Source organism: Embleya sp. NPDC001921 (genome assembly GCF_053594475.1).
On sequence record NZ_JBSFEO010000059.1, the window covers coordinates 1 to 57671 of the forward strand.

A 57671-nucleotide genomic window follows, 5' to 3' on the forward strand; every position below is an offset into this window, starting at 1 on the left:
AGGGCGTCTGCGCGTGAGCAACGAGAAGGGCACTCGTGTCGAGTTCGGTCCGCCAGACCAGACTGTCCGCCGCGTCGGCGTACGAGTCCGCACCGGCCCCGCCCGCTCACGGCCTCGGCGGTGCCGCCGGGTCCAGGCCGCCCATCCACTTGGGCGTCGGGGCCCGCCACGCCTTCGCCTGGCCCAGCAGGTCCGCGCTGTCCCGCGCGACCAGCAGGGTCGAGCGCAGCTCCGGCTTGAGGAAGCCGTTCGCGGTCATCGTGTCCAGCGCGTCCAGCAGCGGGCGCCAGAAGCCGCCCACCTCCAGCAGCGCGACCGGCTTGGTGTGGATCGCCAGGTGTTGCCAGGTCCACACCTCGAACAGTTCCTCCAGCGTGCCCGCGCCGCCGGGCAGCGCGACGAAGGCGTCCGCCCGGTCCGCCATCGCCGCCTTGCGCTCGTGCATGGTCTCGGTGATCAGCAGCTCGGTCAGGTTCCGGTGCGCGATCTCGCGCTCCACCAGCGAGCGCGGCATCACCCCGATCACCTCGCCGCCCGCCGCCAGGCACGCGTCCGCGACCGCGCCCATCAAGCCCACGTGCCCGCCGCCGAAGACGATCCCGACGCCGGCCTCGGCGAGCCCGCGACCGAGTTCGACCGCCGCCTCCCGGAACCGGGGCGAGGTTCCCGACGCCGATCCCGCGAAAACCGCTACCCGCATGCCAGGCTCCCTGCGTTGCAGACCACCGAAGTGGTGTGTACCGAAATGGTTCGGTACGCAGTCTGCCAACCCGACCCCGACACGCCGAGCCGAAATCCCGACTCGAATCCGGGCCCGAGCCCGAGCCGCGGGCGCCGAGCGCCGACCCCGGACCCGGGCGGCGGACCGCACGCGCGAGCGTGTTCCGCGAGGTCGCCGAGTCGGTGCCGAATCGATGGCGAATCGAGTCGATGAATCGCCTCACCCGCGATATGGCGTCAGCACAGTCCCGGCATAGGCGGGCAAATTCGGCCAACATCGGTGGTGGTCACGCAACCCGACGTTGACGGGAAGACCCCCCGCCACGGCAGAATGCCCGCGTGCCCGCCACCGAGCGCCCTGCCTCGGACATCCCGTTCGAGCGGCTGTTTCCCGATCTCGACGACCATGGCCGTGAACGCCTGGTCGCCGCCGCTCAAGCGCTCGATCTGCGCCGCTCCCTCGACGATCCCGCGCGCTGGTTCTGGAACGAACCGGACCCGCTGAGTCCCGAGCCCGAGCCCGAGCCGTCCCCGCACATCCTGGGCACCGCGCTGCTGCTGTACGAGGCCGACGGCGACTGGCTGGAACTGGGTCTGGACGTGTGGCAACTGGACGGCCCGTTCGTCAGCGTCACCGCCACCGTCGAGGTCGCGTGCTGGTGCGACACCGATCACAACATGCACGCGGTGCAGCGCGCCGAGTGGCCGGCGTCCACCGCCCAGGCGTTCCTGGAGGCGTTCCACACCGCCGCGCTCTCGGTGATCCGCAGGATCGAGGGCCCGCGCGACCCGCGCGACCTGCGCGCCCGTGCGGGGCTGCCCAACCCGCCCGAGCCACCCCCCGAGGATGACCCGTCCGGCCCCCCGCCGGATCCCTCGTCCGGCCCCGTGGTCTGAGCGGGCGTTTCATCCGAACGAAGGATTTTTTCGCGCCGCACCGGTGATTCCACGGTGGACATTGCGCCATGGCACGCCATACATCGGACAATCCGGCGCCCTACCTCAGTGCCCACCTGCACCACATCGGCCCCGATCTGAAAAACTAAGCCGTCATGACACATGCTCTGGACGGCCGCATACCCCTCGGGGAGCCCACGTCGGACGCGGGCGGCACCGCTCGCCGCACCCGACGGCGGCACCTGCGCGGGGTCCTGATCGCCGTCGCCGAGCATCCCTACGTGATCACCCTGGCCCTGGTCGGCCTGCTGACCGTGCTGGGCATCAACGGCGCCGACTGGCCCGCGCAGATCTTCCGCGCCTGGCTGGTGCGCGACCACGGCGCCGTGCTGTGGAACAACCAGTGGTACGGCGGGCACCTGCTGCCCGGCTACAGCGTGATCACCCCGATCCTGGCCGGCGGGATCGGCACCCGCCTGCTCACCGCGATCTCCTGCGTCACCGCGGCGTGGGCGTTCTCCCGGCTGCGCCTGGGCCGCGGCGACCTGGCCCGGCGGGTGGGCAGTTGTTGGTTCGCGGTGATCGTCAGCATCGAGTACCTGATCGGGCGGACCCCGTTCGTGCTCGGCGTCGCCGCCGGACTGATGGCGATCCTGGCCGCCCGCTCCGGGCATCGCGCCTGGGCGGCGGTCGCGGCCGGGTTCTGCGGCCTGGCCAGTCCGCTGGCCGCCGCGTTCCTGCTGATGATCGCGCTCGCCTGGGTGCCCGCCGAGCGGGTGTGGGCGACCCGGTTCAGCCTCGCCCCGGCCGTGATCGGCCTGGTGATGTCCCTGATCTTCCCCGGCGGCGGCGACTTCTCCTTCCCGCTGTGGCGGTTCGCCGCGATCCTGGGCTTCGCCGGTGTGGGTCTGGCCCTGGTCCCGCGCACCGAGGTCAGCGCGCGCCGCTTCCTGTGGTTGTACGCGCTGTCCTCCACCGTGCTGTTCATGATCCCCAGCGCGGTCGGCGGCAACGCGGCTCGGCTCGGCGAGTTGTGCGCCGGACCGCTGATGGCCGTGGTGCTGCTCTCGCTCGGCCGCCGGCGCCTGGTGGTGCTGCTCGCCATCCCGCTGCTGGCCTGGCAGTTCTCCTCGGCCGGCAAGGCGGTGGCGTTCAACAACCAGGACAGCACCGGCAAGAGGGCCGGCTACTACACCGGCATGCTCGACTTCCTGGAGCGCGCCAACCTCCCGGTGGGCCGGATCGAGATCCCGTTCACGCGCGGCCACTGGGAGACGGTCTACGTCGCCGAGCACATGCCGCTCGCCCGCGGCTGGGAGCGCCAACTCGACCGCGCGCACAACGCGGTGCTGTACGGCCCCACCCTGGACGAGGGTCAGTACCACGCGTGGGTGCGCGAGACCGGCGTGCGCTTCATCGCGATGCCCGACGTGCCGCTGGACCCCTCCGCCAAGCGCGAGGCGGAGATCCTGCGCGCCGGCGCCGACTGGCTGGTGCCGGTGTGGTCCGACCCGCACTGGGTGATCTGGGAGGTCGCCGACCCGGTTCCGCTGCTGGACGGCCCCGGTCAGCTCGTGGACATCTCGCCCAGTGGCTTCACCCTGCTCGCCCAGCAGGCGGGCACCTTCACCGTGCGCATCCACCGCACGAGCTGGTTCGTCGCGGACAAGCCCAACACGAGCATCGGCGAGACCGAGGACGGCTGGACCGAGATCACCGTCACCGAGCCCGGCGAGGTCACCATCAAGGCGAAGGCGTCGGCCGTGCTCCCGTGACCGGGCCGGTAGGGTGATTCGGGTTCATGCCCTGGTGGAAAGGTAAGCAAACCGATGGCCGAGCACCACGACCACTCCAGCCACGATCACCACGATCACGAAGAAGGCCGGATCTTTGTGATGGGCCGCCCGGTGGACGCGTACCCCGCCATGGCGCCCGAGGCCGCCCGCGGCAAGGTCCTGCGCGTCACCGTGGTCGGCGAGGACGTCCTGCACCGACCCTGCGCCGAGATCACCGAGTTCGGCACGAAAGAGCTCGAAACGCTGATCGACGACATGTTCCTGACCATGTACGTCGCCGACGGCGTGGGCCTGGCCGCGAACCAGGTCGACGTCGGCATCCGGCTGTTCGTGTACGACTGCGTGGACGAGGACGGCCACCGGCACGTCGGCCACCTGATCAACCCGGTCCTGGACGAACTGCCCGCGACCGAGCGGCACCTGGAGGAGGCGGGCGAGGGCTGCCTGTCCGTCCCCGGCCCGCACGAGGACCTGGCCCGCCCCGACCGCGCGATCGCGCGCGGGGTGGACAAGGACGGCAACCCGCTGGTGATCGAGGGCGAGGGCTACTTCGCTCGTTGCCTCCAGCACGAGACCGACCACCTCAACGGCTACCTGTACATCGACCGCCTCTCCAAGCGCGAGCGCAAGAACGTGCTCAAGGAGATGGAGTCGATGCGCGACGAGGTCTTCGCCAAGCGCGACGCCAAGGCCAAGCAGCTCGCCGGCTGACCCACGGCGTCCGGCCGGCCCTTCGCGGGCGACCGCGACGGCCACCGCACGACGAACGCCGACAGGGGGCGGGAAACCGGTGACACCGGTTTCCCGCCCCCTTTCAGGCGTTCACGCCACCGACTTCGAGGTCAGCTGCAGCCGCTGGTCGAGCCGCAGCCCTCGCACACGTAGCAGCTACCGGCCGGGCGCATCTTGATCCCGCAGGAGAAGCACAGCGGGGCGTCCGCGCTGCGGCCCTGGCGGGCCTCCAGCAGTTCGGTCGAGGAGTGCACCGCGGCCGGGACCGGCTTGAGGTCCGGGGCCTTGAGCGCGGCGTCCACCGGCGCGGACTGCGCGAGGGTGCGCATGTCCTCGGCGGCGGCCGGCTCGTCCGGCTCGTAGGAGCCGGTCTCCAGGTGTCGGGTGCGCTCCGCGGCGGAGTGGATGCCCAGCGCCGAGCGGGTCTCGAACGGCAGGTGGTCCAGCGCCAGCCGGCGGAAGATGTAGTCGACGATCGACTGCGCCATCCGCACGTCCGGGTCGTCGGTCAGCCCGGCCGGCTCGAAGCGCATGTTGGTGAACTTGGAGACGTAGGTCTCCAGCGGCACGCCGTACTGCAGGCCGACCGAGACCGCGATCGAGAAGGCGTCCATCATGCCCGCCAGGGTCGAGCCCTGCTTGGACATCTTCAGGAAGACCTCGCCGAGGCCGTCGTCCGGGTAGGAGTTGGCGGTCATGTAGCCCTCGGCGCCGCCCACCGAGAAGGACGTGGTGATGCCGGGCCGGCCCTTGGGCAGGCGCTTGCGCACCGGGCGGTACTCGACGACCTTCTCCACCACGGTGGTCGCGGTCGCCTTGCCGTCGTCCGCCTTGCCCTTGTTCTCGCCCTTGCCGGCCGAGAGCGGCTGGCCGACCTTGCAGTTGTCGCGGTAGATCGCCAGCGCCTTGATGCCGAGCTTCCAGCCCTGGAAGTAGATCTCCTCGATCTCCTCGACGGTGGCGTCCTCGGACATGTTGACCGTCTTGGAGATCGCGCCGGAGATCCACGGCTGGATCGCCGCCATCATCCGCACGTGACCCATCGGCGAGATGGTGCGCTCACCCATCGCGCAGTCGAACACCTCGTAGTGCTCGAGCTTGAGGCCGGGCGCGTCCACGACGTGGCCGTGCTCGGCGATGTGCTCGATGATCGCCTCGACCTGCTCGGGCTGGTAGCCCAGCCGGCCCAGCGCCCGGGCGACCGTGCCGTTGACGATCTGCATCGAGCCGCCGCCGACCAGCTTCTTGAACTTCACCAGCGCCAGGTCGGGCTCGACACCGGTGGTGTCGCAGTCCATCATCAGGCCGATCGTGCCGGTCGGGGCCAGCACCGAGGCCTGCGCGTTGCGGAAGCCGTTCTTGTCGCCGAGCTTGGCGACGTCCTTCCACGCCTTGGTCGCCAGGTCCCACACGGGGGTGTCCAGGTCGTCCATGCGCTTGCCGGCGTCGTTGGCCTCGGCGTGCTGGCGCATGACGCGCTTGTGCGGCTCGGCGTTGCGGGCGTAGCCGTCGTACGGACCGACGATGCCCGCGAGTTCGGCGGAGCGCTTGTACGCGGTGCCGGTCATCAGCGAGGAGATCGCGCCGGCCAGCGCGCGGCCGCCGTCGCTGTCGTACGCGTGCCCGGTCGCCATCAGCAGCGCGCCCAGGTTGGCGTAGCCGATGCCCAACTGGCGGAAGGCGCGGGTGGTCTCGCCGATCTTCTCGGTCGGGAAGTCGGCGAAGCAGATCGAGATGTCCATCGCGGTGATGACCAGCTCGACGACCTTGGCGAAGGTGACCGCGTCGAAGGTGTCGTCCTCGCGCAGGAACTTCATCAGGTTCAGCGACGCGAGGTTGCAGGACGAGTTGTCCAGGTGCATGTACTCCGAGCACGGGTTGGACGCGGTGATCCGGCCCGACTCCGGGCACGTGTGCCACTTGTTGATCTCGTCGTCGTACTGGATGCCCGGGTCGGCGCAGGCCCACGCGGCCTCGGCCATCTTGCGGAACAGCGCCTTGGCGTCGACCGTCTCCAGCACGTCGCCGGTGAGCCGGGCGCGCAGGCCGAACTCCCCACCCCGCTCGACCGCGTTCATGAACTCGTCCGAGACGCGGACCGAGTTGTTCGCGTTCTGGTACTGCACCGACGCGATGTCGGCGCCACCGAGGTCCATGTCGAAGCCCGCGTCGCGCAGCGCGCGGATCTTCTCCTCCTCCTTGACCTTGGTGTCGATGAAGTCCTCGATGTCGGGGTGGTCGACGTCGAGCACGACCATCTTGGCCGCGCGGCGGGTGGCGCCGCCCGACTTGATCGTCCCGGCCGAGGCGTCCGCGCCGCGCATGAAGGAGACCGGACCCGAGGCGTTGCCGCCGGAGGTGAGCAGTTCCTTGCTGGAGCGGATCCGGGAGAGGTTCAGGCCGGCGCCCGAGCCGCCCTTGAAGATCAGGCCCTCTTCCTTGTACCAGTCCAGGATCGAGTCCATCGAGTCGTCGACCGCCAGGATGAAGCACGCGCTGACCTGCTGCTTCTGCGCGGTGCCGACGTTGAACCAGACCGGCGAGTTGAAGCTGAAGATCTGGTGCAGGAGCGCGTACGCCAACTCGTGCTCGAAGATCTCCGCGTCGGCGGGGCCGGCGAAGTAGCCGTTCTCCTCACCGGACTTGCGGTAGGTCTTGACGACCCGGTCGATGAGCTGCTTCAGGCTCCACTCGCGCTGCGGCGTGCCCACCGCACCGCGGAAGTACTTGCTCGTGACGATGTTGACCGCGTTCACCGACCAGGAGTCGGGGAACTCGACGCCGCGCTGCTCGAAGTTGATCGAGCCGTCGCGCCAGTTGGTCATGACGACGTCACGACGCTCCCAGACCACCTCGTCGTACGGGTGGACGCCGGGGGTCGTGTACACGCGCTCGATCCGCAGGCCCTTGCCGGGTCGTGACCGGCCGGAACCGCGTGCTGAGCCGCTCGTCGTCTCTGTCATGCCGTCTCCTCTTTTGAACAACGCCGTGGGCAGGCCGAAACGTCCCGGGGGATGTCCCGCCGACCGGTCGGGTGGTCCGTCGTTCGTGTGCTACCGAAATTGATTTCTGGTGATCCGCGGTCAGTCCGAGGCGGGACTGTCCGCCGCGTCCACGGGCACCGCGGGCTCCGCGCGACCGGCGCGCAGCAGCGCGACCTCGGCCTCGAAGTCCTCCAGGGACTCGAAGGCGCGATACACGGACGCGAACCGCAGGTAGGCGACCTCGTCGAGCTCGCGCAGCGGGCCCAATATGGTCAGGCCCACGTCGTGGGTGGTCAACTCGGCGCAGCCGGTGGCTCGTACCGCCTCCTCGACCCGCTGGCCGAGCAGGGCCAGCGCGTCGCCGGTGACCGGGCGGCCCTGGCACGCCTTGCGCACCCCGGCGATGACCTTGTCCCGGCTGAAGGGTTCGGTGACGCCGCTGCGCTTGATCACCGTGAGCGAGGCGGTCTCGATCGTGGTGAAGCGCCGTCCGCAGTCGGGACACGAGCGGCGACGCCTGATCGCGGCGCCGTCGTCGGTGGTCCGGCTGTCCACGACGCGGCTGTCCGCTCGCCGACAGAAGGGGCAGTGCATGCGGTTCCCTCTCCCCCTCGTTGTGACGCAGGTCGTCCGTGTTGCTCGTGCGCGCCGCGGGCGGTATGGCCAAGCGTGCCCGGGTTGTTGCCGCGCCCTCGCCCCGGGGTCTCCGCGTGGGGCCCGTCCGGTGCGCTCCGGGAATATGGTATATACGGCAACCACAACTTGTGGGTTCCTTCAGCGACCTCGACCACAAGATGTAGTGGCTACGGTAGACCGCGACCCCGAGCGCTGCAAGCCGACTCGCAGACACTCGGAGAGCCCGCGGTGACCTCTCGTCATCCCCGCAGGTCACCGCCCGGCATCCGGCGAAAATTAACTCGGCCGGCCGCGTGTCGTGGCACACGAGCCGCGGAAGCCACATATCGGGCAGTCGAAACGAGCGTTTTCCCCGAACCAAATTCGAATGTATGTACGATTACTACAGCGGGAACCGAATGATCGCCACCGGATTGGCCTAAATTCACTCGAACGTGTGTTTGGCGCAACCTTTCGAACCCGACTACCGTTCTCCACGTGCGAGCAATCCGTCGAAAGGGCCAGCCGTGACCGGAGAAGCCACCGGAGCCATCCACCCCGGAATCCGCACCGAAAGTCTCCCCGCGAAACACCCGCACAGCTCCACCGTGCCGCCACCGGCGCCCGCCCCGGGCACCGAGAACGGGCAGGTCCAGGGTGGTTCGACGCGGCGTCCGGCGGGGGGGCTCACGCCGCGCCAGACCCGTGTCCTGGAAGTGATCCGCACCTCCGTGGAGACACGCGGATATCCGCCCAGCATGCGCGAGATCGGCGAGGCGGTCGGCCTGTCGAGCACTTCTTCCGTCGCGCATCAACTGATGGCCCTGGAACGCAAGGGCTATTTGCGCCGTGATCCGCACCGCCCGCGCGCCTATGAGGTGCGCTCGCCGGACGGCGGTCGCCCGCTCGCGCCGGCCGGGCCGCACGCCGAACGCGGTGCGCAGGCCGCGTCCTACGTGCCGGTGGTCGGCCGGATCGCGGCCGGTGGCCCGATCCTGGCCGAGCAGTCGATCGAGGACGTGTTCGCGCTGCCGCGCCAGCTCGTCGGCGACGGCGACGTGTTCCTGCTCAAGGTGAGCGGCGACTCGATGATCGAGGCCGCGATCATGGACGGCGACTACGTCGCGGTGCGCCGCCAGCCGGTCGCCGAGAACGGCGACATCGTCGCCGCGATGATCGACGGCGAGGCCACCGTCAAGCGTCTGCGGCACCGGGACGGGCACCGCTGGCTGATGCCGCACAACCCCGCCTACGAGCCCATCCCGGGAGACGAGGCGACCATCCTGGGCCGCGTGGTGGCCGTCATGCGACGGGTCTGAGATGACCGGGGACATCGACATACCGGCAGCGGGCGGTCGTGCGGCGAGAGTTCGCCGTACGACCGCCCGTCTCGCGTTCGCGACACGGTGACGCTTCAGGCGCTGTCGTCCTTGTCGATCGCGGCCAGCGAGCGGCGCACCTGATTGCGGTCCTCCGTGTACCACAGCGGCGGCATCGAGGCCCGGAAGAACCCGCCGTAGCGGGCGGTGGCCAGCCGCGGATCGAGCACCGCCACCACCCCCCGGTCGTCCATCGCCCGGATCAGCCGGCCGGCGCCCTGCGCCATCAGCAGCGCGGCGTGTGTGGCCGACACCGCCATGAAGCCGTTGCCGCCGTTCTCCTGCACCGACTGCGCCCGCGCGCTCATCAGCGGGTCGTCCGGACGCGGGAACGGGATCCGGTCCATGATCACGAGCTGGCAGGACGGCCCGGGCACGTCCACGCCCTGCCACAACGACAGCGTGCCGAACAGGCACGTGCGCGGCTCGGCCGCGAACCGCCGCAACAGCTCCGCCAGCGAGTCGTCGCCCTGGCACAGGATCGGCATCTCGAGCCGCTCGCGCAGCGCCTCGGTGGCCGCCTCCGCGCCGCGCCGCGAGGAGAACAGACCCAGCGCCCGCCCGCCGGCCGCCTCGATCAGCTCGGCGAGTTCCTCCAGGGTGTCCGCGCTCATCCCGTCCCGGCCCGGCGGCGGCAGATGCCGCGCGACGTACAGGATGCCCTGCCTGGGGTAGTCGAACGGCGAGCCCACGTCCAGGCAGCGCCACGCCGCCAGGTCCGCGTCGGCGTCCGGATCCGCGTCCTCGTCCGGCTCCTCGCCCTCCCCCGGATGCACGGCGACCTCGGTGGGCACCGGCGCCGGCTCGTCGGTGAGCAGCCCCTCGGCGGTCAGCCCCAGACTGCTCGCCACGCCGCGGAAGTCGCCGCCGAGCTTGAGCGTGGCCGAGGTGAGCACCACGGTGCGGTCGCCGAACAGCGCCTCGCGCAGCAGCCCGGCCACCGCGATCGGCGCCACCCGCAGCGACGCGCCGGTGCGCTCGTTGCGCTCCAGCCAGATCACGTCGTGCGGCGAGCCCTTGAGGATGCGCTCGCAGGTGTCGTGGACGTGCTCGACGCCGGCCAGTGCCTGCCGCCGGGCCGCGTCCTCGTTGCTCAGCGACTTGTCCCGGACCTCGCCGAGCGAGGTGATCACGCCCCGGCTCGCGTCGCGCAGCGCGGACACCGTCCAGCCCAGGTCCGGGTCCACCTCGCGCAGTCGGCCGGGCTCGCGCCCCTCCATGGTCTTCTTGAACGCCTCCGACGCGGCGTCCAGGTTGTCCACCGCGCCCTCGTTGGCCAGCTTGCCCGCGCGGCGCGCGGCGCGGTCCACCGCGCTCAGGCTCAGCTCGGCGGTGGCCACCCCGGTGGCCCGGCCGGCGAACTCGTGCGCCTCGTCCACGATCAACAGCTCGTGCTCGGGCAGCACCGGCGCGTCCTCCAACGCGTCGATGGCGAGCAGCGCGTGGTTGGTGACCACGATGTCGGCCTGCTTGGCCCGCTCCCGCGCGGCCTCGGCGAAGCAGTCGTCGCCGTACGGGCAGCGCGAGGCGCCCAGACACTCGCGCGAGGACACCGACACCTGGGTCCAGGCCCGGTCGTTGACCCCCGGGCTCAGGTCGTCGCGATCACCGGTCTCGGTATCGTCCGCCCACTCGCGCAGCCGGACCACGTCCTGGCCCAGCCTGCTCGTGGGCGCCGGGTCGAAGAGCACCTCGCCCTCGTCCGGCGGGCCGTCGTGCAGCCGGTGCAGGCACAGGTAGTTGCCGCGGCCCTTGAGCGTGGCGAAGGACGGCGAGCGGCGCAACATCGGCCGCAGCGCCTCGACCGTGCGCGGCAGGTCGCGCTCGACCAGTTGGCGCTGGAGCGCGAGCGTCGCGGTGGCGACCACGACCTTGCGCCGCGCGGCGAGCGCGGGCACCAGGTAGGCCAGGGACTTGCCGGTGCCGGTACCCGCCTGGACCAGGAGGTGTTCGGCACGGGCCACCGCGCCGGAGACGGCCTCGGCCATGGACACTTGTCCGGGCCGCTCCGCTCCGCCGACGGCGGCAACGGCGGCGTGCAGGAGTTCGGTCAGCTCGGGACGGTCGGAGTCGCTCATCGGGCGACAAGCCTAGATGCTCCGACCGACACCGCCGACCGCGCGGCCCGCTTCGTCCGGCTTCTCCCGCGAGGTCGCGTCCGGGCGCCGGGCCCGGCTCCGAGCCCGGAGTCGGCCCGGGGTTCGGGCCCGGGTCAGCCGAGCTTGGCGAGCACGGCCTTGGACATGCCCTCCTGGCCGAGCGCGTTGGGATGCACCTGGGCGCCGGGCGACTCGGGCTTGATGCCCTCGATCCACTTGGTGCCGACCGGCCGGCACACGTCGTGGCCGGCCGAGCCGGTGTAGGTGTCCACGTACTCCGCGCCCTGCTTGGCCGTCTCCTTGGCGATCATGTCGTTCAGCGCGGGCACCACCTTGCGCAGGTAGGGCAGGTCGCCCTCGGCGACCGGCACCTGGGCCGGACACGAGGGACCGCTCTCCGGCAGGATCGTGGGATAGCCCACGACCAGGATCCGGGCCTTGGGCGAGCGCTCCTTGATCCCGGCGATGGTGGCGGCGATCTTCGGCGCGGTGTCCGCGATCCGCTTGGCCAACTCGTCGTTGCCGCCGCCGGCGTACTTGTCGGTGCACGGCTGGGTCGAGGTGGTGCTGCGGCTCTGGATCACGCACGTCGTGACGATCTCGGAGAAGCCGATGTCGTTGCCGCCGATGCCCAGGGTGACCAGCGCGGTGTCCGGGCGCAGCGCGTCGAACTGCGGCGGCGGCGAGCCCTGGGTCTGCTGGCCCGCCGTCATGTCCGGGGTCCTGGCGCCGCCGCAGGTGACGTCGACGAAGCCGGCGATGTTCTTCTGCTTGGCCACCAGGTGCGCGTAGTTGCTCTCCGAGCGGCTGCATCCGGGCGGCGCGGTGGGCACGATCACGGGTATCTTCACGCCCGCCGCGTACGAGTCGCCGAGCGCGACATAGGTGGCCCCGCTCGCGGCGGCCGGCAGCGCGCTCGGCGTGGTGCCCTTGTCCGCGGCGGGCACGCCGGCCTTCTTGTCGGCGGACGCCGCCTTGTCGTCGGAGTCGTCCGAGCAAGCGGACAGCGCGACGAGCGCCGTCAGCGCGGCCAGACCCGCGATCGCCCTGCGAGTTGTGCGCACGTGCGCTCCCCTCCGTCGTACCGGCTCCCGTTACCCGTCGGTAGGTCCCGGTCCGGTGAGACTAGGGTTTCCCGCGCGCGGTTTCCAGCGTCCGCCCGACACGAGGCGGTCCCGGTTTCAGTCCAGCTTGATCGTCTCGCGCCGCGGACCGGCCCCTGGACGCCGGGACACGGGCAGGTCCTCCAGCATGGTCAGGCACTCGCGCGCGGCGTCGATCTCGATGTCCTGGAAGGTCGCGGCGACCACGTCCACCCGTTCCCCGTCCGCCTCGATCACCACCCGTCCGTCCGGCCCGTACACGCCGCTGCGGCCGCACGCCGGGCCGAGCACGGTGTCGCCGATGTGGTTGGCGACCACGGTGTAGCAGGTGTTCTCCAGGGCCCGGGCGGCGAAGTACAGGTCGCGGCGGTGTTCGCCGTCTCCGCGCGTGTAGACCCCGGGACACAGATACGCGTCGCATCCGTCGTGCACGGCGGCGCGTGCGTGCTCGGGAAAGCTCACGTCGTAGGCGCTGCCCAGGCCCAGCCGCCAGCCGGCGATCTCGATCGTGCAGCCGTGGTCGCCCGGGAGGAACAGTTCGCGTTCGTCGTGCCACAGGTGCTGGCGGTCGTAGGCCACGTGCGCGTCGCCGTCGCGGCCGATCACCACGAGCGAGATGGTCCGTCCGCCCGCGCGGCGCACCGCGGCGCCGACCACCGCGACCGTGCGGGTCGCGTAGCAGGCGGCCTGGAGTTCGCCCAGCCGGGTGTCGCCGGGCACGATGTCGCACGGTTTGACGTCGGGCCGGAACAGGTCGAGGTCATACCCCGACAGGAACAGTTCCGGCAACACCACGACATCGGCTCCGGCCGAGGACGCGAAGCGCACGAGTTGCGCGGCCGTGGCGACATTCGCGGGGATGTCACCCGGCCGCGCCTGGGCCTGTGCGGCGGCGACCCTCAGCGGTTGCCTCGCGTTTTCGGCGACGTCGGTCACCCGCCGCATTCTGGCATCGTGATGGGGATCACACCATCGGCAAACCGGACAGGTTGTTCGCGACCCGGTCGCGGCGTGCCGCGTGCCTCACCCGCGCAGCGCGTTGGGCACGCTCCCGTGCGCGCCCACGTGCGGACGCGTGGGGCGGTCCCGGTAGCCGTCCAGAAGCAGCCGATTGCGGTTCAGGCACAGCCGCTCGATCCGCGGGGTGAGCAGGTCGAACAGCTCGTGCCGGTCCTTGAGTTCGGGGAACGCCGCCTGGTGGTCCAGGATCTCCTCGCGCACCAGCGCCCAGAAGCCCTCCTGCGGGACGCCCAGGTGCTGGGCCGCGAGATCGGCCAGGTAGCGGTGGTGGCCGACCAGCAGCGCGGCGTGGATGAACTGGCACAGGTAGTCCGGCCGTTCCCGAAGCAGCACCGCGGCGACCTCGGCGGGCAGTTCGGCCAATTCGGGCAGCGGCTGATCGCTGATGTTGACGTCGTCGACGAAGTCCTTGATCGCGAGCCGGACCGGCACGTCGTGCTCGTCGAAGACCACGATCGCGTTCTCGCCGTGCGGGGAGAACACCAGGCCGTACCTGTACAGGCAGTGCAGCAGCGGCGGGAGCAGCGCGTGGAAGAGCCGGCGCAGCCACACCCGGGGAGCCAGTTGCGAGCGTTCGATCAGTTCGGCGACGAACGGCCGGCCGACCGGGTCCACGTGCAGCAGCGACGCCAGTGTGCGGGCGCGTTCGCCCGGGTCCAGGCGCGGGGCCAGCGGTTCGCGCCAGATCGCGCCGAGCAGTTCGCGGTACTGGTAGGGCACGCCCGGCAGTTCCTCCAGGACCGGGTGGCGCACGGTGACCGACGCGGTCTCGCCGAGCATGATCACCCGGCACTCGTCGCGCAGGAACGGGTCCGCGTCGCGCAGCCCCAGCACCCAGTCGGTGACGGCGGGCGCGGCCAGCGTGCGTTCGCTGGGCAGGCCGCGCCACACCAGGGTGTTCAGCACCGACAGCGGCAGCTTGACGGTGCGCCGCGCGGGGCGGTCCAGGTTCACGAAGGTGCGCACCGACTGCTGCGCGAGGTGGTGGTCCTCCGCCTCGCCCAGCGCGATGATCGCACCGGCGGCGATCTGCGGCGCGTACAGCGTCGCGATCGTCTCGTCCCACTGCCACGGGTGCACCGGCAGCCAGTGGAAGTCGTCCGGGTCCAGGCCGCGCGCGGCCGGCACCCGACGAAAGCGCTCGATCGTCTCGGGGTCCAATTCCTCGGCGTACAGCCGCGCCCGGTCCAACCCGGGCACCGCGCGGAAGGCGGCCAGGTCCCGGTGCACCGCGATCCAGGGCAGCCGCAGCGGACGCCGCGCCTCGGGCGGGTAGCGGCGCGCGTCGCTCGCCGAGAAGCCGACCCGGCCCTTGTTCGGCACGATCCACGGATGGCCGGTCTGGTGGCCCTCCAACTCGGCGTAGCCCAGGTCGGCCAGCGTCGCCGCGCTCGCCGCACTCGCCGCGCTCGCCGCGTCGGCGGCCAGCGTCGCGGTCAACTCGCGCACCAGGTGGCCCGCGGTGTCCCCACTCAGCCCGATCACGGTGTGCGCGTCCAGCAGGAACTGGAGCATGTCCTCGGCCGGGTCGGCGCCGCCCTCCCACTCGCGCACCACCGAGGCGGAATCCACGTGCCAGGCGTCGTAGGCGCCGCGCCGGGCCCGGAAGCGGTAGCGCACGTCGCCGGAGACGTCCACGGTGTAGGTGTCGCCGTCGGCGACGGGGCCGAGCAGTTCCTCGTAGGCGAACTCGGCGAGCGACTTGGCGATCATGTCCCGGTTGACCCGGCGCCAGAGGTCCCGGTCGCCGGCGGCGGCGCCCGGTCGCGTGTCCGGGACCCGGGACGCGGGCTCAGGCGCGGCGGGTCGGGTGCCCTGGTGCGGCAGTTCGGCCTCGATGGGCCCCGCTGCCGGGTTCGACTGCGACATTGCGTACCTCTGCGGGGTCGGTCGCGCTCCGTCGGTGCGGCCGGCGCACGGGCTCGGTGTCGCCCGCGGCCAGGCCGAACGTGGTGAACGCGGTGCGGATCGGCAGTCGGTAGACCGCGCCACCGCACACGGAGTTGAGAATGGTCGCGGCCCGGTGCGCGCCCAGGCCCAGGTCGGGTGTGCCCACGCCGTGCGTGTGCAGTTCGGCGTTTTGCGCGTACAGCCCGCCGGTGACGTGCTCGGTGAACTCGACGCGGTGGTCCAGGTCGATCAACGGCCGGCCCGCGTCGTCGCGCGCGATCAGGTCCTTGAGCGGATCCAATATCGCCGGATGCCGCGGCGCGTACCCGGTCGCCAGCACGACCCGGTCGGTGCGCACCGTGAAGGCGCGGTCCTGTTCGCCGTGCCGGCAGCCCAGTTCCACCCCCTCGCTCGTGGTGCGCGCGGCGGTCACCGTGACGTCGGGCATCAACGTGGCGCGCACCCGCCCGCCCGCGATCCCGCGCTCGTAGAGCTCGTCGTGGATCGCGGCGATGGTGTCCGCGCTGATCGCCTTGTACAACTGCCACTGCTCGGGCACCAGGCGGTCGCGGACCGGCTCGGGCAGCGCGTGGAAGTAGCGCGTGTAGTCGGGCGTGAAGTGCTCCAGGCCGAGCTTGGAGTACTCCATCGGGGCGAACGCGGGCGAGCGGGTCAGCCAGGTCAGCCGCCGGCTCGGGCCCGCGCGCCGGCGCAGCAGGTCCAGGAAGACCTCGGCGCCGGACTGCCCCGAACCCAGCACCGTGACGTCCTGGGCATCGGTGAGGTCCGCGCGGTGCGCGAGGTAGTCGGCCGCGTGCAGCACGCTCTCGCCGAGCAGGCGCGCGAAGGGCTCGGGCACCACCGGCTCGGTTCCGATGCCCAGCGCCACGTGCCGGGCGTGCACGTGGTGCCGCTCACCGGTCGCGGTGTCGCGGAACTCGACCCGGTACAGGTCGCCTTCCCGGCTCACCGAGGCCACGTCGCTGCCGAACCGGCAGGCCGGCAGCGCCTCGGCGACCCACCGGCAGTAGTGGTCGTACTCGCGGCGGGGCACGTGCAGGCGTTCGGCGAAGTAGAACGGGAACAGCCGGTCGTGCGCGCGCAGATAGGCCAGGAAGGACCACGGGCTGGTCGGGTCGACCAGGGTGACCAGGTCGGCCAGGAACGGCACCTGGAGCGTGGTGCCGTCCAGCAGCAGCCCGGGATGCCAGCTGAACGCGGGGGCCCGGTCCAGGAACAGCGTGCGCAGCGGCTCGACCCGGTCGGCCAGCGCGGCGAGCGCGAGGTTGAACGGCCCGATGCCGACGCCGACCAGGTCGTACACCACCGCGCCGGGGTCGGGCACCCGGCGCGGGGCGGGCAGGCGTTCGCTCACCGTTCGGCACCCGATTCCCGCGCGGTGCGCGCGCGCGTCATCAACGCGGCGGTCTTGTCCGGGAGTTCGAAGTCGCCGGCGTGCCGGAAGCCGGCCCGGGCGAAGGCCGCCAGCGACACGTGGTTGCGCACGTCCGGTTCGGCGACCACGCGCGTCGTGTCGGGGGCGGCGCGCAGCACCAGTTCGGCGACCGCGCGCAGCAGCAGCGAGCCGATCCCGCACCCGCGCCGGGCCGCCGGGCCGACCAGCAGGTGGATCCCCACGTCGTGCGGGCGCGCGGGGTAGTGCCGGGCCAGGTCGTCCAGGTCGGCGCGGTACAGCTCCCAGTAGCTGATCGGCTCGTCGTCCAGGCAGCCCAGGTAGGCGTGGGTGTGGGTGCGCACGGCCTGGGTCGCCAGGTGTCGGCGCACCACCTCCTCGTCCCCCGCCAACTCCCACCAGGGAGCGACGGCGGGGTCGTTCATCCACACGTGCAGCAGCGCCAGGTCGCGCTTGGGGTGGATCTCGTGCAGCGAGAACCGACCCACCGGGAGCGGGACCGTTCCCCAGCGCGCCGCCTCGGCGAGCGGTCCGGTCACTCCCGCGCGCAGGTGCCGGGTGGTCAGGCGCAGGGTCTCCGCCTCGGCGAGCGCCGGCTGGTGGGTGGTGGGGGACGACAGGGATGACGGGCTCATACGGGGACGGAACCTCCTGGGGCCGGGCTCACGCGGGGGCGTCGGCGAGCGGGTTGCGGATGTGCACGTAGATCGACTGGGTCGCCACGGGACCGACGAGTTCGTCGAGGCCGTGCAGTCGGGTCATCAGGTTCGCCTTGCAGCGCGGCCTGGGATCGGTGAGCAGCGAACGCGCCGCGCCGGAGGTGCCCGCGTGGCCGGTGAGCAACGCGCGCAGGCGGGCCAGCAGCACCGACTCCCGGACCAGGCCCTGTGCGCCGAACGCGCCGATCAGGCCGAGCAGGTTGTTCACGCCCAGGTAGTAGGCCAGCCGCTCGTCGGCGATCTCGTCCGCCACCACGGTGTCGCTGGCAACCCCCGCGGCGGGCAACCGCCGGGCCAGGTCGCCGGCGCGCGAGGCACGGAAGTAGTAGCCCTGGTTGTCCCGGTAGCGCCCGCCCACCGGCAGGCCGTCCGCGTCCAACAGGACCAGGGTGTTCTGCTGGTGCGCCTCCAGCGCGATGCCCGCGTGCCGGTCCAGCCACAACACCGGTTCGGCCACCACCTCCAGGTAGCGCTCGAACCACTCCTCGGCGACCGACGCCGGTGCCCGCCCGGTGCGCTCGGCGAGCGCGTGGACGTATCCGGCCAGCCGCGAGGGGCCGATCCCGGGCCGTTCGGCCACCAGCGCGGCCACGCACGAGACCCGCTGGTCGACGCCGAACGGATTCGCCCGCAGCACCAGTTCCAGGCCGGCCGCGGGTCGGTCCTGGCGCGGGAACGGCTCCGGCGGCGCCACCGAGATCCAGGCCGGGTCACGCACGATGTCGAAGGCGGGGTGCACGGCCCGCAGTTCGTGCTCCAGGCCGGAGCGCAGCAGGCGGTGCACCTCGATCCCGCGCAGCAGTTCCTTGGGCAGGTTCTCCCGGCGCGAGTTGGTGATCCGCAGGCCCAGCGAGAGCTTGAGCATCACCTCGGCGTCGGGTCGGTAGACGGTGCGCACCGACGAGGTGGGATGCCACGGCGCGCCGGCCGGGCCCAGCGCGCGCAGCCGACCCGCCTCGAACAGCGCCCGCAGGTGCGGGCGCTCGGGCAGGTCCCGGGCCTGCCACGGGTGGGCGGGCACCAGGACGGTGCCCTCGGGCGCGCGCAACTCGCCGGCGAACTCGGCGAGCACCTCGGCCGCCTCGCGCTCCAGCGCGCTGTCCTGCGCGACCAGGTCGGCGTCCGCGGCGAACCAGTGCAGCGCGTAGGAGCCGCGCAATTCGGGCGACCACGCGGCGTCCTCGTCCGGGTCGAGCCGGTCTCGGCTTTTGGGCGTGGGATGCATCGGATGGCCCAGCACCAGCGACTGCTCGGCGGCCAGGAACGGTGCCGTGCCGGGCGGGTCCTCGGGATGCGCGCGGCGGTAGGCGATGTAGCGCTCGGCGTGGGTGACCGAGTCGGCCACCCGGATCGCGGTGTCGCCGCACGCCCCGCCCGCCTCGTGCGCGCCCGCCTCACCCGCGCCGGCCTCGTGCCCGCCGGCCTCCGGCGCGCTCGCCTCGTCGCCCAGCAGCAGCGTCAGCGTGACCGCGTTCAGCGGACCCTCGTCGACCAGGTGCGGCGCGCCGAAGCGGTGCCACCCCGAGGGCGACCAGTAGTGCACCGGCACCGTCAGGGTCCGGCCGATCGCGGGCAGATCGATGGTCAGCACGCTCGACTCCGGCTCGGGCAGCGCGCGTTCGCGCACCCAGCAGCGGAGCAGGCATTCGACCGTCGCCCCGTCGGCGGCCCGCCGGGTGTCCGGCGCGTCGAGATGGTCCGTTTCGGGATCCGTCCGCACGGCGGACGGGTCGGGACCCGCGATGGTCATCGCTGCTCCGTGTGGTGTCGATCGACCCGGTGGTCGATGCCCGTTGATGAGCGTGCTGTCGGGATATGGAGATTTCGACCCGTGTCGATTGTTCGGCGCGAAAGGACGCGAACATGCGAGGCGCGCGGAACCGAAGATTGTTGACGGAGCGTCAGCCCGCCGAGGCGCTTTCCGCGCGCCCCGCCTCGACCACGGCCGCGAGCAGCGCCGCCAGGTCCGTGCCGGTGGTGTTCGGGTTGAGCAGGGTGAGCTTGAGCCGGACCGCGCCGGGCCCCTCGCCCAGTTCGGTACGGCCCACCACCGCGCGCCCCTCGTGCAGCAGCCGACGGCGCAACGCCGCGTTGACCCGGTCCGCCTCGGCCCGGTCCGCCCGACCGCGCCCGTCGTACCGGTCGGGGAGGTAGCGAAAGACCACCGAGGTGAGCACCGGCTCCGCGACCAGTTCCAGGCGCGGGTCGGCGCGGATCAACTGCGCCGCGTGCCGGGCCAGATCGTGGCAACGATCGACCAGCTCGCCCAGCCCCGAGCGGCCCAGCGCGCGCAGGGTGACCGCGATCTTGAACACGTCCGCGCGCCGCGTGGTGCGCGGCGAGTTGCCCAGCAGGCTGAGGTAGCCGGCCTGTTCGTCGTCGTCCGGATTCAGGTACGCGGCGCGCTGCGCGAGCGGGCCCAGCAGCGCCGCGTCGCGCACCAGGAAGACCCCGGCGGCGATCGGCTGCCAGCCCAGCTTGTGCAGGTCCAGCCCCACCGAGTGGGCCCGGTCCAACCCGACCAGCAGCGGCGCGAGTCGCTCCGAGAACAGCGCGCCGCCGCCGTAGGCCGCGTCCACGTGCAGCCACGCGTGCAGTTCGCGGGCCACCGACACGATCGCCGGCAGCGCCTCGACCGCACCCAGGTCGGTGGTGCCCGCGGTGGCCACGATCGCCGCGATCCGGTCGTTGCCGGCCAGCACCCGCCGACCGGCCGCGGCCAGCGCGTCCGGGTCCATCCGATGGTCGGCGCCGGCCGGCACGGTGACCACGGCGTCCTCGCCCATGCCGAGCAGGCCCGCGCAGCGGCGCACCGAGAAGTGCGCGGCCTGCGAGCACAGGATCCGCCGCCGGCCCACCCCGGGCCCGGCGGCGTCGCGCGCGAGCAGCAGCCCCATCAGGTTGGCCTCGGTGCCGCCGCTGGTAATCGTGCCGCCGGCCACGCCCGGAGTGAAGCCGACCAGGCCCGCGAGCGCGGCGACCACCTCGACCTCCAGCGCGCCCGCCGCCGGGGCCTGGTCCCACGAGTCGAGCGAGGGGTTGAGCGCGGCGGCCACCAGGTCCGCGGCCACCGCGACGGCCAACGGCGGGCAGTGCAGATGCCCCGCGCAGTGCGGATCGGCCGGATCGGCCGTGCCCCACGCCAGCAGCGCGGACAACTCGCGCAGCGCGGCGAACTCGCCCACCCCGATCACCGGCAGCGGGCCCGGACCGCTCCCGGCCGCCCCGCGCGCGGTCGCGAACGCCCCCGCCGCACCCGCGCCCAACGCGCCCGGGCCCAGCACCCGGGCCACCTCGGCCGCGACCGCGCCCGGACCGCCCGCCGGCAGCGGCCCGCCACGCGCGCCCACCCCGGCCTCCAGCGCGGACAGCGCGACCTCGACCAGCGCCCGCAGCGCGTCGGCACCGGTGGCCCCGCCCGCGAGCGCGGCCCCGACCGGATGTCCGACGTGCCGCGTGCCGCTCACGCCGACCCCGAACCGGCCGGCGTGCCCGAGTGCCCGGCCCCGGCCGCCTCGATCGCGTCCGCCAGCCGCTCCAGCACCGCGTCCGCCTGCACGTCGGTCATCGTCAGCGGCGGCAGCAGCCGCACCACACTGTTGTGCCGACCGCCCAGTTCCACGATCAGCCCCCGGGCCAGCGCCTCGCGCCGCACCCCGATCGCCAGCCGCGGCGCCGGGGGTCGGGCCCCGCACGCGTCCGGGGCGGCGTCCGGCTCGACGATCTCCACGCCGAGCATCAGGCCCCGCCCGCGCACCTCCCCGATCGCCGGCTGATGTGGCATCAGATCGCGCAGCGCGCCCGCGAGTCGGGCCCCCAGCACAGCCGCCCGCTCGTGCAGCCGGTGCTCGCGCACGAAGGCGATCGTCGCGGTGCCGGCGGCCATCGCGAGCTGGTTGCCGCGGAAGGTGCCCGCGTGCGCGCCGGGCCACCAGTGGTCCAACTCGGCGCGGTAGACCACCACGGCCAGCGGCAGGCTGCCGCCGATCGCCTTGGAGACGACCATCACGTCCGGCACCACGCCGGCGTGGTCCACGCCCCACATCGCGCCGGTGCGGCCCAGGCCGGTCTGTACCTCGTCCGCGATCAACGCGATCCCGCGCTCGGCCGTCAGCCGGCGCATCTCGCGCAGCCAGCCGTCCGGCGCGGGCAGCACCCCGCCCTCGCCCTGGACCGGCTCCACGATCATCCCCGCGGCGGCCGGCACCCCGCCGCCCGGATCCGTCAGCAGCGTGCGCGCGTAGTGCGCGGCGATCCGCTCGCCCTCGGCGCCGCCGGTGCCGAACGGACAGCGGTAGTCCTGCGGGAACGGCAGCCGCACCGTGTCGCCGGTGCCCGCACCGGTCGCGTCGCGGATCGCGGTGTCGCCGCTGACCGCGAGCGCCCCCTCGGTCATCCCGTGGTAGGCGCCGGTGAACGCCACCACCCCGCGCCGCCCGGTCGCGGTGCGCACCAGCTTCAGCGCCGCCTCCACCGCGTCGGTGCCGGCCGGCCCGCAGAACTGGATCCGGGCGTCGCGCGCCAGCTCCGGCGGCAGCGTCGCGAACAGTTCCTCGACGAAGCGGTCCTTGACCGGCGTGGCCAGGTCCAGCACGTGCAGCGGTGCGCCGGTGTCCAGCACGCCCCGGATCGCGGCGAGCACCACGGGGTGGTTGTGGCCGAGGGCGAGCGTGCCGGCGCCGGAGAGGCAGTCCAGATAGCGCCGGCCGTCGGCCCCTTCGACGGTCATCCCGCGCGCGCGCACCGGCACGATCGGCAACGATCGCGCGTAGGTGCGCGCCGAGGACTCGCGGGCGGCCTGTCGGCGCAGGATGCCCGGCCCGTCGGCGACCGGCGTGCCGGAGCGCTGCCGACCGATCCGCCCGGCTTCCGAGGGCGCGGGGTCGGCATGAGCGGTGTCGGCGGGCGTGGTGCCTGCGGGCGTGGTGCCTGCGGGCGTGGTGCCTGCGGGCGTGGTGCCGACAGGCGCGGTGTCGGCGGGCGGCACGGGCGGCGCCGGGTCCTCGGTACCGGAGCGGTCGTCCGGCCTGGTCAGGGCGGCGGTCATGACTGCGGCACCTCCACAAGGGCAATCGGAAATTAGGTAAGGCTTACCTTTAGATGACGACGGAAAGCAAAATCATCATCACAACGAGTGACTATCGCCGGATCGACGGCCCCTGCTGAAACAACGACCGAACCGCCGCCCGATCACGGCCGGCACGCCCTCCGATACTGTCGGGCCGTCGAGTACGGGGGCGCACACGGGGAGGTAGGCGCTTGACGCGCGGCGTTCGCACGCTGTTCGTCACGCTGACGGTGGCGGTGTCGCTGCTGGTGACGGGCACCGTCATGGCACTGACACTGGACGGCGCCGGCAACGACGACGGCAATGACAAGGCGCCGGGTGCGCTCGCGGATCCCGGCGATCCCGCGCACTGGACCCCGGAACGCATGAGCCGGGCCAAACCCCGGGACCCCGAGAGCGACGAGGGCCCGCCCCTACCCGCTGCGGCTCCCCAGGATCCGGACCCGCAGCCCACCGGCGGCCCCCTGCCCGACGTGCTCGCCGAGGCCAAGCCACCGCCCGTACAGGCCCGACCGATCGCCCGCCCCTACACCGGCGAGGCCGGCACCGTCGCCGTCGGCAAACTCTTCTTCGAGGCCCCCGACGGCCCCTCGGTCTGCTCCGGCACCGTGGTCGCCGACCCCAAGCGCCCCGGCCGCAGCAACCTGGTCTGGACCGCCGGCCACTGCGTCCACGCCGGCCGCGGCGGCACCTGGTTCGGCAGCCTGCAATTCGTGCCCGCGTTCAACAGCAGCGGCCAGGCCACCTTGGCCAACCTCGGCAACCCCGGCCCGGTCGCGCCGTTCGGCCAGTGGCCGGCGACCTCGGTCGCCACCTCCGAGCAGTGGCGCGCGGGCGGCACCGGCTCCACCTCGCCGGCCACCGCCCACGACTACGCGGTGGTCGAGGTCAAGAACCCCGACCGCGGCCCGCGCAGCCTGGAGGAGGTGGTCGGCCGCGCCCTGCCGGTCTGGTTCGACGCCCCGCGCGACCTCCCCGCCGCCAGTGCGTACGGCTATCCCCAGGACGCCCCCTTCGACGGCCTGACCATGTTCGGCTGCACCCAGGCCCCGCGCCGGATGACCGTCGACCCGAACGCGCCGCCGCTGCTGCGGATCGGCTGCACCATGACGGCCGGCGCCAGCGGCGGCGGCTGGTACGCCACCGCCCCCGACGGCACCCTGCGGCTGATCGGCAACAGCGCGCTCAGCGGCGCCGGACACACCTGGATCGCCGGCCCCTACCTGGGCCAGGAGGCCCGCCGGATGCTGGAGGATCTGGGCGGCAAACGCTGAGCGAAGCACACCCGGCGCCACGGCCGCACCCCGGCCGGACACGACGAAGGCCCGGGCCACACACCGACATCGGTGTGCGACCCGGGCCCGAAGACGCCGAGGATCAGCGCTTGGCGACCACGAACCGCTCCAGCTCGGCCGCGAGTTGCCGGCCCACCCGGGCGTGCAACCAGGTGCCCGCCTCCCGGTGCTCGGTGGCCAGCAGCTCACCGCTGCCGTGCACCTTGGCGACCAGATCGCCGCGCTCGTACGGCACGACCACCTCGACCTCCACGTCCGGACGCGGCAGTTCCTCGTCGATCAGCGCGAGCAGCTCGTCCATGCCCTGCCCGGTCCGGGCGGACACCACGATCGCGTGCTTCTCCCGACGCAACAGCCGCGCGAGCACCTCCGGATCGGCCGCGTCGGCCTTGTTCACCACCACGATCTCGCGCACCTTGTGCGCCTCGACCTCGGTGAACACCTCACGCACGGCCGCCAGTTGGGCCTCCGGCGTGGGGTCGGAGCCGTCCACCACGTGCAGGATCAGGTCCGCGTCGGCGACCTCCTCCAGGGTGGACCGGAACGCCTCGACCAACTGATGCGGCAGATGCCGCACGAAGCCGACCGTGTCCGCCAGCGTGTACCCGCGACCGCTGGGCGTCTCGGCCCGGCGCACCGTCGGATCCAGCGTGGCGAACAGCGCGTTCTCCACCAGCACGCCCGCACCGGTCAACCGGTTCAGGATCGAGGACTTGCCGGCGTTGGTGTAACCCGCGATGGCCACCGACGGAATGGCGTTGCGCCGCCGCTCCTGCCGCTTGGTGTCCCGGGCCTTCTTCATGTCCGCGATCTCGCGGCGCATCTTGGCCATCTTCTCCCGGATGCGCCGACGATCGGTCTCGATCTTCGTCTCACCGGGGCCACGCGTGGCCATCCCGCCACCGCCGCCGCCACCCATCTGGCGCGACAGCGAGGCGCCCCAGCCGCGCAGGCGCGGCAGCATGTACTGCATCTGCGCCAGCGAGACCTGGGCCTTGCCCTCTCGGGACTTGGCGTGCTGCGCGAAGATGTCCAGGATCAGCGCCGTGCGGTCCACGACCTTGACCTTGACCACGTCTTCGAGCTGAATGAGCTGACCCGGGGTCAGCTCACCGTCGCAGACCACGGTGTCCGCGCCCGTGGCGATCACCACGTCGCGCAGTTCCCTGGCCTTTCCGGACCCGATGTAGGTCGCCGGGTCCGGCTTGTCACGGCGCTGGATCAGTCCGTCCAGCACCTGCGAGCCCGCGGTCTCGGCGAGCGCCGCGAGTTCCTTGAGCGAGTATTCGGCGTCGGCCGCGGTCCCGTCGGTCCAGACCCCGACGAGCACGACCCGTTCCAGGCGAAGCTGCCGGTATTCGACCTCGGTGACATCGGTCAGCTCCGTGGAGAGACCGGCGATCCGGCGGAGCGCGCTGCGCTCCTCGCGGTCGAACTGGTCGCCGTCGTAGTCGAGCGGACCGACTCCGACGTCATCGCCCGTTCCGAATCCGTCGAAGGCCGCTCCGTCGTCGAAGCCGTCGGCGTCGTCGAATGGGGGAGTCGGGTCCGTGTCGTCGTGTCCGGCGCGGTGTGAGCGAGAAGTCATATCGTCCTGTTCAACGTAGTCGGCGGGCCGCTCCATTCCCCGGGGCGGCCGTCACGATGGTCCCACGACGGCCGCCGCGCGGGCATCCGGGTTTTCGGCCGGTTCGTCACCCGACACCCGCGAACCCGGCCGACCCGCCGCCCGACCCGTCGGCCGGCCCGCCGCCGCGCCCGAGGCGCCCGCCCGAGTCGCCCCCTCGGGTCCACCGCGCGGGTCCACCCCGCGCCGCGACCTCACGAGGTGAGCAGTCGCGCCTGTCCCGCGTCGGTGTGCACCTTGATCTTGTGCTGCGACTGGTCGTTGCGCGAGACCTTCACGTCGGTGTCACCGATGGTGGTGGACACGTCCGCCGCGTACTGCTGCCCGCCCGGGACGCGCACCGTGGCCCGGCCCGCGTTGGTCTTGGCGTCCACGTCGGTGGGCGGCTTGGTGAAGGTCAGGTCGATCGACCCGGCGCTGGTCTGCGCGGTCACCTTCGCCGAGGTGACCCCTTCGCCGTCGATCTTGCCCGCGCTGGTGTGCAGGTTGAGCGTCCCGGTCACATCGCGCAGGGTCACGTTGCCGGCGTCGGTGCGGATGTCGAGCGCGGCACCCCCGCGCGGGATGGTCACCTCGTACGCCACGAAGCAGGCCTTCTTGTTCGCGCAGTCGTAGTCCAGGACCAGTTGGCCGTTGCCGTCCACGTTGTGCGTGGTCGTCGGGGCCGTCTTGTCGTAATGCTGTTTCTCCGTCACCTTGACCGCCTTGACGTCGGCCTCGGTCACCTTGACGTTGCCCGCGTTGCTGTCCACCTTGATCGAGCGCACGTTCTGCGTGACGTCGTAGGAGGTGGTCTTCTTCTCCGCCTCGTGATCGTCGGTGTCCACGTTGAATTCGCACGCGGTCAGGACCAGCGGGAGTGCGACCAGCGGGACCAGCAGGGCCAGTCGGCGAGTGCGGGCAGACATGGGATCTCCTTGGGTCGGGGCGGGGTGCGCCGCCCGAACGCACGACCACTCCCCCGCTTTCCTGGTACCCCTCAGGCTAGGAATACCCGCCTCGTCCCGCGTCGGTCCGGCGTCGGGTAAGGCGGGTCCTTCCCTGGCAGGAGAAACCCCCGAGGCGCTCCACCTCCAGGAAGGACCCGCCCAGGGGTTCTCCCGGACCGCGGTACCGGGACCCACCGGCCGCGTCAGTGCGCCAGGCGCGCGCCCAGGGCCGGTTCGAGGGCGGCGAAATCGGCCGCCTCGGCCTCGTCCAGGACCGCGTAGCCGGCCGCCACCAGCTCGTCCGTGAGCTCCTCCGCGGCCTCCCGCCGGGCCCTCAGATCGTCCGTGACCTCGGGAAACGGCTTCCGGTGCCCGTAGAACTCCAGATACGGGCTCGCCTCGGCCACCTGGGCCTCCGCCGGCGAGAGACGATGCGCGGCCAACGCCAGGATGTGCAGCCCGCCGCGGTGCTCGCGCAGCGTCTGGAGGTTCTGCGCGAGCACGGCGGGCGCGTCATCCGCAAGAGGTACACCGCGCCAGGCCGAGTAGAGCGGAGCCAGCCCACCCAGGTCGTTGGACCGCACGATCCGGGTGGTGATCGCGGCCAGTCGCTCCACCTCGGGCAGATCGGCCAGGTGCTCGCGGCCCCACGCGCGCACGCATTCCGCGTACAGCTCGCCGATCCGCGCGGGCGGCGCGACCTTGCTGCCCGCCTCCCACATCGGGATCAGGGTGTCGGCGGTGAAATGGTGGAACGCGCGGACCACCGTCTCGTCGTCCGCGTCACCGAGCACCCCGCCGCGACCGGTGACGTACAGGGTCACGCCGTCCAGGCCCAACTCCGCGCCGCGCGCCACCGTGTTCGGCGAGAAGAAGAAGGCCCCGCCCGCCTGCACCGTCTGCTTGACCGCGCGGGTGGTGGCGCGTGCCGTGTCCAAGCTGCTCATGCCGCTGTCTCCCCATGACGTATTGCTTGACCAGGTCATGCAAGACCTATCACGGGGCGCCGGGCGTGCACAGGTGCCGAACCGGGCCGGCGACATCGCCGGCCCGGATGTCACAGCCGGGCGAGGTCGACCCGTCCCTCGGCGACGATCACGGCCGGGCCGGTCATCTCGATGTGGCCGTCCACCCGCTCGGTGATCACCAGCCGACCGCCCGGGACGTCCACCGTGTAGGTGACCGGCTCACCGGTGACGGCCGGCTCCGCGCCGTCCGCCCGCGCCGCGGCGACCATCACCGCACACGCCCCGGTCCCGCACGAGCGGGTCTCCCCGGAGCCGCGCTCGTGCACCCGCATCGCCACGTGCCCCGGCCCCCGGCGCACCACGAACTCGACGTTGACCCCTTCGGGGTAGGCCCCTTCCGGGGATACCGCGGGCGCCGTGTACAGCAGGCCCGCCTGGGCCAGGTCCTCGACGAACACCACGGCGTGCGGGTTGCCCATGTCGACGTTGGTCGCGGGCCGCACCCGCCCCTCGACGTCCACCCCGATGCCCTCGGAGCCGGGCAGCCGGGCCGCGCCCATGTCGACGGTGACCGGGCCCTCGCTCGGCACGGTGACCACCTTGACCCCGTCACGGGTGGCCACCCGCAGCTCGCCCGCCTCGGCCAGGCCGCGCTCGACCAGGTGCCGGCCGAACACCCGCACGCCGTTTCCGCACATCTGCGCGACCGACCCGTCGCTGTTGCGGTAGTCCATGAACCACTCGGCCTCGCCCGCCAGATGCTCGGCGGCCGGGTCCTTGGCCGCGCGCACCACGCGCAGCACGCCGTCGGCGCCGATGCCCGCGCGCCGATCGCACAGCGCGACGACCTGCTCGGCGGTCAGGTCCAGCTCGCCGTCCGCGTCCGGCACGATCACGAAGTCGTTCTCGGTGCCGTGGCCCTTGAAGAAGTGCAGAGTGCTCACCGCACCATCCTAGGCCGTGGCCGCGAACGCCCCCGGCGGGTTTCCACCGGGGGCGTTCGGGTGTGGGAAGGGGTCGGACCGCCAGGGTGAGGCCCGTTATCGGAGGGCTCCCGCCCATCGGGCCCGATCAGTCGGGCCGGACCACACCCGCGGCTCCACCACCCCTGCGGGTCGGTTCCGCCACCGCTTGGACCCGGCCGCCCGGGAGGAACTCCAGCGCCGCGGCGGCGCCGATCTCCGGATTGGCCTTGAGCACGTGCCCGCGTTGCTCCAGGGCCGTGCGCAGCGAAGCCGGCACCCCGGGTTCGACCTCGGTGGCCGCCCCGTTGCGCTGGGACAGGCGCGGCGCGGCGACCGCCTGCGGCAGGGGCAGCCCGCGGTCCAGCCGCCCGGTCAGTACCTGGAGCACGGTGGTGATGATGGTCGCGCCGCCGGGCGAGCCGACCGCGATGAACGGCCGACCGTCGCGGAGCACGATCGTCGGCGACATGCTGCTGCGCGGGCGCTTGCCCGGCGCGGGCAGGTTGGGGTCGAACACGCCGGGGGTGAGCGGCGCGAAGTTGAAGTCCGTCAGCTCGTTGTTGAGCAGGAAGCCGCGGCCGGGCACGGTGATCGCGCTGCCGCCGGTCTGCTCGATGGTCAGCGTGTAGGACACCACGTTGCCCCAGCGGTCGGCGGCGACCAGGTGGGTCGTGGACAACCCCTCGATCGGCTCGGCCGCCTCGGGGGTGCCGGTGGGCCGGCAGCTCCGGTCGTACGGCGCGGTGGGATCACCCGGCGGGACCGGGCTCACCGCGGCGTGCTCGGGGTCGATCAGGCACGCGCGCTCGCGGGCGTAGCCGTCCGCGAGCAGGCCCCGGAGCGGTACGTCCACGAAGGCCGGGTCGCCGACGTAGCGGTTGCGGTCGGCGAAGGCGAGGCGGGACGCCTCCAGGTAGTGGTGCGTCGCGGCGACCTCGTCCTGCCGGCGCGGGTCGGTGGTCTCCAGCATGTTGAGCGCCTCGCCCACGGTGGATCCGCCCGACGAGGACGGCGCCATGCCGTAGACGTCCAGCCCGCGGAAGTCGACGCGGGTGGGCCGCTGGTCGAGCACCCGGTAGCGGGCGAGGTCACCGGTTTCGATCAGGCCGGGCCGGAAGACCCGGTCCGCGCCGGGCGCCATCGGTGGTTGTTGGGCGGTGCGCACCACCTCGCGGCCGAGCCCGCCGCGATACAACCAGTCCACACCGTTGCGGCCGAGTTGCTCGTAGGTCCGGGCCAGGTCCGGATTGCGGAAGACGCTGCCCACGACGGGCGGCTGCCCGTTCGGCAGGAACAGCTTCGCGGTCGGGGCGATGTCGTCGAACCGGCTCGCGTTCGCCGCGGTCTGGTCGCGGAAGGTCTGGTCGACCACGAACCCGCGCTCGGCCAGTGCCCGGGCGGGCTCCAGGGCCGCGCGCAGGTTGGTGGTGCCCCACTTGCGCAGCGCGGTGTCCCAGGTCTGCGGGGTGCCGGGCACACCCACCGAGAGCCCCGAGTTGACCCCCTGGTCGAACGGGATCGGCAGCCCGGTGGCCGGGTCGAGGAACGCGCCCTCGCCCATCCTCGCGGGTGCCGTCTCCCGGCCGTCCAGGGTGCGCACGGAGCGGCTGCGGGCGTCGTAGTAGACGAAGTAGCCACCGCCGCCGATCCCCGACGAGTACGGCTCGGTGACGCCGAGCGCGGCGGCCGTGGCCACCGCGGCGTCCACCGCGTTGCCGCCGCGGCGCAGCACGTCCAGACCGATCCGGGTGGCGTCGGGGTCGACGCTGGAGACCGCGCCGCCCCACCCCGTGGCCACCGGCTGCTTGGCCGGTGGGCCGGCCGATTCGCCGGGGTGCGCGGACGCCACTCCCGGAATGGTCAACGCGAGCCCCAGCGCCGTACCCAGCGCCATGGCGCGACGAACAGAGCGGATCACGACCGCCTCCCCCGAGCAGGTTTGGGTGTGCCACGGACCCCCCACCGTGCCACGCGGGCCCCACCCGCAACACCCCTACGCGGGTCGGATCACCCGTTCGAGCGCGGCATCCAGGAGGTCGGCCCGGGAGTGCTCCAGCCACTCGATCCGCGGATCGCGCCGGAACCAGGTGTCCTGCCTGCGGGCGAACCGGCGGGTGGTGCGCACGGTGTCCTCGCGGGCCTCCTCGTCGGTGCACTCGCCCGCGAGCAGTCGCAGCACCTGCGCGTAGCCCAGCGCGCGGGACGCGGTCCGGCCCTCGCGCAGACCGACCCTCTCCAGCTCGCGCACCTCCTCGACCAGTCCCGCGGCCCACATCCGGTCCACCCGCGTGGTGATCCGCTCGTCCAGCACCGGTCGGGGCACGTCCACCCCGATCTGCACGCTGTCGTAGAACGAGCGGTGGGTGGGCAGCGTGGCGGTGAACGGCCGCCCGGTGAGCTCGATGACCTCCAGCGCGCGCACGATCCGTCGGGCGTTGCCGGGCAGGATCGCGGCGGCGGCGGACGGGTCGGCCGCGGCGAGGCGCTCGTGCAGCGGACCGGGGCCCACCCGTTCGGCCTCGGCCTCCAGCCGGGCCCGGATCTTCGGGTCGGTGCCGGGAAACTCCAGGTCGTCGAGCACCGCGCGCACGTACAGCCCCGAGCCGCCGACCAGGACGGGGGTCCGGCCGCGTGCCAGCAGGTCCTCGACCAGCACCCGCGCGTCGCGCTGGTACTCGGCCACGCTGGCGGAGACGGTCACGTCCCACACGTCGAGCAGGTGGTGCGGGACGCCTTCGCGTTCGGCGACGGTCAGTTTGGCGGTGCCGATGTCCATGCCCTTGTAGAGCTGCATGGAATCGGTGTTGATCACCTCCCCGTCCAGCGCACGGGCCAAGGCGACCCCCAGATCGGACTTTCCGGCCGCAGTGGGACCGACGACGGCAATGACACGGGGACTCACCCCCCAAGTCTGCCGGATCACCGCCCCCGGTCGTGCCGGGCGCGGCCCCGGGGCGCCGTCGCCACGCGTGCCGTCGCTCGTTGCGGTACGGCCGCCCGCGTGGTCGTGACCGGCACCGTTCGCTCTCGTTGATCTCCGGCGACCCATGTACTCCGGGCGGCTCGGCGCAACGTCCCCCGTGTTGCCGCCGAAATGCACGACAACGACCACAGACATACGGTCTAGGAGAAATTGTGAGTGTTTTCGACTGGTTCAAGCGGCGTCCGAGTACGTCGGACGAGAGCGGCCCGTGCTGCTCGCACAACGCGGCGGGTACGGACACCGCCACGCTGGTCGAGGACCGGCCCGCGACGCCGGCATCGCCCGCCGCCGAGGCCGAACCGGTCGAGGCGACGGCCACGACGCCCGCTCCCCGGGCCCCCGGGGACGCGGCCGGTGAACCGGTCGAGGCGGGCGCATCCGAGGAGGAGCGGGACATGGGTGTCTTCGACAACATCAAGGCCAAGGCCGAGGGCCTGCTGGGTCAGCACGGCGACAAGGTCGACAAGGGCGTCGACAAGGCCGCCGAGGTCGCCGATCGCAAGACCGGCGGCAAGCACACCGACAAGATCCAGGGCGCCTCGGGCAAGGCCAAGGAGGCACTGGGCAAGGCCGGCGGCGGCGCACCCGACGCGACCGCCGAGGCGGCGCCCGAGAGCCGTCCCCCGGCGGAACCCGGCGCCTGAGTCGCCCGCGGGCGGTGGTCACCGGATCCCGGTGGCCGCCGCCCGTCGTCGTGTCCGGGGCGCACCGCCGCGGCCGCCGTCACAACGAGAGCGCGCGGTCAGGACCAGAGCGCCACGAAGTAGCCGACGCCGTAGGGCGCCTCGGCGTAGAGCAGCCGCCCGTGCCGACCCGGGCCCGCCGCACCGGCCAGCGCTTGCAGCGCGGGCCGGCCCGCCACCCACAGTTCCCGTGCGAGCGCCGGGTCCAGCTCCGCGAGCGCGACCTGATCGGCCGCCTCGAGCGCCGCGCCGAGCGCGAGGTCGTACGGCTCGGCGCGCGCGTCGAGGTAGCCGGGGGCCTTCTCGGTCCGGCACGCGGACCCGTCCCCCACCACCAGGAGCGCGACCCGATCGGCGCCCGCGACCAGTTCGGCGCCCCGGGCCGCGCACCGCGCGGGCTCGGCGTCCGCGGCGATCTCCGCGCCGCTGACCGGGCTCGGCGCGGTCCCCGAGGCGATCCGGTCGGCGGCCCACGGGGAGCGGCCGAGCAGCCACGCGCCGACGGTCAGCGCGGGCGACAGGCGTGCCGCGGCGCCCGCTCCCAGGGTCACCTCCAGGTCGACCCCGTACGGCGCGAACGAGCCGGTCCCGCCGGCCTCCAGCGTCGCGTCCGCCTCGCCCGCGCCCAGCACGATCAACCGGTCGGGTGCCGCCTCCGCCAGCGCGGCCAGGGCCTGATCACACGCGGCGCGCAGGCCGTCCAGCTCGGCTACGGCCCCGCGGGCCAGCTCGGGCACGATCATCGGGGGGCACGGGACTACCGCGGCGGCTACGAGCATTCAGGGAGAGTACTAAGCGCCCGCCGCGACGCCTCTCGGAGCGCGTGATGGGATGGATCACATGCCAGAACTGATGTTGGTGCGACACGGTGAGACCCAGTGGAGCAGGTCCGGGCGGCACACGGGGCTGACCGACATCCCGCTGACCCCGGAGGGCGAGGCCCAGGCGAAGGCGGTCGCGGACCTGCTCGTCGGGCGTACCTTCGCACTCGCCCTGACCAGCCCGCTCGTCCGGGCCCGACACACCGCGGAACTCGCCGGGATCACCGGCGCCGAGGTCGAACCGGATCTGGTCGAGTGGGACTACGGCGGCTACGAGGGCATCACCACGAACGAGATCCGCGAGAGTGTGCCGGGCTGGTTCCTGTGGCGGGACGGGGTGATCCCCGGCGACGCGGAGCACCCGGGCGAGTCGATCGCCGACGTGGGCCGCCGGGTGGACCGGGTGCTGGAGCGGGTGCGTCCGGTGCTCGAAGCCGGCGAGGACGCGGTGCTCGTCGCGCACGGCCACCTGCTCCGCGTGCTCACCGCGCGCTGGCTGGGTCTGCCGGCGCGGGACGGCCGGCTCTTCCGGCTGGAGACCGCCCGGCTGTCCACGCTCGGCTACGAGCGCGAACAGCCGGTCCTGCTCGGGTGGAACGTGAGCTGAGCGGCGCTCAGTCGCAGCAGGCGACCGCGGTCGGGGCGGCCCCGACCGCGGGCGCGCCGATCTGCGGCATGCCGAGCAGTACGCCGGCCTTGGCCGAGGGGGCGGCGGGGGCCGCGTTGCGCCGCTCCCACGCGTCGCCCGCGGGGGTGCGCCGGATCGCCAGGGTCGGCTTCTCCGCGAGCAGGTGGTGCGGCGCGGCGTAGGTGATCTCGACCGAGACCATGTCACCCGGTCGCACGCCTTCGGCGGGGCGCTCGAAGTGCACCAGGCGGTTGTCCGGGGCCCGCCCGGACAACCGCGCGGTGTCGTGGTCCTTGCGGCCCTCGCCCTCGGCGACCAGCACCTCCAGGGTGCGGCCGACCTGGGCGCGGTTCTCCGCCCAGGAGATCTCCTCCTGGAGCGCGAGCAGCCGCTGGTAGCGCTCGGTCACGACCTCCTTGGGCACCTGGCCGTCCATCGTGGCGGCGGGCGTGCCGGGGCGCTTGGAGTACTGGAACGTGAACGCGGCGGCGAACCGGGCCTCGCGCACGGTGTGCAGGGTCTGCTCGAAGTCCTCGTCGGTCTCCCCGGGGAAGCCCACGATGATGTCGGTGGAGATCGCCGCGTCCGGCATCGCCGCGCGCACCCGCTCGATGATCCCCAGGAAGCGGTCCTGCCGGTAGGAGCGGCGCATCGCGCGCAACACCGCGTCCGAGCCGGACTGCAGTGGCATGTGCAACTGGTGCATCACGTTCGGCGTCTCGGCCATCGCCGCGATCACGTCGTCGGTGAAGTCGCGCGGGTGCGGCGAGGTGAAGCGCACCCGCTCCAGGCCGTCGATCCGTCCGCACGAGCGGAGCAGCTTGGAGAACGCCTCGCGGTCGCCCATGTCCGAGCCGTACGCGTTCACGTTCTGGCCGAGCAGGGTGACCTCGATCACGCCCTCGCCGACCAGCGTCTCGATCTCCGCGAGCACGTCGCCGGGGCGGCGGTCCTTCTCCTTGCCGCGCAGCGCGGGCACGATGCAGAACGTGCAGGTGTTGTTGCAGCCCACCGAGACGGCCACCCACGCCGCGTACGCCGACTCGCGTCGGGTGGGCAGCGTGGAGGGGAAGACGTCGAGCGACTCCAGGATCTCGACCTGGGCCTCCTGCTCGATCCGGGCCCGCTCCAGGAGCACCGGCAGCGCGCCCACGTTGTGCGTGCCGAAGACCACGTCCACCCACGGCGCCTTGCGCACGATGGTGTCCCGGTCCTTCTGCGCGAGGCAGCCGCCGACCGCGATCTGCATGCCGGGGCGTTCGGCCTTCGCGGGCGCGAGGTGGCCCAGGTTCCCGTACAGCTTGTTGTCCGCGTTCTCGCGGACGGCGCACGTGTTGAAGACGACCACGTCGGCCGGCTCCCCCTTGGGCGCGCGGACGTAACCCGCGTCCTCCAGCAGACCGGACAGTCGCTCGGAGTCGTGGACGTTCATCTGGCACCCGTAGGTGCGGACCTCATAGCTTCGCGCAGTCATAACACCCGACAGGGTACGGGGTTTGCTTCGTGGCGTGTGTGGGCGTCCGCCATGGCAAACTCGCCGCCGTGCCCTCCTTGTCGTTCCTCCCCGTTTCCGTGCGCGACGCCTGCGCGCGCCGGCCGCGCCTGGTGCGGGCCGGGCTGGCCACGTTCGTGCTGCTGTGCGTGCTCGGGGGCTACGCGGTGCTCTCGACGGACGAGCGGCCGACGCCGGGCGGGCCGGTCTCGTTGGCCACCGGGGTGCCGACCGGGGTGTACCACCGCTACGGCGAACTGTTGCGGCCCCGGCTGTCCGCGGACCTCAAGGTGCGGGTCGCGGTGAACTCCAGCGGGGGGTCGGTGGAGAACCTGCGCCGGGTGATCGAGGGTGTGGACACGTTCGGCATCGCCACCTCGGACGCGGTGGCCGACCTGGGGCCGGCCGACCGGGACGGGTTGCGCGCGGTGGCCCGGTTGTACGACGACTACGTGCAACTGGTGGTGCCCGCCGATTCGCCGGTGCAGCGGATCACCGATCTGCGCGGGCGCCGGGTGGTGGTGGGGCTGCCCGGATCGGGGGTGGAGCTGATCACCCGCCGGCTGCTGAGCGAGGTGGGCATGAGCGACATGGAGCAGGCCATCACGCCGGTCCGGATCGGCATCGGCGAGGCCACCCAGCGGTTGCGCGACGGCACGGTGGACGCGTTCTTCTGGTCCGGCGGGCTGCCCACCGGGGCGGTCTCCGACCTGGCCGAGCACTGGTCGGTGCGGCTGGTGCAACTCGGCGACCTCGCGGGCAAGCTGCGCGATCGCTACGGACCGGTGTACCGCGAGGCGGTGGTGCCCGCGGACGCCTATCCCGGGGGCACCGAGACGCCGACGATCGCGGTGCCGAACCTGTTGGTCACCCGGGCGTCGCAGGATTCGGTGCTGATCAGGCGGGTGACCGAGACGGTGATGGAGAACCGGGAGGCGATCGGACGCGAGGTGCACGCCGCGCAGTTGGTCGACCCCAGGACGGCGATCTTCACCGATCCGCTGCCGCTGCACTCCGGCGCCCAGAGCTGGTACCGATCGGTGAAACCCTGATCGGACAGATCGTGATGCCCAGGGCGTCGCGCGAAGCGGTCCCGATGGCACATGCTGGGTTCGTGTCATGGTGTTCGGGACCGACATCTACGCTCTGAGCTTGTAGGCCAGACCGTGCGCGGTCCCCGAACCGACGCTGTGAGCCGACCGGGGGGAAGGCCGCAATCATGGTCAGGGAGGCCCGCTTGCTCGGGAGGAGGGTGCGACCGCGGTGTCCGAGGGGGAGATCGGCCGAATACTGAACAATCGATACCGCCTGAGCCGCAGTCTCGGCCGAGGCGGTATGGGCGAGGTCTGGCTGGCCGTGGACACCGCCCTCGGCCGCGAGGTCGCGGTCAAGGAACTGCTGCTGCCGAAGTCCCTGGACGCCGGGTCGCAGCGGTCCTGGCTGGAGCGCAGCAAACGCGAGGCGATCGCCGCGGCCCGCATCCGCCACGAGAACGTGGTGACGGTGCACGACGTCTTCGAAGAGGACGGTTTGCCGTGGATCGTCATGGAATTGGTGATCTCGCGCTCGCTGGCCGACGTGATCCGCGCGGAGGGTCGACTCGACCACGCCGAGGCGGCCCGGATCGGCCTGGACGTGTTGCGGGCGCTGCGGGCCGCGCACGCCAAGGGCGTGCTGCACCGTGACGTGAAGCCGGCGAACGTGCTCCTGGGCATGGACGGCCGGGTGGTGCTCACCGACTTCGGCATCGCCACCTTCGCCGACGCGCCGCAGGTCACCCAGTTCGGCGAACTGCTGGGCACTCCGGGCTATCTCGCGCCCGAGCGCGCGGAGCACTTCGCCCGGGCCCGGCCCAGCGTGCTCACCGACGACGGATCGAGCGAGCACACCCTCGCCGACCACCCGGACGCGCTGGATCCGGCCTCCGACCTGTGGTCGCTGGGCGCGACGCTGTACGAGATGGTCGAGGGTCTCGCGCCGTTTCGTCGGGCCTCTCCCGTGGAGGTCGTGGACGCGGTGGTCAACGCGCCGCCCGCGCCGCCCCGGCACGCGGGTCCGCTGGAGCCGGTGATCATGGGCCTGTTGCGCAAGGACCCGACCCGGCGACTGGACGCCAAGGAGACCGACGCGCTGTTGACCCGGGTCGTGCAGGACTCGGTACCGGTGACCTGGGGCGGCGACCCGCTGCCCCGGCGCGCGGTCGAGGAGTGGGACGAGGGCGCCGAGGCGACCTACGCGGGCGGACCGCCGATCGAGGAGCCCGCCCCGCGCCGGCTCGGCCGGGCCCGGTGGTGGCGGCGCACCCGGATCGCGCTGCCCGCCGCGCTGGCCTTCCTGTTGGTCGCGGTGGGCGCGTCCTGGCTCGCGGTGGAGAACAACCGGGCCGAGGGCGGCACACACGCGCCCGACCCGTTCGCCGACCTGCGCGAGAAATCGCCCACCTATCGGGCGATGGTGGCCCGGGGGCGGATCATCATCGGGGTCAAGCCGGACCAGCCGGGGTGGAGCGTGCGCACCGGCGATCAGGCGTATCAGGGCTTCGACGACGACGTCGCCCGGATGATCGCGGAGGACCTCGGGTTCAAGGACCGCGTCACGTTCATGGACGTGGAGACGCAGAACCGCGAGTACCGGATCACCAGCGGGCAGGTCGACCTGGTCGTGGCCAGCTACACGATCAACGCGGCCCGGTCGCGGAAGGTCTCGTTCGCCGGGCCGTACTTCATCGCCGGCCAGGACTTCCTGGTCCGCACGGACGAGCCGGGCGTCGACGGTCCCGAGGACCTCGCCGACAGCGCGGTGTGCGTGGTGCGCGAGTCGACGTCGGCGGTGCGCATCCGCAGCGAGTTCCCGACCATGAAGGTCCAGGAGCGCGGCAAGTACTCCGAGTGCGTGGACGAGTTGCTGGCCAAGAACGTGCGCGGGGTCAGCACCGACGACGCGATCCTGTCCGGCTTCGTCGCCCAGCACCCGGGCACGCTGCGCATCCTGGGCCGGCCGTTCTCGGACGAGCCGTACGGCGTGGGGCTGAGCAAGGGCGACGTAGCACTCGCGGAGGCGGTGTGCGGAGCGCTGAACCGGCACATCGCCAACGGCGACTGGCAGCGCGCCTACGACGTGCGACTGCGTCCGCTGGGCCTGCCGCAGCCGCGCGCGCCGCAGTGCCGGGTGGCCGAATAGCGCGGGTGCGTCGGCCGCGGCCGACGGCGCTCAGTCGGCCCTGGGCACGATCATCGTCACGGTCAGTCCCCCGCCCTCGCGCGCGGCGAAGTCGATCGTGCCGCCACTCGCGCCCAGCAGCGTGCGGGCGATCGACAGGCCCAGGCCGGAGCCGTCCACGTTCTGGTGCCGCGGGCTGCGCCAGAACCGGTCGCCCACCCGGCGCAGTTCCTCGAAGGTCAGTCCCGGCCCGCGGTCGCTGACCCGGATCTCCACTCGGCTGCCCACCGCCGAGCACGCGACGGTGATCGTGGTGTCCTCGGGAGCGAACTTGAGCGCGTTGTCCAGGATCGCGTCCAGCGCGCTGCCCAGGGTGACCGGATCCACGTTGCCGGTCAGCGCGAGCGGGCCCTCCTGCTCGAACCGACGACCGCGCGAGCGGGCCAGCGTCTGCCACGCGTCGACCCGCTCGTGCACCAGGGCCGCGACGTCCACGGCCCGGGCGGACGGGCGCGCGTTCTCGGCCAGCGCCAACTCCAGCAGTTCGTCCAGGACGTGGGTGAGCCGACGGCCCTCGTCGCGCACCCCGTCCAGCGTCTCGCCGTGGCCGGGCGGCAGCGACAGGCCCAGTTCCTCGATCCGCAGCAGCAGCGCGGACAACGGGTTGCGCAGTTGGTGCGAGGCGTCCGCGGCGAACGCCCGCTGTTGGTCCACGACGGTCTCCACGTGGTCCGCCATCTCGTTGAACGACCGTGCCAGGCGCCGGAGTTCGGGTGGACCCTGGGCGCCGGCCACGCGGGCCCCGAGCCGGCCGGTGGCGATCTCGTGGGTCACCGAGTCGAGCACCCGGACCGGGCGCAGCACCCATCCGGTGAGTCGGGTCGCCAGCAGCAGCGCGGCGAGCACCGCGACCACCTCTCCGGCGAACAGGATCAGCCACACCCGCTGGATCTTCGAGCGCATCCGGCCGGTCGGCGAGTCGGTGAGCACCACCGCGACCACGTCGCCCCGGTGGATCACCGGGACCGCCACCACGATGCGATCGCGCTGCCAGGGCCACACCTGCCCGGGGTCGTCGCTGCGTCGCCCGGCCAGCGCCTCGGTGAACGCGGGCGAGCGCGGGTCGATCCGAAATCCCGGACGCGACACGGCGATCGGCTGACCGCGCCGGTCGAACGCGCCCACCCGGATGCCGTAGACGGCCTCGTAGCGCTCCAGTTCCGAGCGCAGCATGTCCAGGTCGGCGGCGTCCGGACCGGGCCGCTGCCCGCCGTCGGTCTGCGCGCGCACGGTGTCGGAGACCACGGTCAGCTGGGTGTCCGAGACGAAGCGGGTGAGGTCGTCCACCCGGTCCCGGATCAGCTCCTGCTGATGCGCGGACGCGCGGGAGATCGCCAACGGAATGCCGAGCGCGATCAGCACTGCGGTCATCAGGGCGAGGAGCAACGCGAGCAGGCGGGTGCGCACAGGAACCGGTGACGATCCTTCGGGAAGCCGGTGGGATCAGGCTTCGGGGACGACACGGTAGCCCACGCCGCGCACCGTCTCGACGATCGCGGGATTGCCGAGCTTGGACCGCAGTGACGCGACGTGCACCTCCAGGGTGCGGTTGTTGCCCGCCCAGCTCGTGTGCCAGACCTCGCTGATGATCTGCTCGCGCCGGAACACCACGCCCGGGCGCTGGGCCAGCAGCGCGAGCAGGTCGAACTCCTTGCGGGTGAGCACCACGTCGATGCCGCCGACGGTGACCCGCCGGGTGGCCGGGTCCAGTTCGATGCCGCCGGGCCCCTTGGCGGCCTGCGCACTCTCCGCGGCCGGCGCGTCACTGCGCGTGCGCCTGCTCACCGCGTGTATTCGGGCCAGCAGTTCGCCGATGTCGTAGGGCTTGGTGACGTAGTCGTCGGCGCCCAGGTTCAGGCCGTGTATCCGGGACCGGATGTCCGCACGCGCGGTGACCATGATCACCGGGACGTCGCACAGCCGCCGGATCCGGCTGCACACCTCGAATCCGTCGTGGTCGGGCAACGACAGGTCGAGCAGGACCACGTCGGGGACGTCGTCGATCGCGGCGAGGGCTTCCTCGCCGGTGGTGGCGTGTCGCACGGTGAAGCCGTGCCGACCCAGGACCGCGCGTAGCGGCGCGGCGACTCGCAGATCATCCTCGACGAGCAGGAGGCGCACGTGGTTCCTCACATCTGACGATCCGTTACCGACTCTTGACCTCAAGACAAGCTCAAGTGCACTGACTCGGGGGGTGCTGCCTGCCCTAGTGTCACGCACCACCCGGCGTCGCCGGGAGACTCTCGAACCCACCTGCCACCCGGTCGCGCAAAAAGATACGGGACGACTCTGGACGGAGCCCGCCATCGTGACGACGGATGCCTCTGACATCGCACCGAAGCCGCCGGTGCTCGCCAAGAGCGACACCACCAAGGACGCCCACCCCGGCGAGCCCCTCGTCGTGTTGGAGAACGTCAACAAGCACTTCGGCGCCCTGCACGTGTTGCAGGACATCGACCTGACGATCCACAAGGGCGAGGTCGTCGTCGTCATCGGCCCGTCCGGATCGGGCAAGTCGACCCTGTGCCGCACGATCAACCGGCTGGAGGCGATCGACGGCGGCCGGATCACCATCGACGGGAACCTGCTCCCGCAGGAGGGCCGCGAGCTCGCCCGGCTGCGCTCGGACGTCGGCATGGTGTTCCAGTCGTTCAACCTGTTCGCGCACAAGACGGTGCTGCAGAACGTGACGCTCGGCCCACTCAAGGTGCGCCGGGAGAAGGCCGACGTGGTCACCCGTCGGGCGCACGAACTGCTGGACCGGGTCGGCGTGGGCAGTCAGGCGGACAAGTACCCGGCCCAACTCTCCGGTGGTCAGCAGCAGCGCGTCGCGATCGCCCGGGCGCTGGCCATGGAGCCCAAGGTGATGCTCTTCGACGAGCCCACCTCGGCGCTCGACCCGGAGATGATCAACGAGGTCCTCGAGGTCATGCGCGACCTGGCCCGCGAGGGCATGACGATGGTCGTGGTGACCCACGAGATGGGCTTCGCGCGCTCCGCCGCGAACCGGGTGATCTTCATGGCGGACGGCCGCATCGTCGAGGAGAACACGCCCGAGGAGTTCTTCAGCAACCCGCGCAGCGACCGTGCTCGGGACTTCCTCTCCAAGATCCTGCACCACTGAGTCGATCCCGCCTCCCCGAGTCGCGTCGGGCGCCGTCGGCGCGCCCGCTCCGATCGGCGGCACGACTCGCGCTTCGCCCCACGAGTTTCTGTTGTCCTCAGGCCTGTTTCGCCTCATTCACGCAAGGACGTTGATCATGAAGATGCGCTCATCCGTGGCCGTCGCCGGCATCGCCGTGCTCGCCCTGTTCGGTACCGCGTGCGGCAAGGACGGTTCGCCGGAGGCCAAGACGCCGGGCGGCACCACCGGTGGTTCGCAGGGCGCGCCCGGCGCTCCCGGTGCGGCCAAGCCCGAGCTGCCCACCTACACGCCCAAGACGGACGTCGCGCTCACCGGCTCGAAGACCTTCGACAACGCCAAGAAGCGCGGCAAGCTGATCGTCGGCGCCAAGGAGGACCAGCCCTTCCTCGGCTCCAAGGACCCGGCCACCGGCAAGTACTCCGGCTTCGACATCGAGATCGCCAAGATGATCGCGGCCGACCTGGGCTTCGGCCCGGACAAGATCGAGTTCAAGGCCATCGCGTCGACCAACCGTGAGAACGCGCTGGTCAACGGTGACATCGACTACTACGTCGGCACCTACAGCATCACCGACAAGCGCAAGGAGCAGGTGTCCTTCGCGGGTCCGTACTACATCGCCGGCCAGTCCCTGCTGGTCCGCAAGAACGAGACCGCGATCACCGGCAAGGACACCATCAAGGGCAAGACGGTGTGCTCCGCGAAGGGCTCCACCCCGCTGCAGAACCTGCAGAGCAAGTTCCCCGAGACCACCACCCGGGTGTTCGACACGTACTCGCTGTGCGTCGAGAGCCTGCTGTCGAACCAGGTCGACGCGGTCTCCACCGACGACGCGATCCTCAAGGGCTACGCGGCCAAGGACCCGGGCGCGCTCAAGGTGGTCGGCGAGCCGTTCACCACCGAGAACTACGGCGTCGGCCTGAACAAGGACGACGCGGTGTTCCGCAACGCGGTCAGCGACGCCATCGAGGCACACGAGAAGAGCGGCGACTGGAAGAAGGCGTACGACGCCACGCTCGGCCTGTCCGGCTCCGCCGCCCCGGCCATTCCGGCGCTCGTCCGCTACTGACCGTCGATCGTCGCGCGCCGACCGGTCCCGGCTCCCCCGGGACCGGTCGGCGCACGACCCCTCCCGCTCCCCGCCGCACGTGACCGGGGGAACGGGCCGTCACCCCACCCCTGAACCCACGATCACGGAGAGGAGGGCTCGATCACGATGCTCGAGGTGATCCAGGACAACTGGGATCTCTTGCGGCACGGCTTCGTCGGGACGCTCAAGCTGACCGTCGTCTGTGGGATCGTGTCGCTTCTGCTCGGCACGCTGATAGCCGCGTGTCGGGTCTCGCCGGTGCCCCCGCTGCGCTGGTTCGGCGCCGCCTACGTCAATCTGTTCCGCAACACCCCCCTGACGCTGATCTTCTTCGCCGTCGCACTCGGCTTCCCCAAGCTGCGCTTCAACCTCTCCTTCTTCCAGTTCGCGGTCATCGCGCTGAGCACGTACACCGCCGCCTTCATCTGCGAGGCGATCCGCTCGGGCATCAACACCGTCCCGATCGGTCAGGCCGAGGCCGCCCGCAGCCTGGGCATGTCCTTCACCCAGACGCTGAGCCAGATCGTGCTGCCGCAGGCCGGTCGGGCGGCGGTCCCGCCGATCGGCAGCCTGCTGATCGCGATGGTCCGCAACTCGGCCATCGCCAGCGCCTTCAACGTCACCGAACTCATGGGCACCCAGGCGCAGATGGTGGAGAACGGCTACAAGTCGCTGTGGGTCCTGCTGTGGATCGCGGTCGGCTATCTGATCATCACCTTGACCATGAGCGCGCTCCTCGCCGCGCTCGAGAAGAAGCTGGCGGTGGTCCGATGAGCCGCGAAGCGAGTGTGCTGTTCGACGTACCGGGCCCCAAGGCGCGCCGGCGCAACCTGATCATCGGCGTGCTGGGCAGCGTGGCCCTGATCGCGTTCATGGTCTTCGTGGTCGTGCGGTTCGAGGACACCGGCCAGTTCGAGGCGGCCAAGTGGGACCCGTTCCAGTACACGGGTGTCCAGCAGTTCATCTTCGACGGCCTCAAGGCGACCCTGAAGGCGTTCGCGCTGGCCGCGGTGTTCTCGATCGTGCTCGGCGCCTTCCTGGCCGCCGGCCGGCTCTCCGATCACAAAATCGTGCGCTGGGCCTCGACCACGTTCGTCACCTTCTTCCGCGCCATGCCGCTGCTGGTGCTGATCTTCATGCTCTACCTCGTCCCGGGCAGCCAGGGCTGGTGGAAGTGGGATCCGATGTGGCCGCTGGTGGTCGGCCTGACCATCTACAACGGCACCGTGCAGGCGGAGAACATCCGCGCGGGCATCCTCGCCGTGCCCAAGGGCCAGAGCGAGGCGGCCTACGCGCTGGGCATGCGCAAGACCCAGGTGATGACGATGATCCTGGTCCCGCAGGGCATCCGCACCATGCTCCCGACGATCATCAGCCAGGTCGTGGTGACCCTCAAGGACACCTCGCTCGGCTTCCTGATCACCTACCCGGAACTGCTCGCGGCGGCCAAGCTGATCGGTGGCTACCAGGACTACCACATGCCGTTCATCCCGGTCACGATCATCGTCGGCACGATCTACGTCGCGATGTGCATGATCCTGTCGGCGTTCGCCACGTGGCTCGAGCGCAGGCTGCGCACCTCGCGCAAGGGCAAGCCGCCGGCCGTCGCCACGCCGGCGCCGGGCGAGTCGTCCCGCGACGCGGTGGCCGTCTGACCCCGCCGGACGCACCGTCCCATCCCCGCACCACCGACCGACGCCCCGCGGTGAACGCCACCCGCGGGGCGTCGCTTTGTCGTCGAAGGGCCCCGGTGCCGGATGATGGGCGACGAGTACGACACGTCTTGCAACACTTGGGGGGCCACGATGGCGGGCAACGCTCCGCGCGCGGACTCGGTGATCATCGCGGGTGCCGGGCCCGCCGGTTTGGCGGCCGCCCTGGCACTGGCCGGGCGCGGGGTGCGCTCGGTCGTGGTGGACTCCGGCAACGGCACACCGCGGGCGGGCTCGCGCGCGTGCGCGCTCGACGGCGCGACGCTGGCCTTCGTCTACGACCTGACCGGCACCCGGCTCGACGGCGCCGCCGAGCCGTGGGGCGTGCAGCGGATCCGCCGACGCACCCGCGACGTCCCGCAGCCGGTCGACGAGCCGGAGGCCCCGGTCCGCTACGGACTTTCCCAACAGCGCCTGGAGCGCGCCCTGTTGGACGCCGTGCACGCGAGCCCACTGGTGACCACCGCGTGGCGACACCGGATCGAGGGGGTCGAACAGGACGAGACCTCGGTCACCCTGCTCGCCCGCGGTCCCGGCGGCCCGGTCAAGTGGCGCGCGCAGTGGCTGGTGGCCTGCGACGGTTCGCGCTCGGTGGTCCGGCGCGCGGTGAACGTGCGCTTCCCCGGCCGCCCGCGGGTGGACCGCCTGTTGTGCGCGGACGTGAAGGTACGGCTGCCGCGCCGGATCACCGCGACCTCGCTGGTGCCGCCGGACCCCTCGCTCGCCGACGAGCCGCCGACCCCGGACACGAGCGGGCCGGCCACCCCGTGGTTGTTCGTGGACCCGCCCTTCCACCGCGGCGGCACGGTCCTGGCCCAGCCGCTGCCGGACGACGTATGGCGACTGACCTGGCAGCTCCCGATGGCCCACGGGGTGGCCAAGGCCGCCGAGGAGACCCGGGTGATCCAGGTCGTGGGCGACCTGGCCGACCCCAAGCGGGTCTCCGCGCGGGTGCGTTCGGTGTTGCGCACGCTGGACGCGCTCTCCCCCGACTCCGACAGTGCCGAGGATCCCGCGCACGACCTGCTGTGGAGCGGCGAGTACGAGGTGCACCAGCGGCTCGCCCGCCGCTTCCGGGTCGGCCGGGTGCTGCTGGCCGGGGACGCCGCGCACCTGGTCCACCCGTCCGCCGCGGACGCGGTCGAACTCGGACTCCAGGACGTCCGCAACCTGGCCTGGAAGCTGGCCTTCACGCTGCGCGGATACGCTCCGATCCGCCTGTTGGAGACCTACCACGGCGAGCGTCGGGGGGCCGCCCGGCGACGGCTGGCGCTCGGCGAGGACGCGCTGCACTTCCTCGCGCCGGTGAGTCCGGCGCAGAAGATGGGCCGCCGGCTGACCCTGATGGGCGCGCGCGGCAAGGGCACCACGTTGCGCCGGCTCGACCCGCGCGGCCCGGCCGCGAACACGTCGGGCCCCGACTACACCGGCTCGCCGCTGCTCACCCCCGGCCCCGGGGTCGGCGAATGTATCCGGGACGTCCCGGTGGTCCGCGCGGACGGCGCCGACGGGTGGCTGACCGAGTGCCTGGACCGAGGACTGGTCGTGCTGTTGATCGCCCCCGGCATAGAGGTGTGGCACGGCGATCGCTGGCGCGAGGCGGGCCTGATGCCGCGGCTGCGCGCGCGCCTGGACAAACTCGCCGCGCCGGCCGAGCTGGTGGTCACCCCGGAGTACCCGGGCGCCGGCGCGCACACGATCCTGCTGATCCGGCCGGACGGCTACCTCGCGGCGCACCTGCCCCCCGAGCACCTGGACATCCTCGAGGAGACCATCGACCGCGCCCGCGGCGCGGGGCACTGAAGCGGCGGCCGGAACCGCCCGGTCCTCGGACGCCGGAGGGGCCGACCATCGATCGGCCCCTCCGGCGCTCGACGACGGCGGACCGCAGGCCGGACCGGGCCCGGATCAGATCCCGTAGTGCCACGTGGTGAGCATGTACGCGCCGTACCACATGCCGAACAGACACATCCCGGCGAGCACCAGCACCGTCGTACGCGTGCGGGCACGCGCCAGCACCGTCGCGAGCGGGACGAAGAACAGCAGCGTGGGGATCATCAGCCGCAGCTTCGAGTGGTAGTAGTTGCTCTGGCACAGCGTCATCACCAGTATCGACAGGCCGTACACCGCCAGCGGCGGCCAGATCCGTCGGTTCAGCGCGACCAGCGAGCCGGCCACGGCCGCGATGATCAGCACCGCCGTACTGACCGCTATCCACTGGTCGCCGTTGCGCAGCGTGTCGGTCAGGAAGTGCCAGAGCGCCTCGCCGTTGTCCCACCTGGTGCCCCAGCCGGCGTCCTGGATGGTGAACCACGCGTCGGTCTCACCGAGCCGGGTGCCCACCCACAGCAGGTACATCGGCATGCCCAGGCACGCGATCACACACGCCGCGATCGGCGGATACAGGAGCCGCCGGTGTTGCCACATCTCCAGCAGCGCGGCCACCCCCAGCGCGGCGATCGCCGCGATGCCGGCCGGTCGGGTGACGCTGGTCAGGCACGCGAGCAGGCCCGCGGTCATCCAGGCCCGTCGGTGCGCGGCGAGCAGCGTGCCCACCGCGAGCGCCAGGAACAGCGTCTCGCTGTAGGCCATCGAGAAGACCACGCCCATCGGCTGCGCGCCGCCCACGAGCACCGTCATCACCAGCGCCGCGCGCCGGTCGTACAGGCGCTGCATGAACACGTACAGCACGCACAGCGCGACGGCGGTCGCGAGGTGTCCGGCGATCAGGCCGGCCGTCTCGTAGTCGGCGCCGGTCAGGTAGTGCACGATCCGGACCAGGCCCGGATACAGCGGAAAGAACGCGAGGGTGTTGCCGGTGAGGTCGCCCTCGGGGGTGTACGTGAAGCTGTCCGGGTAGCCGTGCGCGGCGACGTCCACGTACCAGTGGGCGTCCCACTGCATCAGCCGGTCGCGCAGGCTCGGACCGCCCGCCGGGATCATCCACGAGAGCACCAGTAGCTGGAGCACGGCGGTGCCCGCGTACACCGCCAACGGCGGCCACAGCAGCCGGATTCCGCGCTCCGCGACCGACAGGGCCCCGGACGGGTTCGCGTCGGGGGCGCCCCGGCCCGGGGTGGACGGCGGCGCGCCCGGTATCCGGGGCTCGTCGATGACGGTCAACACGTACTCCTCAGTGGGTTCCGGTTATTCAACGCCGAGGGCAACTGACACGGTTGACGCCCTTCGCGCGTTTTCTGTGTGGCCTATGTCACGCGTTCGACTTCTGACGCCCTGTCAACTCCGGGCGCGAAGTTCTACTGTGCTGCTTCGTAGTCCGTTCGGAGGAGTCGCATGCCCGTCGCACCGCAGATCCAGCCGATTCTCGACGCTGTCGCCGCCGCGCCGCCCCTTCCGGCCGACCTGCCCCTGGCGGAGCGTCGTGCCGCGTCGAACAAAGCTCTCGAGTCGTCCATCCTCGCGTTCGTCGAGCCCGCGCCGGAAGGTGTGACGACGCGGGATGTGAACATCACGGTGAAGGAACCCGAACCGGGCAAGATCACCGCCCGCGTGTACACGCCGGCCGGCGCCGCCCCCAGGGGCGGTCGTCCAGGCTACGTGTACCTGCACGACGGCACGTGGTGGCTCGGCTCGGTGGACCGCTCCGACGCGCACTGCGCGCACATCGCCGCCGAGAGCGGCGCCGTGGTGGTCTCGGTCGAGTATCGCCTGGCACCCGAGTTCAAGTTCCCGTGGCCCCTGGAAGACGTGTACGCCGCGTGGATCTGGGTCCAGGAGCGCGCCTTCCAACTCGGCGTCAACCCGGACAAGGTCGCCATCGGCGGCGCGGGCGCGGGCGGCAACCTGGCCGCGGCCTGCGCGATCATGCTGCGCGACCGCCGGCAGCCGACCCCGCTCGCCCAGGTGCTGGACGCCCCGATCCTGGACCTGACCCTGTCCGGGGCCTCCGTGCAGGAGCACGGCGAGGGCCTGCTGCTCACCCGCGAGGCGCTGGAGGAGGCGGTCCGGCTCTACCTGACCAGCCCGCGCAGCGAGCGCACCGACCCGCTCGCCTCACCGCTGCTCGCCGAGGACCTCGCCGGACTGCCCACCGCGCTGGTGCTCACCGGCGAGTACGACCCGCTGCGGGACGAGGGCGAGGCCTACGCGAAGCAACTGGAGGCGGCCGGCGTCGCGGTCGAGGCCAAGCGCTGGGACGGTTTCGTGCACGGCGCGGGCGAACTCACGGCGTTGTTGCCCGAGGCGCGCGAGTACCGCTCGACGATCGCGCGGTTCCTCGAGCGCACGCTGGCCTGATCGGGCGGGGCCGCCTCACTCCGCCCCGCCCCCGGACATGCGAAGGCCGTCCCGTCGGGCTCACGCTCGACGGGACGGCCACAGGTCCACGGCCTTCGGGCGACAGCAGAAACATCCGGCGCGCGGACTCTCCAAGTGTGACGTGCATGATCGAATCCGGCCACCCCTCGGCCTCATTTTGATCATGAATCTCGCCGTTTTCGATCGGCTGGGCGCGCCTACTCGTGCCCGGCCGGGCTGTCCTGTGCCTCGACCGCCTCTTGCACGGTGTCGTGCACGGCCACCATCAGGGTGAAGCCGGTCAGCCGCAGCACCCGCGCGACCGCCCGGGTCGGCGCGATGAGCCGCAACGAACCGCCCGCCTCGCGGGCCCGCCGCTCGGCCCGGACCAGGATCCGCAGGCCGAACGAGTCGATGAACGCCACCGAGGACAGATCCAGCAGCAGCCGGGTCAGCCCGGCCGACACCTGTCGGCTCAGCGCGTCGTCGAGCACCGGACCGCTGTCCATGTCGATCTCGCCGTGCACGGTCACCAATGTGTGACCGGCTCCGACCGTCGACACCTGCACCAGGAGGGGACCACTCGCATCGTTCACGGGCGCATGCCTACCCTTCGATCCCGGGAGCACACCTCAGGTGTCCCGCCGGGATCGGCAATGCGCGCCCGTCACGCGCGTCACCCGCGCGGCGGGCCCGACCGACCCCCGCGCACCCGACCGGACGGCGCGCGGGCACCCGGCTCAGCACTCGATGATGTTGACGGCGAGGCCGCCGCGCGAGGTCTCCTTGTACTTGACCTTCATGTCCGCGCCGGTCTCCTTCATGGTCTTGATCACCTTGTCCAGCGAGACGTGGTGCCGACCGTCGCCGCGCAGGGCCATCCGGGCGGCGGTGACCGCCTTGACGCCGGCCATGCCGTTGCGCTCGATGCACGGGATCTGCACCAGGCCGCCGACCGGGTCGCAGGTGAGCCCGAGGTTGTGCTCCATCCCGATCTCGGCGGCGTTCTCCACCTGCTCGGGGGTGCCGCCCAGGACCTCGGCCAGGCCGCCGGCGGCCATCGCGCACGCCGAGCCCACCTCGCCCTGGCAGCCGACCTCGGCGCCGGAGATCGACGCGTTCTCCTTGAACAGCATGCCGATCGCGCCCGCGGCGAGCAGGTAGCGGACGATGCCGTCCTCGTCCGCGCCCGGGACGGTCGCCACGTAGTGGTGCAGGACGGCCGGGATGATCCCGGCGGCGCCGTTGGTGGGCGCGGTGACCACCCGGCCGCCGGCCGCGTTCTCCTCGTTGACCGCCATCGCCCACAGGGTGACCCACTCCATCGCGTGCGTGGGCCGGTCCCCCTCGGCGCGCAGCGTGCGGGCGGTCCGCGAGGCACGGCGGCGCACCTTGAGCCCGCCGGGCAGGATGCCCTCGGTGGCCAGGCCGCGCTCGACGCACCCGCGCATCACCTGCCAGATCTCCAGCAGTTCGGCGCGGATCTCCGCCTCGGTGCGCCACGCCTTCTCGTTCTCCAGCATCAGCGCGGACACCGACAGCCCGGTCTCCCGGGTCAGCCGCAGCAGTTCGTCGCCGGTGCGGAAGGGGTAGCGCAGCACGGTGTCGTCGGGCTTGACCCGATCCGCGCCCACCGCGTCCTCGTCCACCACGAAGCCGCCGCCCACCGAGTAGTAGGTCTTGGTGAGCAACTCGGTGCCGTCCGCGTCGCGCGCCCACGCGGTCATCCCGTTCGCGTGGTACGGCAGCGTCTTGCGTCGGTGCAGCACCAGGTCCCGGTCGCCGTCGAAGGCGATGTCGTGCACGCCGAGCAGCCGCAACGTCCCCGACTCGCGGATGCGCGCCAGCTCCGGCTCGACCTCCTCCGGATCGACGGTGCGCGGCGAGTAGCCCTCCAGGCCGAGCAGCACCGCGCGCGGGGTGCCGTGGCCGTGGCCGGTCGCGCCCAGGGAGCCGTACAGCTCGACCCGGACGGAGGCGACCCGGTCCAGGACACCCTCACTCTTGAGCCGCTGCGCGAACATCCGCGCGGCGCGCATGGGACCCACCGTGTGGGAGCTCGACGGGCCGATCCCGATCGAGAACATGTCGAACACACTGATCGCCAAGGCGGATGGCCCTTCAAGCGGACGGCAGGGACGTGTGCGCGCCGAGGGACGCGCTTGTGGCGGTCCGACGGCTCGGACAACGCTCCCCAGGCTAGGTCACCGACCGGTGCCGCGGGGGCCCGGATCAGACCGGTCCGTCCCAGGCTCGCCACGGGGTCTCGTCGAAGTCGCCGGCTTCCTCGGTCTCGGCCTCGTGTGCCAGCGCGTCCCGGACCACCCGCAGGGCCAGGCCCTCGCCGTATCCCTTGCGCGCGAGCATGCCCGCCAACCTGCGGATGCGCTTGTCCCGGTCCAGGCCGCGCGTGCCCGGCAACCGGCGGGCCACCAGGGCCCGAGCGGTCTCCAATTCCTGTTCCGGGTCCAGTCGGGCGACCGCCTCGTCCACCACGACGGCGTCCACACCGCGTTGCCGCAGTTCCCTGGCCAGGGCGCGGCGGGCCAGGCCCTTGCCGGTGTGCCTGGTGTCGACCCACGCGCCCGCGAAGGCGGTGTCGTCGATCAGTCCCACGTCGGTGAATCGGCCCAGCACGTATTCGGCGACCTCGTCGGGCACCTCCCGACGGCGCAGCGCGTCCGCCAACTGGGCCCTGGTGCGCGCGCGCCCGGTCAACAGGCGCAGGCAGATCGCCCGCGCGGTGGCCTCCGGATCGGCGAGCGGTTCGGGTGCCGCGTCGGCTCCCTCGGCGCCCTCGGCACGATCGATGCCCTCGTCGTCCGCGTCCCGGCGGGCCCGGCCCCGAGTCCCGGCCCGCTCCCGCCCGTCCCGTTTGCCGCGCTTGGCCCGACCGCCTTCGGACCGCCGACCGGCGGTCCGCTCGTAACTCCTCGAGGCGGCGGCCCCCGAGCCGTCGTCCTCCGGGTCGTGCTCCTCCGCGTCGCGCTCCCCGCCGTCGCGTCGGGTCGGGCCGGCTCGGCGCGCGGCACCTCCCTGGGCACCACCACGCACGGCTCGACCACCACCCGTCGCGGCACGCGCAGTGACGGCCGCCAACGCGGCCCGCAGTTCGGCGGCGTCGACCGGCGGGGAGACGGGTCCGTCCTCGGATCCGTCCCCCCACGTGTTCGACCACTCGCCGGCAGGGCGACCCACGGGCTCAGCCCTCCTCGGGTTCCGCTTCCGCCGGCACGTCGACCCGCGGGCCGACTCCCAGCTTCTCCTTGATCTTCTTCTCGATCTCGTCGGAGAGGTCGGGGTTGTCCTTGAGGAACTTCCGCGCGTTCTCCTTGCCCTGACCGAGCTGGTCGCCCTCGTACGTGTACCAGGCGCCGGACTTGCGCACGAAGCCGTGCTCGACGCCCATGTCGATCAGGCCGCCCTCGCGGCTGATCCCGACGCCGTAGAGGATGTCGAACTCGGCCTGCTTGAACGGCGAGGCCAACTTGTTCTTGACCACCTTGACCCGGGTGCGGTTGCCGACCGCCTCTGTGCCGTCCTTGAGCGTCTCGATCCGCCGGATGTCCAGTCGCACCGACGCGTAGAACTTCAGCGCCCGACCACCGGTCGTGGTCTCCGGCGAGCCGAACATCACGCCGATCTTCTCGCGGAGCTGGTTGATGAACAGCGCGGTGGTGTTCGTCTGGTTGAGCGCACCGGTGATCTTGCGGAGCGCCTGGCTCATCAGTCGGGCCTGGAGGCCGACGTGCGAGTCGCCCATCTCGCCCTCGATCTCGGCGCGCGGCACGAGCGCCGCCACCGAGTCGATCACGATGATGTCGACCGCGCCGGAGCGCGTCAGCATGTCGACGATCTCCAGCGCCTGCTCGCCGGTGTCCGGCTGCGACACCAGCAGCGCGTCGGTGTCGACACCGAGCTTCTTCGCGTAGTCCGGGTCGAGCGCGTGCTCGGCGTCGACGATCGCCGCGATGCCGCCGGCCCGCTGCACGCTCGCGATGGCGTGCAGCGCGAGGCTCGTCTTGCCGGAGCCTTCCGGGCCGTAGACCTCGACGACGCGGCCCCGCGGGAGGCCACCGATGCCCAGTGCCACGTCGAGCGAGATCGAGCCGGTGGGAATGACCTCGATCGGTGCGCGCGCCTCGTCGCCGAGACGCATCACCGAACCCTTCCCGAACTGTCGTTCAATTTGGGCGAGGGCGTTCTCCAACGCCTTCTCGCGATCCTGTCCTGCCATGCCTGCCGCCTTGCCGGTCTGTGGTGTTCGCTTCACACCTTGAACGCTAACCCGTCGCACCGACACGCAGGCACGACCGGCGTACGCCTGTGGACAACGTCGGGTCGAAGGTTAGCCCGAACCTTTGTTCGAATTCGATGCCGACACGCCACCACGAGCCGGCATCCACCCATACGGGGGACGGGTGCCGGGCCCGTCCACGGCCGGATCAGGCCCGCGCCGCGAGTTCACGCGAACGGCGCACGCGGTGCCGGCGCAGGTAGTAGAAGGCGATGTTCCCGTCCAGCGCGGCGAGCAGCACGAACGGGACGCCGAGCCAACTGCCGCCGACGAAGGCCACCACGGCGGCGGCGAGCGCCAGGACGCACACGATCACGGCGAGGACGACGATGCGGGGCATGGCGGGGGCTCCAGACGGGCGCGGGCGGGGAACGGGTCGCGGGCGGTACGGGCGCGACGCGCTCCATTGTCGCCCCCGCCGACCCGGCCGCCGGCACCGGCCGGCGGCGCCCCCGGGGCACCCGGAGCACCCGGGGACGACCGAGGCACGTCCGCCGACCAGCGAAAGTTGAACCAGCAACAAACCCGAGGTAGTTTGTTAAGCGTTCAACCAAATGCTTCCGCTCGCCTCGCCGTCTCCACGGAGGAACCCATGACCCGCATCCTCGCCATCTCCGGCTCGCTGCGCGCCGAGTCGTTCAACACCGCGCTCCTGAACGCCCTCCAGCCGTTCGCGCCCGAGGGCATGCAGATCGAGGTGTACAAGGGCCTGGACGAGCTGCCCCACTTCAACCAGGACCTCGAGGCCGAGCCACCGGCGTCCGTGGTGCGCCTGCGCGAGGCGATCGCCGAGGCGGACGGCCTGATCATCACCACCCCCGAGTACAACCGCAGCCTGCCGGGCGTACTGAAGAACGCGCTGGACTGGGCCTCGCGCCCGTACGCGCAGGGCGTGCTGGCCGGCAAGTCGATCGTCGCGATGTCCGCCTCGCCGGGCGTCCAGGGCGGCATCCGCGCGCTGATCCAGCTCAAGACGCTGCTCCGGGACCTGAACAACTTCGTCGTCTCCGGCCCGGAGATCTCCGTCCCCGAGGTGCACACCCGGCTCGGCGTCGAGGCCGACGTGCAGCACGTGCTCACCGACCCGGCCACCGCCGGCATGGTCACCCACGTACTGGCCGGCCTGCGGGACGCGATCGACAACAACGCCGGCGAGCTGGTCGCCCGCCCGCTGGGCGCCTGGGCCGCGTCGCTGGCCTGACCCCGGGCGGCACCCGTACGAGGCGAAACGGCGTGAGGCCCCGCACATCCGATGATGTGCGGGGCCTCACGCCGTTTCGGTCGAGTGCGTCGTGGGTCGCACCCGGGATCGCCGCCTCACACGTCGGTGACGCGCAGACCGGCGTGCGCCTTGTATCGGCGGTTGGTCGAGATGAGGTTGGCGGTGAGCCCCTCGACCTGACGCGCGTTGCGCAGCCGACCGGCGTACACACCGCGCATGCCCGGGATCCGCGAGGCGAGCGCCTGCACCGTGTCGGTGGCGTCGCGCTGGTCGCCGAGCACCATGATGTCGGTATCCAGGGATTCGACGTTCGGATCGAGCAGCAGCACCGCGGAGACGTGGTGGAAGGCGGCGGTGACGGCCGAGTCGGTGAGCACCGCGGCGGCCTGCTGTGCCGCGCTGCCCTCCTCGACGTCGAGCACGAACGCGCCCTGCTTGTCGAAGCCCATCGGGTTCACGCAGTCGACGACGATCTTGCCCGCGAGCTCGCTCTTGAGCGCGACGAGCAGGTCGCGGTGCCCCTCCCAGGGCACGGCGATGATCACGATGTCGCTCTCGGCCGCGCAGGTGGCGTTGTCGGCGCCGCGCACACCGGCGCCGAGCTCCGCCGCGGCGGAGGCGGCCCGTTCGGCGTTGCGCGATCCGATGATCACTTTCTGGCCGGCGACGGCCAGGCGGTACGCGAGGCCGCGGCCCTGCTCGCCGGTGCCGCCGAGGACGCCCACGACCAGATGGTCGATGTTCGGCAGGTCACGCGGGTCGCGTTTGGGGGACGAGGGGGTTGTCATGGGCGCGATCCTGCCGGCCGAAACCGCAGAGGACACGGGGTGTGCACCCGGATGCAGTCGAGGTCACAGTGGTTTTCGGCTGTGCGGGTCGATTCACTCCGAAATAGCACTTATATATGACAACCGGGACGAACCGTGTTTCCTTGGAAGAGAAAACTTTCTCTTCGCTCTCCAAGGAGACGCAGTGCCGGCCAAATTCATTGTCACCAAGGGACGCTCCGGCAAGTTCGGATTCGTCCTGGCTGCCGCCAACGGTTCGACCATCATCAAGTCGTCGCCCTATGGGACGAAGCGCGAGGCGTTGACCGCGCTTCGGTCCGTCCAGCGCAACGGCGACACCGAGACGGTCGACGACCGCACCGTCGACGCCCCGGCCTCGGCCCGGGCCCGGGTGTCGAGGTCCGCGGCCTCGTCCCGCCGGACCCCGGTCGCCCGGACCGTCGCCAAGCGCGGCGGCACGGTGCGCAGGAGCGCGCCCGCCAAGTCCGCCACGGCGAAGGCACCACCCCGAAAGGCGGAATCCCGAAAGGCCTCGACCAAGCCCTCGACCACTCGAAAGGCGGTATCGAGGACGACGGCATCGAGGACGGCGGTTTCCCGGTCCACCTCCTCGCGCACCCGAAAGGCGGTATCTGCGCCGAGCGGATCGCGAAAGCGGACCACGGCCGGGTCGCGCCGCGCCTGACCCACGCCCACCCCTCCCTCGATCGCCGGTCTCCGAACCCGCGCGCGCAACCCACGGCTTTGTCCGGGGTCCCGGCGCGCGGGGACGGGAAAGCGGTCGAGCAGCCCCGGGGCCCCGGTCCCGGGCGGAGGAGGTGGGCGCGTGGCTTCCGGCACGACCCACCGGGCCCGGCCCGCGTCCGTGGTCCCGCTCCCGAAGGGCCCGGCGGATCCCGCCGAGTCGGTGTCCGGCCCCCCGGCCTCCCCGGCCTCTTCGAGTCGCCCGGAGTACCCACCGCGGGCGGCGGCCGGGCCCCCGAACCCTCCGAGTGACCCGACAGCCGCCCGAGCGGCCGGTTCAGCGGCGCCCGGGGTCGTTCCAGTTGGGGTCGTTCTCCCAGACCTGATTGCGCGTCTTCGCGGTCTCCAGCGCGTTCGCCGCCTCCCGACGGGTGGCGTACGGTCCGAGCCGGTCGCGTGCCGGGCACTCCGGCCCCTCTTCGACCTTGGCGTGCTTGATGCAGTAGTACCACTCACCGGCGCGCCCCTCGGGCTTGCGCCACAGTCTCAACCTCACGACCCGTCCTCCGCCCACTCGAGCTGCTGTCCGTCGTATCCGGTCGTATCGATCGATGCCTCGGTCGCGGCGCCGGCTACACTCGCTGGTTATGGCGATTCTCGTACCCGGTAAGGCAACCCCCATCCGCTCTGTTCCCGCCGACATCCCGCGGCCGGAGTATGTCGGGAAGCCGGCGCCGACCCCGTACACGGGGCCCGAGGTGCAGGACGCCGAGACGATCGAGCGCATGCGGGTCGCGGGCCGGATCGCGGCGGGCGCGATGGAGGCCGCCGCCGCGCGCATCGCACCGGGCGTGACCACCGACGAGTTGGACCGGGTCGCCCACGAGTACGTCCTGGACCACCACGCCTATCCGTCCTGCCTGGGCTACCGGGGATTCCCCAAGACCATCTGCACCTCGATCAACGAGGTGATCTGCCACGGCATCCCGGACACCACGCGCCTGAACGACGGCGACATCGTCAACATCGACGTCACCGTGTTCATCGGCGGCGTGCACGGCGACACCGACGCGACCTACCCGGTCGGCGACGTGGACGAGGAGTCGAAGCTGCTCGTCGAGCGCACCCGCGAGGCGCTGAACCGGGGCATCAAGGCGGTCCGGCCGGGGCGCCAGATCAACGTGATCGGCCGGGTCATCGAGTCCTACGCGAAGCGCTTCGGCTACGGCGTGGTCCGCGACTTCACCGGCCACGGCATCAACAGCTCGTTCCACTCCGGGCTGATCATCCCGCACTACGACGACGAGCGGGCGACCACCGTGATGGAGCCCGGGATGACCTTCACCATCGAGCCGATGCTGACCCTGGGCAGCTACGACTACGACATGTGGGACGACGGCTGGACCGTGGTCACCAAGGACCGCAAGCGCACCGCGCAGTTCGAGCACACCCTGGTCGTCACCGACACCGGCGCCGAGGTGCTGACCCTCGCGTAGCTCCGTGTGGGCCCGTGCGGTCGTGGTCGACACCGGGCGGGCGCGGTGCGGCACCGGGTGCGGGCAGTAAGGTTTCGCGAGATCTCCTCCTGCCCGCTCCCCTGGAAGAGTTGCCGAGTACCGATGCGCATATCCCGCGCGGTGGCCACGGCCGCCGCCCTGCTCGTGACGGCACTCACCGCCACCGGCTGTGTCGCCGTCCACGGCTCCACGACGCCCGTCGAGGCCCTGGACCGGCACGAGGCCGGCAAGGTGCTGCACGACTACGAGGTGCAGAACAACCAGGCCTACGCGAATCGCGACCTCCCGCTCAACGCGCGGGTGGAGACCGGTTCGCTCGGCGCGCTCGACCAGGCCGGCCTGAAGATCCTGAGCTTCACCGACCCGCGCGGCAATCTGGGCAAGGCCCCGATCAAGCACGAGCGGCCCGAGTTCCTGATCCCCAAGGTGATCGGCTGGCCCAAGTGGTTCGCCGTGCACAGCACGCCGAACTTCAACAACGCCAAGCCGAAGTTGCTCGTGTTCGTCAAGGCGAACCCGGACGCGGTCTGGCAGGCCGCGTGGGGCCCGACCCTGCAGAGCCCGTTGCCCGAGCTGAGGCGGGATGCGGACGGCTACCTCGAACCGGTCGCCCCGAACGCCGCGGGACTGGCCGCCACGCCCGGCGAACTGGCGCCCGTGCTCACCGAGTTCCTCAAGGACGGCAAGACCCGCGCCGAGTTGTTCGGGCCCGATCCGTACACCGCGCAGTTGCGCAAGCAGCGCGACGAGCCGATCGGCGAGGGCTTCGTGCGGCAGACGGTGGACAGTGCGGCGAACCAGTTCCCGCCGCTGGCGCTGCGCACGAAGGACGGCGGCGCGCTGGTGCTCTTCGCGCTCCAGCACAGCGTCAAGCTGACCGTGCAACCGCCGCGCCGGCTGGGCGACGTGGACCCCT

At 72.0% G+C, this 57671-nt stretch carries 49 protein-coding genes (1 of these 49 running past the window's edge); 19 read left to right on the plus strand and 30 right to left on the minus strand.

Going from position 1 to position 57671, the window contains the following annotated elements; all coding sequences use genetic code 11:
- Window positions 1–106 precede the first annotated feature (106 nt).
- Entirely contained in the window at window positions 107–700 is a 594-nt protein-coding gene (locus ACWCPW_RS44235) for an LOG family protein (protein WP_449767291.1), read from the minus strand.
- A gap of 359 nt (window positions 701–1059) precedes the next feature.
- On the opposite strand from ACWCPW_RS44235, the gene ACWCPW_RS44240 reads away from it, so the two are divergent.
- From ACWCPW_RS44240 to def, 3 genes are all read left to right on the plus strand, one after another.
- On the plus strand, window positions 1060–1617 hold the full coding sequence (locus ACWCPW_RS44240) for a hypothetical protein (protein ID WP_449767292.1): 558 nt from the start codon (window positions 1060–1062) through the stop codon (window positions 1615–1617).
- 155 nt (window positions 1618–1772) lie between these two features.
- Window positions 1773–3392 (plus strand): hypothetical protein, encoded by a 1620-nt coding sequence (locus ACWCPW_RS44245; RefSeq protein WP_449767293.1) that lies wholly within the window; start codon window positions 1773–1775, stop codon window positions 3390–3392.
- A gap of 54 nt (window positions 3393–3446) precedes the next feature.
- Complete coding sequence (gene def / locus ACWCPW_RS44250) at window positions 3447–4124, plus strand: peptide deformylase (protein WP_449767294.1); 678 nt, start codon at window positions 3447–3449, stop codon at window positions 4122–4124.
- A gap of 131 nt (window positions 4125–4255) precedes the next feature.
- On the opposite strand, the gene ACWCPW_RS44255 is transcribed toward def, so the two are convergent.
- Together ACWCPW_RS44255 and nrdR are read right to left on the minus strand one after the other, a co-directional pair.
- Entirely contained in the window at window positions 4256–7108 is a 2853-nt protein-coding gene (locus tag ACWCPW_RS44255) for a vitamin B12-dependent ribonucleotide reductase (RefSeq protein ID WP_449767295.1), read from the minus strand.
- A gap of 120 nt (window positions 7109–7228) precedes the next feature.
- The gene (nrdR, locus tag ACWCPW_RS44260) at window positions 7229–7723 is read right to left on the minus strand and encodes a transcriptional regulator NrdR (protein WP_395869352.1); all 495 of its coding nucleotides are present in this window, start codon (window positions 7721–7723) and stop codon (window positions 7229–7231) included.
- Window positions 7724–8352: 629 nt separating this feature from the next.
- Between nrdR and lexA the strand changes: the two genes are divergently transcribed.
- Window positions 8353–9063 carry a transcriptional repressor LexA gene (gene lexA, locus ACWCPW_RS44265; RefSeq protein WP_402229620.1) on the plus strand — a complete coding sequence of 237 codons (711 nt, stop codon included), beginning with the start codon at window positions 8353–8355 and terminating at the stop codon, window positions 9061–9063.
- Window positions 9064–9158: 95 nt separating this feature from the next.
- Here the strand turns inward: lexA and ACWCPW_RS44270 are convergent, their stop codons facing one another.
- From ACWCPW_RS44270 to ACWCPW_RS44310, 9 genes are all read right to left on the minus strand, one after another.
- Entirely contained in the window at window positions 9159–11201 is a 2043-nt protein-coding gene (locus ACWCPW_RS44270; RefSeq protein WP_449767296.1) for an ATP-dependent DNA helicase, read from the minus strand.
- Between the two features lie 134 nt (window positions 11202–11335).
- On the minus strand, window positions 11336–12286 hold the full coding sequence (locus ACWCPW_RS44275; protein ID WP_449767297.1) for an SGNH/GDSL hydrolase family protein: 951 nt from the start codon (window positions 12284–12286) through the stop codon (window positions 11336–11338).
- A gap of 117 nt (window positions 12287–12403) precedes the next feature.
- Window positions 12404–13261 (minus strand): carbon-nitrogen hydrolase family protein, encoded by an 858-nt coding sequence (locus tag ACWCPW_RS44280; RefSeq protein ID WP_449767298.1) that lies wholly within the window; start codon window positions 13259–13261, stop codon window positions 12404–12406.
- 87 nt (window positions 13262–13348) lie between these two features.
- Window positions 13349–15214 (minus strand): IucA/IucC family protein, encoded by a 1866-nt coding sequence (locus tag ACWCPW_RS44285; RefSeq protein WP_449767299.1) that lies wholly within the window; start codon window positions 15212–15214, stop codon window positions 13349–13351.
- Window positions 15138–16610, minus strand: a complete 1473-nt coding sequence (locus tag ACWCPW_RS44290) for a lysine N(6)-hydroxylase/L-ornithine N(5)-oxygenase family protein (RefSeq protein ID WP_449767300.1) — start codon at window positions 16608–16610, stop codon at window positions 15138–15140. The genes ACWCPW_RS44285 and ACWCPW_RS44290 overlap by 77 nt, the downstream gene beginning before the upstream one ends.
- The gene (locus tag ACWCPW_RS44295) at window positions 16607–17284 is read right to left on the minus strand and encodes a GNAT family N-acetyltransferase (RefSeq protein WP_449767301.1); all 678 of its coding nucleotides are present in this window, start codon (window positions 17282–17284) and stop codon (window positions 16607–16609) included. Before ACWCPW_RS44295 ends, ACWCPW_RS44290 begins: the two co-directional genes overlap by 4 nt.
- A 28-nt stretch (window positions 17285–17312) precedes the next feature.
- Complete coding sequence (locus tag ACWCPW_RS44300; RefSeq protein WP_449767302.1) at window positions 17313–19118, minus strand: IucA/IucC family protein; 1806 nt, start codon at window positions 19116–19118, stop codon at window positions 17313–17315.
- 151 nt (window positions 19119–19269) lie between these two features.
- Complete coding sequence (locus ACWCPW_RS44305; protein WP_449767303.1) at window positions 19270–20835, minus strand: pyridoxal phosphate-dependent decarboxylase family protein; 1566 nt, start codon at window positions 20833–20835, stop codon at window positions 19270–19272.
- Complete coding sequence (locus tag ACWCPW_RS44310; protein ID WP_449767304.1) at window positions 20832–22415, minus strand: diaminobutyrate--2-oxoglutarate transaminase family protein; 1584 nt, start codon at window positions 22413–22415, stop codon at window positions 20832–20834. The genes ACWCPW_RS44305 and ACWCPW_RS44310 overlap by 4 nt, the downstream gene beginning before the upstream one ends.
- Window positions 22416–22627: 212 nt before the next feature.
- On the opposite strand from ACWCPW_RS44310, the gene ACWCPW_RS44315 reads away from it, so the two are divergent.
- Window positions 22628–23710, plus strand: a complete 1083-nt coding sequence (locus tag ACWCPW_RS44315) for a trypsin-like serine peptidase (RefSeq protein WP_449767305.1) — start codon at window positions 22628–22630, stop codon at window positions 23708–23710.
- 103 nt (window positions 23711–23813) lie between these two features.
- Here the strand turns inward: ACWCPW_RS44315 and hflX are convergent, their stop codons facing one another.
- The 6 genes from hflX to miaA form a co-directional block, all read right to left on the minus strand.
- The gene (gene hflX / locus ACWCPW_RS44320) at window positions 23814–25319 is read right to left on the minus strand and encodes a GTPase HflX (RefSeq protein ID WP_449767306.1); all 1506 of its coding nucleotides are present in this window, start codon (window positions 25317–25319) and stop codon (window positions 23814–23816) included.
- Window positions 25320–25552: 233 nt separating this feature from the next.
- Window positions 25553–26266 carry a DUF4097 family beta strand repeat-containing protein gene (locus tag ACWCPW_RS44325; RefSeq protein WP_449767307.1) on the minus strand — a complete coding sequence of 238 codons (714 nt, stop codon included), beginning with the start codon at window positions 26264–26266 and terminating at the stop codon, window positions 25553–25555.
- A 224-nt stretch (window positions 26267–26490) separates the two neighbouring features.
- Window positions 26491–27234 carry an SCO6745 family protein gene (locus ACWCPW_RS44330; protein ID WP_449767308.1) on the minus strand — a complete coding sequence of 248 codons (744 nt, stop codon included), beginning with the start codon at window positions 27232–27234 and terminating at the stop codon, window positions 26491–26493.
- 110 nt (window positions 27235–27344) lie between these two features.
- Window positions 27345–28199 carry a diaminopimelate epimerase gene (gene dapF, locus ACWCPW_RS44335; protein ID WP_449767309.1) on the minus strand — a complete coding sequence of 285 codons (855 nt, stop codon included), beginning with the start codon at window positions 28197–28199 and terminating at the stop codon, window positions 27345–27347.
- A gap of 127 nt (window positions 28200–28326) precedes the next feature.
- Window positions 28327–30114 carry a gamma-glutamyltransferase gene (gene ggt / locus ACWCPW_RS44340; RefSeq protein WP_449767352.1) on the minus strand — a complete coding sequence of 596 codons (1788 nt, stop codon included), beginning with the start codon at window positions 30112–30114 and terminating at the stop codon, window positions 28327–28329.
- A gap of 99 nt (window positions 30115–30213) precedes the next feature.
- A complete protein-coding gene (gene miaA / locus ACWCPW_RS44345) occupies window positions 30214–31122 on the minus strand; it encodes a tRNA (adenosine(37)-N6)-dimethylallyltransferase MiaA (RefSeq protein WP_449767310.1) in 909 nt (302 codons plus the stop codon).
- 233 nt (window positions 31123–31355) lie between these two features.
- On the opposite strand from miaA, the gene ACWCPW_RS44350 reads away from it, so the two are divergent.
- Window positions 31356–31847 carry an Rv0909 family putative TA system antitoxin gene (locus ACWCPW_RS44350; protein WP_449767311.1) on the plus strand — a complete coding sequence of 164 codons (492 nt, stop codon included), beginning with the start codon at window positions 31356–31358 and terminating at the stop codon, window positions 31845–31847.
- Between the two features lie 98 nt (window positions 31848–31945).
- On the opposite strand, the gene ACWCPW_RS44355 is transcribed toward ACWCPW_RS44350, so the two are convergent.
- The gene (locus ACWCPW_RS44355; RefSeq protein WP_449767312.1) at window positions 31946–32665 is read right to left on the minus strand and encodes a hypothetical protein; all 720 of its coding nucleotides are present in this window, start codon (window positions 32663–32665) and stop codon (window positions 31946–31948) included.
- Between the two features lie 61 nt (window positions 32666–32726).
- Here ACWCPW_RS44355 and ACWCPW_RS44360 point away from each other — a divergent pair, with 61 nt between their 5' ends.
- Window positions 32727–33314, plus strand: coding sequence for a histidine phosphatase family protein (locus tag ACWCPW_RS44360; protein WP_449767313.1), 588 nt, complete (start codon window positions 32727–32729; stop codon window positions 33312–33314).
- 7 nt (window positions 33315–33321) lie between these two features.
- Here ACWCPW_RS44360 and miaB read toward each other — a convergent pair whose 3' ends face one another.
- Window positions 33322–34809, minus strand: a complete 1488-nt coding sequence (miaB, locus tag ACWCPW_RS44365) for a tRNA (N6-isopentenyl adenosine(37)-C2)-methylthiotransferase MiaB (protein ID WP_449767314.1) — start codon at window positions 34807–34809, stop codon at window positions 33322–33324.
- Between the two features lie 68 nt (window positions 34810–34877).
- On the opposite strand from miaB, the gene ACWCPW_RS44370 reads away from it, so the two are divergent.
- A complete protein-coding gene (locus ACWCPW_RS44370; protein WP_449767315.1) occupies window positions 34878–35879 on the plus strand; it encodes a TAXI family TRAP transporter solute-binding subunit in 1002 nt (333 codons plus the stop codon).
- A 211-nt stretch (window positions 35880–36090) separates the two neighbouring features.
- Window positions 36091–38007 carry a bifunctional serine/threonine-protein kinase/glutamate ABC transporter substrate-binding protein gene (locus ACWCPW_RS44375; protein ID WP_449767316.1) on the plus strand — a complete coding sequence of 639 codons (1917 nt, stop codon included), beginning with the start codon at window positions 36091–36093 and terminating at the stop codon, window positions 38005–38007.
- Window positions 38008–38037: 30 nt separating this feature from the next.
- On the opposite strand, the gene ACWCPW_RS44380 is transcribed toward ACWCPW_RS44375, so the two are convergent.
- Entirely contained in the window at window positions 38038–39453 is a 1416-nt protein-coding gene (locus ACWCPW_RS44380) for a sensor histidine kinase (RefSeq protein ID WP_449767317.1), read from the minus strand.
- A gap of 36 nt (window positions 39454–39489) precedes the next feature.
- The gene (locus tag ACWCPW_RS44385; RefSeq protein WP_449767318.1) at window positions 39490–40167 is read right to left on the minus strand and encodes a response regulator transcription factor; all 678 of its coding nucleotides are present in this window, start codon (window positions 40165–40167) and stop codon (window positions 39490–39492) included.
- Between the two features lie 226 nt (window positions 40168–40393).
- Here ACWCPW_RS44385 and ACWCPW_RS44390 point away from each other — a divergent pair, with 226 nt between their 5' ends.
- The 5 genes from ACWCPW_RS44390 (at window position 40394) to ACWCPW_RS44410 (ending at window position 45793) form a co-directional block, all read left to right on the plus strand.
- Window positions 40394–41170, plus strand: coding sequence for an amino acid ABC transporter ATP-binding protein (locus tag ACWCPW_RS44390; protein ID WP_395869600.1), 777 nt, complete (start codon window positions 40394–40396; stop codon window positions 41168–41170).
- A gap of 136 nt (window positions 41171–41306) precedes the next feature.
- Window positions 41307–42257 carry a glutamate ABC transporter substrate-binding protein gene (locus ACWCPW_RS44395; RefSeq protein ID WP_449767319.1) on the plus strand — a complete coding sequence of 317 codons (951 nt, stop codon included), beginning with the start codon at window positions 41307–41309 and terminating at the stop codon, window positions 42255–42257.
- A 147-nt stretch (window positions 42258–42404) separates the two neighbouring features.
- On the plus strand, window positions 42405–43052 hold the full coding sequence (locus ACWCPW_RS44400) for an amino acid ABC transporter permease (RefSeq protein ID WP_395869399.1): 648 nt from the start codon (window positions 42405–42407) through the stop codon (window positions 43050–43052).
- The gene (locus tag ACWCPW_RS44405; protein ID WP_449767320.1) at window positions 43049–43933 is read left to right on the plus strand and encodes an amino acid ABC transporter permease; all 885 of its coding nucleotides are present in this window, start codon (window positions 43049–43051) and stop codon (window positions 43931–43933) included. Before ACWCPW_RS44400 ends, ACWCPW_RS44405 begins: the two co-directional genes overlap by 4 nt.
- A 150-nt stretch (window positions 43934–44083) precedes the next feature.
- The gene (locus ACWCPW_RS44410; protein WP_449767321.1) at window positions 44084–45793 is read left to right on the plus strand and encodes an FAD-dependent monooxygenase; all 1710 of its coding nucleotides are present in this window, start codon (window positions 44084–44086) and stop codon (window positions 45791–45793) included.
- Window positions 45794–45898: 105 nt separating this feature from the next.
- On the opposite strand, the gene ACWCPW_RS44415 is transcribed toward ACWCPW_RS44410, so the two are convergent.
- Window positions 45899–47113: a hypothetical protein gene (locus ACWCPW_RS44415; RefSeq protein ID WP_449767322.1), complete on the minus strand. Its 1215-nt coding sequence runs from the start codon at window positions 47111–47113 to the stop codon at window positions 45899–45901.
- A gap of 171 nt (window positions 47114–47284) precedes the next feature.
- On the opposite strand from ACWCPW_RS44415, the gene ACWCPW_RS44420 reads away from it, so the two are divergent.
- On the plus strand, window positions 47285–48247 hold the full coding sequence (locus ACWCPW_RS44420) for an alpha/beta hydrolase (protein ID WP_449767323.1): 963 nt from the start codon (window positions 47285–47287) through the stop codon (window positions 48245–48247).
- Window positions 48248–48465: 218 nt separating this feature from the next.
- Here ACWCPW_RS44420 and ACWCPW_RS44425 read toward each other — a convergent pair whose 3' ends face one another.
- From ACWCPW_RS44425 to ACWCPW_RS44445, 5 genes are all read right to left on the minus strand, one after another.
- A complete protein-coding gene (locus ACWCPW_RS44425; RefSeq protein WP_449767324.1) occupies window positions 48466–48843 on the minus strand; it encodes an STAS domain-containing protein in 378 nt (125 codons plus the stop codon).
- A 144-nt stretch (window positions 48844–48987) separates the two neighbouring features.
- Window positions 48988–50355, minus strand: coding sequence for an L-serine ammonia-lyase (locus ACWCPW_RS44430; RefSeq protein WP_449767325.1), 1368 nt, complete (start codon window positions 50353–50355; stop codon window positions 48988–48990).
- A gap of 124 nt (window positions 50356–50479) precedes the next feature.
- Window positions 50480–51301, minus strand: a complete 822-nt coding sequence (recX, locus tag ACWCPW_RS44435) for a recombination regulator RecX (RefSeq protein ID WP_449767353.1) — start codon at window positions 51299–51301, stop codon at window positions 50480–50482.
- Window positions 51302–51449: 148 nt separating this feature from the next.
- Complete coding sequence (gene recA / locus ACWCPW_RS44440; RefSeq protein ID WP_406300343.1) at window positions 51450–52484, minus strand: recombinase RecA; 1035 nt, start codon at window positions 52482–52484, stop codon at window positions 51450–51452.
- 208 nt (window positions 52485–52692) lie between these two features.
- Entirely contained in the window at window positions 52693–52884 is a 192-nt protein-coding gene (locus tag ACWCPW_RS44445) for a hypothetical protein (RefSeq protein ID WP_449767326.1), read from the minus strand.
- Window positions 52885–53136: 252 nt separating this feature from the next.
- On the opposite strand from ACWCPW_RS44445, the gene ACWCPW_RS44450 reads away from it, so the two are divergent.
- The gene (locus ACWCPW_RS44450; RefSeq protein WP_449767327.1) at window positions 53137–53745 is read left to right on the plus strand and encodes an NADPH-dependent FMN reductase; all 609 of its coding nucleotides are present in this window, start codon (window positions 53137–53139) and stop codon (window positions 53743–53745) included.
- A gap of 116 nt (window positions 53746–53861) precedes the next feature.
- On the opposite strand, the gene npdG is transcribed toward ACWCPW_RS44450, so the two are convergent.
- The gene (npdG, locus tag ACWCPW_RS44455; RefSeq protein WP_449767328.1) at window positions 53862–54554 is read right to left on the minus strand and encodes an NADPH-dependent F420 reductase; all 693 of its coding nucleotides are present in this window, start codon (window positions 54552–54554) and stop codon (window positions 53862–53864) included.
- On the opposite strand from npdG, the gene ACWCPW_RS44460 reads away from it, so the two are divergent.
- Window positions 54553–55239 carry a DUF1508 domain-containing protein gene (locus ACWCPW_RS44460; protein ID WP_449767329.1) on the plus strand — a complete coding sequence of 229 codons (687 nt, stop codon included), beginning with the start codon at window positions 54553–54555 and terminating at the stop codon, window positions 55237–55239. The two genes, npdG and ACWCPW_RS44460, sit on opposite strands and share 2 nt — an antisense overlap.
- Before the next feature lie 336 nt (window positions 55240–55575).
- On the opposite strand, the gene ACWCPW_RS44465 is transcribed toward ACWCPW_RS44460, so the two are convergent.
- Window positions 55576–55788, minus strand: a complete 213-nt coding sequence (locus tag ACWCPW_RS44465; RefSeq protein WP_395869602.1) for a hypothetical protein — start codon at window positions 55786–55788, stop codon at window positions 55576–55578.
- A gap of 97 nt (window positions 55789–55885) precedes the next feature.
- On the opposite strand from ACWCPW_RS44465, the gene map reads away from it, so the two are divergent.
- Complete coding sequence (gene map / locus ACWCPW_RS44470; protein ID WP_449767330.1) at window positions 55886–56734, plus strand: type I methionyl aminopeptidase; 849 nt, start codon at window positions 55886–55888, stop codon at window positions 56732–56734.
- Between the two features lie 123 nt (window positions 56735–56857).
- Window positions 56858–57671: the 5' portion of a hypothetical protein gene (locus ACWCPW_RS44475; RefSeq protein WP_449767331.1), read on the plus strand. It continues 146 nt past the right edge of the window; only the first 814 of its 960 coding nucleotides appear in the window; its start codon is at window positions 56858–56860; its stop codon lies off the right edge, out of view.

Excerpts from the sequence above, each read along its gene's own strand:
- ACWCPW_RS44235 (WP_449767291.1), bottom strand. The coding sequence starts at position 700 with ATGCGGGTAGCGGTTTTCGCGGGATCGGCGTCGGGAACCTCGCCCCGG.
- ACWCPW_RS44245 (WP_449767293.1), top strand. The coding sequence starts at position 1,773 with ATGACACATGCTCTGGACGGCCGCATACCCCTCGGGGAGCCCACGTCG.
- def (WP_449767294.1), top strand. The coding sequence starts at position 3,447 with ATGGCCGAGCACCACGACCACTCCAGCCACGATCACCACGATCACGAA.
- ACWCPW_RS44255 (WP_449767295.1), bottom strand. The coding sequence starts at position 7,108 with ATGACAGAGACGACGAGCGGCTCAGCACGCGGTTCCGGCCGGTCACGA.
- nrdR (WP_395869352.1), bottom strand. The coding sequence starts at position 7,723 with ATGCACTGCCCCTTCTGTCGGCGAGCGGACAGCCGCGTCGTGGACAGC.
- ACWCPW_RS44270 (WP_449767296.1), bottom strand. The coding sequence starts at position 11,201 with ATGAGCGACTCCGACCGTCCCGAGCTGACCGAACTCCTGCACGCCGCC.
- ACWCPW_RS44285 (WP_449767299.1), bottom strand. The coding sequence starts at position 15,214 with ATGTCGCAGTCGAACCCGGCAGCGGGGCCCATCGAGGCCGAACTGCCG.
- ACWCPW_RS44295 (WP_449767301.1), bottom strand. The coding sequence starts at position 17,284 with ATGAGCCCGTCATCCCTGTCGTCCCCCACCACCCACCAGCCGGCGCTC.
- ACWCPW_RS44300 (WP_449767302.1), bottom strand. The coding sequence starts at position 19,118 with ATGACCATCGCGGGTCCCGACCCGTCCGCCGTGCGGACGGATCCCGAA.
- ACWCPW_RS44310 (WP_449767304.1), bottom strand. The coding sequence starts at position 22,415 with ATGACCGCCGCCCTGACCAGGCCGGACGACCGCTCCGGTACCGAGGAC.
- hflX (WP_449767306.1), bottom strand. The coding sequence starts at position 25,319 with ATGACTTCTCGCTCACACCGCGCCGGACACGACGACACGGACCCGACT.
- ACWCPW_RS44325 (WP_449767307.1), bottom strand. The coding sequence starts at position 26,266 with ATGTCTGCCCGCACTCGCCGACTGGCCCTGCTGGTCCCGCTGGTCGCA.
- ACWCPW_RS44330 (WP_449767308.1), bottom strand. The coding sequence starts at position 27,234 with ATGAGCAGCTTGGACACGGCACGCGCCACCACCCGCGCGGTCAAGCAG.
- ggt (WP_449767352.1), bottom strand. The coding sequence starts at position 30,114 with ATGGCGCTGGGTACGGCGCTGGGGCTCGCGTTGACCATTCCGGGAGTG.
- ACWCPW_RS44355 (WP_449767312.1), bottom strand. The coding sequence starts at position 32,665 with ATGCTCGTAGCCGCCGCGGTAGTCCCGTGCCCCCCGATGATCGTGCCC.
- ACWCPW_RS44360 (WP_449767313.1), top strand. The coding sequence starts at position 32,727 with ATGCCAGAACTGATGTTGGTGCGACACGGTGAGACCCAGTGGAGCAGG.
- miaB (WP_449767314.1), bottom strand. The coding sequence starts at position 34,809 with ATGACTGCGCGAAGCTATGAGGTCCGCACCTACGGGTGCCAGATGAAC.
- ACWCPW_RS44395 (WP_449767319.1), top strand. The coding sequence starts at position 41,307 with ATGAAGATGCGCTCATCCGTGGCCGTCGCCGGCATCGCCGTGCTCGCC.
- ACWCPW_RS44400 (WP_395869399.1), top strand. The coding sequence starts at position 42,405 with ATGCTCGAGGTGATCCAGGACAACTGGGATCTCTTGCGGCACGGCTTC.
- ACWCPW_RS44405 (WP_449767320.1), top strand. The coding sequence starts at position 43,049 with ATGAGCCGCGAAGCGAGTGTGCTGTTCGACGTACCGGGCCCCAAGGCG.
- ACWCPW_RS44410 (WP_449767321.1), top strand. The coding sequence starts at position 44,084 with ATGGCGGGCAACGCTCCGCGCGCGGACTCGGTGATCATCGCGGGTGCC.
- ACWCPW_RS44420 (WP_449767323.1), top strand. The coding sequence starts at position 47,285 with ATGCCCGTCGCACCGCAGATCCAGCCGATTCTCGACGCTGTCGCCGCC.
- recA (WP_406300343.1), bottom strand. The coding sequence starts at position 52,484 with ATGGCAGGACAGGATCGCGAGAAGGCGTTGGAGAACGCCCTCGCCCAA.
- ACWCPW_RS44445 (WP_449767326.1), bottom strand. The coding sequence starts at position 52,884 with ATGCCCCGCATCGTCGTCCTCGCCGTGATCGTGTGCGTCCTGGCGCTC.
- ACWCPW_RS44450 (WP_449767327.1), top strand. The coding sequence starts at position 53,137 with ATGACCCGCATCCTCGCCATCTCCGGCTCGCTGCGCGCCGAGTCGTTC.
- ACWCPW_RS44460 (WP_449767329.1), top strand. The coding sequence starts at position 54,553 with ATGGGCGCGATCCTGCCGGCCGAAACCGCAGAGGACACGGGGTGTGCA.
- npdG (WP_449767328.1), bottom strand. The coding sequence starts at position 54,554 with ATGACAACCCCCTCGTCCCCCAAACGCGACCCGCGTGACCTGCCGAAC.
- map (WP_449767330.1), top strand. The coding sequence starts at position 55,886 with ATGGCGATTCTCGTACCCGGTAAGGCAACCCCCATCCGCTCTGTTCCC.